The organism is Acinetobacter sp. S4400-12 (assembly GCF_024129495.1).
In the GTDB taxonomy this organism is placed as follows: Bacteria; Pseudomonadota; Gammaproteobacteria; order Pseudomonadales; family Moraxellaceae; genus Acinetobacter; species Acinetobacter lwoffii_C.
This window is the reverse complement of sequence record NZ_JAMXYB010000023.1, coordinates 1-40,976: the sequence shown is the minus strand read 5'-3', so window position 1 is coordinate 40,976 and position 40,976 is coordinate 1. Positions and strand designations below refer to the sequence as shown.

Genomic DNA, 40,976 nt, shown 5'->3' with positions numbered 1-40,976 from the left:
GTAAATTTAGATGTTTTCATGCAGAATCTCCTGCTCGTATCTTAAGAGAAAATTCTACTTTTAGATCCTATTATTTTTAGGGGGGATTACCTGATTTTCTTAAAAAAGTTTGTAGAGCTAATATAATTCAAGGTTTCTGCAAGAATGACAGATAGGTAAATTACAGCTTCTTTAAAAATTAAAGACAGCCCAAGTAACACTGCATAAAAAAAGAAGCCTAAACCTATTATAGTCTCTACAGAATTACTTAAGGTAACTTTGTCAATCATTGACGCAAAGGTATAAGGAGCCAAAACTGCAAGTATTGTTGACAACAAAATAGAACAGCATAATAAAAAGATATAAATCTTTGATTGTTTAATAAATAATTTGCTGTTTTCAAATAATGTATGTTTAACGTTCTGTAGATCATTCTGAGGGGAAGTGTGCAAATTTCTCTCCACCTTTATCTCAAATAATTTTAGTTCACTTTATCAATTATTTCTTAAATTCCCTATCTCATTTAATATGGTGGCACTTGGATGAACTTCTATTGGTATTGGTTTGATTTCAGATAGGTTTTTCATCAGCAAACTTTGTTGAGGAGAGCTGACGTTTATTAAGCTACTAAATTCTGCCTACTATAATAATCGAAGAGCGGGAAAAATTAAGTAAGCCTGATCATTAATTAAAACTCTGTAAAACTTATACTGTCGTCATTCAAATCCATAAAAATGAAAATAATACTTTTAAGATGAAAGAATTAAATCAAATTGATAGTATCTCTAGGGAAAGAGCCATAATTCATTAACTCATTCACTATTTTGTAAAAAGACAGTATGCTTAGGCCTGTAACAAGGAGCATACATGTATCAAGTACTTGCGCGAAAATATCGTCCTCGTAATTTTAATGAGTTGGTGGGTCAAAACCATGTTTCACGTGCCTTAACCAGTGCACTTGAGCGTGGCCGTTTGCATCATGCCTATTTATTTACAGGAACGCGTGGAGTGGGGAAAACCACCATTGCCCGTATTTTGGCGAAGTGCTTGAACTGTGAAACGGGTGTGACTGCAACACCGTGTGAAGTTTGCCCGACCTGTACGGCGGTTAATGAAGGACGTTTTATCGATCTGATCGAGATTGATGCCGCATCCCGTACTAAAGTGGAAGATACCCGTGAGCTGTTGGATAACGTACCTTATGCGCCAACCCAAGGTCGCTTTAAGGTTTATCTGATTGACGAAGTGCATATGCTGTCTACGCATTCTTTTAATGCCTTGCTCAAGACTTTAGAAGAACCCCCAGAACACGTTAAATTCCTGTTTGCCACCACAGATCCCCAGAAGCTCCCGATTACGGTGATTTCCCGTTGTCTGCAATTTACCTTGCGTCCTTTGGCGATAGATGAAATTACCGAACATTTAGGCAATATTTTAAGCAAAGAAAGCATTCAGGCCGATCAGGATGCGATCTGGCAAATCGCGGAATCTGCCCAAGGGTCTTTACGTGATGCTTTGTCTTTAACTGATCAGGCGATTGCCTATGGTCAAGGAGCCATTCAGCATCAAGATGTCAAAGACATGCTGGGTCTGATTGACCGTACCATTATTTATGACCTGATTCTGGCAGTTCATCAGAATCAAAAAGCACGGGTTAGCGAACTCTTGCTTCAGTTCCGTCAGCAGGCACTGGATGTATCCCTAGTTCTGGATCAGCTGATTTCGACCTTGCATGAACTGGCATTACTCCAGTATCTGCCAGATTTAAGCCTGAAATATAGTGCTGAAATCAATAAAAAAATCATGCAGCTATCTGCGCTGATTTCTCCACAGGACCTACAGCTTTACTATCAGATTGCCTGTAAAGGACGAGCCGATTTACAGCTGGCCGTCACTCAGGAGCAGGGCTTTGAAATGACAGTATTGCGTTTACTGGCTTTCCGTCCAATCCAGCCTCATGAAATTCCGGTCACTCAGGCTACGCCAGCTCCAGCAGAGGAGACGCCCTCGACCCGTTTGCAACCGCCCCTAAAAAACAGTCAGACGGAAGCTGTAGAGGCAGCCCCTGCCTTTGATGGGTTTTCATTAGAAGATACAGATAAGGCTGAAACGCTATCATCATCTGAACCATCTTCGGATGATTTTCTGGAAGATGAAGTAGCAGAGACTGAATCTGGTACTCCTGCATTCAGTCAAACTCCAGATGCAACCGTTCTGCCTGTCAGTGAGGTCGTTAGGGCCGATACTGAATCTGCCTCTATACTATTTGATCCGGAAAGTGGCGATGCGCTGTTTGGATTTGAAGACATTGTCGCGACAGAGACCGTTGAAGAAAGTACCGACAGTAGTGATGATTTTCTTTTGGCGGAATATTTGCCGGCTGAGGCAGCTTCCATTCATCATGAAAAGACCGGGCAAAACCTTGTACTTGAAGCAGCATGCGAAGAGGTGGTGGCCGAGCAGCAGCTGAATGAAACAGCTATTACATTAGAATCTCAGCCAAGGGCACAGCTTGCAAAAACTGAGCAGAATAATTCTGCAGATTTAATGCCTCAGGATATTCTAAAAACACCTGAACAGGTGCTGGAAGGTGAGTGGACGGTGGAGAAATGGGAATACTGGTTTAGAAATAGCCAGCTTTCTCCAGCGGTACAGGAGTTGGCACAATACGGTATTATGAGTGGCCAGATTAATGCAGCATCGGTATTTCATCTGCCTGAACAATATCAGCAGTTGTTTAGCCAGTTGCAGCACATTCTGGAAGAAGCGCTGAAGGAGAAATGGCCACAGACTTTCTTTACGGTCAAATTTGAAGATGTCGAGCAACTTACGCCATATGTCATGCAACATGAACGTAAAGCACGAGCTTTTAAACGTGCTAAAGAGCTACTCTATGCCGAGCCGGCAGTGCGTGACCTGATTCGGCAGTTTGATGGCGAACTGCAAAATATTCAGCTGAAATAGAACATATCTTAAGGCGAAGCATATTCTGCTAAAGCATCCCGCATTTCTTTAGAAATCGGGATGCTTTTTCGTGTCTGACGGTCTACAAATACATGAATAAAACTGCCCTGAGCTGCTGCGCTGTCTGAACCTTGCTTAAAAATTGCCAGATCATAACATAGGGAAGATTGTCCTATTTTTTCAATTGCCACAGCCACCTCAATGATCTCGGGATAAGACAATTCTTGATTAAACTGACAGTTGGAGCTAACCACCAGTCCGATAAAAGCAGAAGATTTCGGGTCGAAACCTGTTTTTTGAATGAGCAGTGTATTCGCTGCCGTGTCAAAATAGCTGTAATAGGTGACATTATTGACATGTCCATACAAGTCATTATCGGCCCAGCGGGTCTGAATAGGCAGAAAAAAAGAATATTGCGCGCGCTGTTTAATAGTTAATTTCATAAAGTTTAAGATTCAAGCGATTAGGTCGGAAAATATGGTCTATTTTTTTTAGATAAAAACTAATAAATTGCCTGATAAATCTGGTAAGCATCCTCTACGCTCAGCTCTCGTGGATTGTTCTGCAACAGACGTCCTTGTTTCATGGCATCCTCTGCCATAACTATCAGCATATGCTCAGGAATATCCAGTTGTCTGAGTTTTAAAGTGAGTCCGCTTTTGGTTAAGTGATTATTAAAATGGTCAATAAACAGATCCGCCAGCCCATCATGACAGCCCTTGCTTTGTGGTTCCAGCCAAGTCATAAGCTCGGCATAGCGCTGTTTGGCAGCCGGTATATTGAATTTCAGAACTTCAGTCAGTACCAACGCATTACTATGCCCATGAGAAATATGGAAATGTCCACCTAAAGGGTAGGCCAGCGCATGTACGGCACCGACAGGTGCATTGGCAAAAGCCTGCCCGGCCAGCATTGAACCGACCAGCATATTCTGTCGTGCTTCCAGATTACTGCCATCTTTGAGTACCAGAGGCAGATTCTGGTTCAAAAGTGTCAGGGCATGCTTGGCCAGTATATCTGTATAAAAATTTTTCTTGAGCTTTGAGGTATAAGCTTCAATTGCATGCACCATGGCATCAATGCCGGTCGCTGCTGTGATATGTGCCGGCAGGCTCTGGGTAAAACTGGCATCTAAAATTGCCGTATCAGCATAGAGAATAGGGGCCACAATCCCACTTTTAGTGGTTTCTCCGGTTGTTACAATGGAAATAGGCGTGACTTCAGAGCCAGTCCCTGCCGTAGTAGGCACCAGAATAAGCGGCAGACGTGGGCCAGTGGCCTGATCAACCCCATACAGGTCGGACAGGCTTTGATGCTGCGTCGGGTGACTCAAGATCGCAATCAGTTTGGCGACATCCATGGAGCTGCCGCCACCAAAACCGAGCACCACATCAATATTTTCCTGCTTGGAAAAAGCGGCTGCCTCAAGAATTAGAGTATCGGCCGGATCAGCCTGAACCTGAGCATAAATGGCATAGTCCAGTCCAGCATCTTCAACAATATCTAGAATAGGAAGATGGAGTTTATGTTGAAACATGCCGGGATCAGTGACCAGCAACAGCCGTTCATAACGGCCTTTTTTAAGAATCTGGGACAATTCCTGAATCGCGCCAAGTCCGGCAATAATATTGGGTACGGTTTGAAACTGAAAACGATCCATGGGCTTATCCTTTCTTTTTATGCTAAATACGAGATTATTCTAGGGGGGTGATATAGGATTCATGCAGTAAATAACTTAACATAAGAATCCAGGAATTGATTAACTTTGAGGTTGTTTATGTCATCCAGAACGCCATATAAGGTGTTATGTGTCTGTTTGGGAAATATTTGTCGCTCTCCCACGGCAGAAGTGGTACTCAGACATTATTGTGATGCAAGGAAACTCAACATTGTGGTCGATTCAGCTGGCACCAGTAATTATCATCCGGGCAAGGCACCCGATTTGCGCAGTCAGCAACATGCTTTAAAGCGTGGCTATGACTTATCTAGCTTACGGGCACGTCAGCTGACTATTCAGGACTTTCTTGAGCATGACCTGATTCTGGCTATGGATTTGGAAAACCTGTCTAATATTCAAGACTTGCAAGCCAAGGCGGAAGCCCAATTCGGTGCTTTACGTGCCCGTACTGCCTTGATGAGCGAGCATGATCAGGACTATCCACAGCAGGCCTTACCCGATCCTTATTATGGAGGTGCTGAGGGCTTTGAGCGTGTGCTGGATCAATGTGAGTCCAGCAGCAAAGCTTGGGTCGAGATTTTTCAACAGCATCAAAGCAGCCAGGTTTAAGTTATGCAGATTCAAACTGAAGTTCAGCTTAAATCCTTCAATACCCTGAATCTTGACGCGGTGGCTTCTTATTATACGGAAATTCAGTCGACGGATGATCTGACTGTTGCACTGGATTTTGCAGCACAGCAGCAGCTGAATAGTTTAATTCTGTCAGGCGGCAGTAATATGCTCTTACCTGAACGCATCCATGCGCTGGTATTGCATATGAATATCCGCGGAATTGAACTGCTGCATGCAGATGAGCACCATCAATTTCTACAAGTTGGCGCAGGTGAAGTGTGGCATGATTTTGTGCTCTGGACCACTGCACAGCAGCTGTATGGGTTACAGAATCTGGCGCTGATTCCCGGACGTGTCGGTGCCTCTCCGGTACAGAATATTGGCGCTTATGGGGTTGAGGTCGGCGAGTTTATCGACTCGGTACAGGTATATGATCGCCAGACCAAGCAGTTTGGGTCAATTGCTGCGGCAGATTGCCAGTTTGCCTATCGGCATAGTATTTTCAAAGATGACCCGACTCGTTATGTCATTACGCACGTCACGTTTAAATTACTCAAACATGAAGATCTGAAACTGAATTATGGAGATCTGAAGACTGCGGTAGGTGATCATCTCACTGCAGAAAATCTGCAACAGCAGGTGATTGCCATCCGCCAAAGCAAATTGCCTGATCCTAAAGACTATCCTAATGTGGGAAGTTTCTTTAAAAATCCGGTGGTGGATCAGACAGATTTTGACCAAATTGCAGCAAATTTCCCGCATTTACCCCATTATCCGCAGCCTAATGATCGGGTTAAAATAGCGGCAGGCTGGCTGATTGATCAGGCGGGCTGGAAAGGTAAACAGCTGGGGCCGGTAGGGATGTTTCATAAACAGGCACTGGTACTGGTGAATTATGGTCAGGCATCGCTGAAAGATGTGCAATATACATATCATGCGGTACAACAGGCAGTCTGGGCACAATTTAGGATCATGCTAGAGCCGGAGCCGGTATTATTTGATATAAATGGCTTAATCCGTTCTCATCAAGGATGAATAATTAAATGAAAAACACCTTTTGGATGGTCCGTCTGGTACAGCTAATCACGGGATTGTTTGTGCTGTTCGGCTGTTTGCTGGTGTTATTCTATTCGCCTTTTTATTCGCATCTGGTGGTTAAGGGACTCAATCAGTTTGTATCTCTGGAAGTGAATGAAGTTGCGGCACAAAGCCAAAAAATGGCTGCTCTGAGTGAGCATGAAACACTGGAGCCAGGCTCTGATTTATGGATTGCCCGTCAGGCTTATTTACAGGTAATCGAGCAGGATATTCAGCAAAATAACTCAGCTAACCTAGTGCTGATTCAGGCCCGTTATAAAGCGTTGCAGCAGCTAATCGAAGACTACCAACGTCAACAGCAGGAAGAAAAAGCTGAGCAAACTCCTCCGCCGCAAGTGCCGTTATTGCCCACTCAGGCCGTCGCTGTGGAAATTAGTGATCCCACCGAAAATGTCCGCCAGTTACTGGAATGGGACAGCAATGAAAATAAAGAGCGTATAGAGCAGTATATCGAGTTTTTGACTACTCATTCTTTGGAGCAGGAAGAAGCCAGCGCAGCAGAACTGGTGGACGAGAAAGCCATCCAGCAGGAGCTGGCATTGTTACAAGATCAGCAACAAAAGCCACTTAATAACGCCAAACCTTATGCAATTGTAGTGGTGGGTGGTGGTTTGACGCTGGACGAAAATGGCAAAGATATAGTGGTTAATAATTATACTCGACTGCGTTTGGAAACAACCCTAGAAGTTGAAAAACGCTTTCAGTTGCCGATTGTATTAAGTGGCGTTGAAGCACCTTATATGCAACGCTGGCTACAACAATATGATGTCGATGCCAAACTGCTTGAAGATCGCAGTATGAATACTTGTGAGAACAGTCGCTTTAGCTCGTTATTATTACAAAAAAAAGGTGGAGCACCGACAGTGATACTGATTACAGACCGTTATCATATGCCGCGTACCCGCCGTTTATTTGCATTAAACGGAATTCAGACCATTCCGGTAGAAGCACCAATGCCGACGTCATTAACCAGATGGCGTCCAAGTACACAAAACTATGATCATAGTCGCCGGGCCAATTATGAACTGTTGGCCACCATACGCGATGTGTGGTTCGGATCCAGTGACTGTCGGGAGGTACCATAATGTCTGATATTCCATTTTTAAATCCTGCAATCCTGAAACAGCTTGACCTGCCTGTACCGAGCCGGGACATTACGCCGCAATTATTAGAATCGCTGAATTTAAACCGGCTAGACGAGCAGGTATCACCTGATTTGCAGTCCTATCGCAAGTTATATGGCTTTGATTCACTGGATTGTAAACACTGGCAGGGCTATATCGAAATGCCACTGTTCAGGCTGCATGTTCAGGTCTTTGAGCCTCATCTGGAAAATACCCGTTTTGACAAGATACAGGGTACGGCTTTTTTATTACATGGCTATTTGGAACATAGCGGAATCTATCAGCCGATTGTACGGGAACTGCTGGAACAGGGGTTTAGCGTACTGACCTATGATTTGCCGGGGCATGGGCTGAGCGATGGTTCACCGGCCAGCATTCAGAATTTTGACCATTATCAGCAGGTCTTGCATGCCGTGTATCATTATGTCAAACATGCAACGCAATTACCGAAGCCTTGGGTTGGTATTGGACAAAGTACCGGTGGCGCGATCTGGATGCATCACTTATTGGAATTTGCAGAACGCCGCGAGAATCCTTTTGTGGATCGTGTGCTGCTGCTCTCTCCACTGATTCGTCCAGCCAAGACAGCCTGGTGGCATAATCCGCTTGGACTGGGAATTATTAGTCGGATTAAGCGTGAAGTGCCACGGCATTTTAGACGGAATAATCATAATCCGGAATTCCTGCGTTTTATCCGTTTAAAAGATCCTTTGCAGCCCCGTATGATGGGGATGGACTGGATTCTGGCCATGTCGCGCTGGATGCTGGAAATGGAAGAGCGTCCAGCTTGCCGTATTCCGGTCTGGCTAGCGCAGGGTGCGCAGGATCAGACAGTGGACTGGCGTTATAATATCGAGTTTATCCGGCGTAAGTTCCGTTTGCAGACTCTATTGATGCTAGAAGAAGGTTCGCATCAGCTGATTAATGAGCGTGCGGATATACGGGCAGCCTTAACAGGTCTTATTCCGGCTTTCCTGCATGCGCATGGCAGCAAAACTTATTATTAAGCAGCATCCAAAATCTAAAAGAGGCGTTGAATAACGCCTCTTTAATTGAGTAGGAATCTGAGACCTGTAAAATCAAAAGCGTTCCAGTTCAGCCATATTCCACATCCGGAAGTAAAAATTCTCCTCATCCTTGTTTTCACAAGACAGTAATTCGCCTTCTTTTAACCAGAAATGAATCTGCGCAAAATTCTTGATTTCATGATTGCTAATCCGCTGTGCCAGATGATGCGGCTTAATGGCTGAAGGATGTTCTAAACCTGCAGAGGCAATCAGTTCTGCCAGAGCATGCAGGGTGTTTTTATGAAAATGAAATGCCCGTTCAGCTTTGGTCGGGACATGCAAAGCCTTCTGGCGGTTGTGATCCTGAGTGGTTACGCCGACTGGACATTGGTTGGTATGACAGCTTTGTGCCTGAATACAGCCTACGGCGAACATGAAGCCTCGCGCTGAATTGACCCAGTCAGCACCCATTGCCAGAGTACTGGCGATGTCAAAGGCACTAATAATTTTACCACTGGCACCAATCTTGATTTTATCCCGGATCCCTGCACCTACCAGCGTATTGTGTACAAAAAGCAAACCTTCACGTAGAGGAGCGCCTACGTAGTCCACTAGTTCAATGGGGGCCGCGCCAGTCCCGCCTTCAGAGCCATCTACCACAATAAAATCCGGGTAAATCTGGGTATGCAGCATGGCTTTGACCATACTCATAAACTGCCAGGGTTGTCCCAGACAAAGCTTGAGGCCGACAGGCTTGCCTTTAGAAAGTTCACGTAATTGCCGAATGAAATGCATCATTTCAATAGGGGTGGAAAAGGCCGGGTGGTTAGAAGGGGAAATACAGTCATGCTCACGACTGATGCCACGAATTTGGGCAATTTCTTCGGAAATCTTGCTCTTTGGCAGAATACCGCCATGGCCCGGCTTGGCACCTTGTGAGAGCTTGATTTCAATCATTTTTACTTGAGGTAGTTGAGCTTGGGCTGCAAAGCGTTCAGGATCAAACTGACCACTTAGCGTACGGCAGCCAAAATAGCCGCTACCGAGTTCCCAGACCAGGTCCCCACCATGTTCCAGATGATAGGGACTAATGCTGCCCTCACCAGTATCATGATAAAAGTCACCTTTTTTAGCACCCAGGTTAAGAGCGCGAACAGCATTGGCACTCAGGCTGCCGAAACTCATGGCCGAGATATTAAAAATAGAAGCAGAGTAGGGCTGACTACATTGTTCATTCCCAATCAGGATACGGAAGGTTTGTGGATCTGCAATCTGGCATGGGGTCATAGAATGGGTCACAAACCTGTAATTATCTTCATACACATTCAGGATTGAGCCAAAAGGCTTGTCAGCATTTTCATTTTTAGCTCGCTGATAGACCAGACTGCGCTGCATACGTGAAAAAGGCAACGCATCACGGTCTGCTTCAATAAAATACTGACGAATTTCGGGGCGGAATTCCTCAAAAATAAAGCGGAAATGCCCCATGATTGGGTAGTTTTTAAGAATGGAATGTTTGGTTTGCAGGACATCATATAGCCCAAGTAAACTCAGTAGAATAGTCACAATCCATAAGGTATTCACGAGGGTTTGTGGCATAAAATAATTAATATAATGCGGCTCATAACCAATATGAAACGTGGTAAAAATCACGGCAATAATAATGCACGCAAACCAGATCGAGTGGCGTGAAAAAAAAGTATTCAATAGTTTGTGGCGTATTAATTGAGCGGGGTTAGCCATTGTGATTTTATTTCCCTGAGTCTACATAGGCTTTATCATGTACAAACCAAGGGCTGAGATACAAGCAGAGAATTGTTGTTTAATTTTATAGGCTTATTGTAATAGCCCTGAATCAAGGAAAAGCTGGATAGATAATAGCGAGAAATTTTGCAGAAATTATTCTAAGGGAAAAACTCTATAAAATTTATGTATTTTTGATATTACTCTCAAAGAATGAACTATGGTTATACATAGTACATGGCAATATTAAAGATGAAAATGACACCTCAAAAATCCATTCATTTGAATGATGCAGAACTGACCTGTCTATAAGTCATGCTAGGTGTTTAGTGCCGGCATTTCCTGCAATGGAACAAATTCAAAACTTCAGGTTCATCTGTCCGTGGTTTGCAGAGGGACCCGTAGGGACTCAGCTGCTTGGATTGTTTTTGAGTCTGCGGCCAAAGTTGTATACAGGCATAAACTCAGCAAGGTGAATGCATAATTGAGTACGATCGTCATACTGGAACCGTTTGACGGCAGCTTCCTCTCTTCTCATGGATTATTGATAAAGCAGACAAAGACAATAGATGGGTTTGCTGGCCGATTGATCAAACCCAGATAATCAAAAAATATAGTCCCCAATAGGGGACTTTTTATACTATGGGATTTTTAAAGTTGAGTGGATATTCTATTGAGAATCCTGACTATCAAGCTGATAAACTGCATTCGCTACAGTGGTAGGCTCTATCTGTTTGATTTTTTTTCCAAAGCTGCGTAACCACCAGGTCAGTTGCGAAGTAAAGGGGACAGTCGCACTGATCAGGAACATGCCATTTTCCAGCTTTTCAATTTTTTGGTCTTTGCTGAGCTGGCTTTCTTCAAAATAGTGGGCATCTACCTCATCCATGGTCAATTTCAGGGTGACATTTTCAGTTGGATGGTTGAAGTCGACGCGAAAGCCCAGTGCCCCTGATTCAATATAATCATCAATATCAAAATTTACAGGATGCAAAGCACGGGAATTTAGCACAATTGCGGATTTAAAGCGGTGCAGGGCAAAGGTTTGAATATCGGACTTATCATGACGGGTACAGACCAGATAAATAATTGAACCTTTTTGTACCAAAGCCAGTGGATTCAGAATATAGGTTTTTTCCTCACTTTGAAGACCACGGCCCTGATAGATACATTCCAGTTGCTTGTCCTGTAATAAAGCTTCATAAATGGCTTGCTGGGCGACCTTATCGACAAAAGGCGGAATCAGTGGTTGGGTGGCCGGTACAATCCGGACCCGGTTGATCCATTGCCGGACATTATTTTGCGAAGAAAGACTACGTCGCGCCAGATCAAACCAGGGATTCATTTCATCAATCAGGCTGGGCGGTAGCAAATGCTTCAGGTGTTCTTCTACCATCATAAAGGTTACAGCCTGCGAGCTGGTCATATGAGGCAAGCTTTGAATAGGAGCATCTGAACGCCAGCGCCAGCCTTGGGGTGTCGTTTTACTGCTTTCAATCGGAAAGCGCTGGGCAATCTGGTTTAAATCACGCTGAATGGTCCGCAAGCTGATTTCAATGCCTTCACGGTTCAGGATTTCCTGTAATTCACGTGTTCCCATCCATTTACCGGTAGAAAGACGCGACAAGATTTGCCATTGGCGATAAAGGCTATTCGAGGTTTCTTTTTCTTGTGCTGACATAATATATTTTACTGGCTATCAATAGGACAAGTGTAGATCAAGAGAGTAACACAATATGAAATCCGCATTTTTTTCGCAAGTCATTCTGCGCAACAAAGGTTCTATAATACAAAAACTCAGGTTAGAGACGAAATTAATTCAGACCCTGTAATTATCAAAGTAATTAAGCTCCGCCCTTCGCAACTTTTATACCAGCAGTTGCCTTTAAAAAGTTATCCATAAAATATAGCCAGATTCGCAGGATTAATGTGATCTGTGATTCCACGGCCGAATGAGTCATGCTCGAAGATAATTTAAGAACATCTTTCGAAGTTGTCGAAATGATAAAATACCTGAAGATAAGTCAAAAATTAAAGCCTAAATTATTTGAACAGTTTCATGTTTTTAGCACGGAAATAATCAAAATTATTAAAAGGGATTCTGATTGAAAGAGCTGATACTGACCGGTCTTTGGTGGTGGTCTTAATATCGGTTACTATAACAGCGCATATTATGAACTGTTTTTCTGGCAAGAGTAATAGATAGGCTCTTGGTAACATCGCGTAACCTTTTTGTGGGAAGCATGAAGGTTTATGTAAAAACCATAGGTGGCTATCATCTAGTTAATGTTATTTATAAATGTATCGATGGTGTATCTTGATTTTTTACTTTAAAGCAGAGAGGAACTAAGGTACTCCCAATTTAATGGTAATCTGTTTATAGCATCATATTGTAATTGCCCATGCATCAAGAGCAGGGGCAGTAAATGATAAATCAACCTTCCCTATATCGATAGCATAATCGGATCTTATTTGGATGAGACAGTACTTGTCAAAATGTTCTGAGCTACCAAAGTCCTCAGGCAAAATATGTGAAATATATTTCGTCTTGTGGAGCTTAGTGGATCGTGAGAGCAGCTTAAGGTTTGGGTCACTGAATACTGGTCGGGCGACTGGCTTCTAAGCAGTCAATTGAAATATTTAAAATATTTGGAATAAGAATCTTGGTTAGCCTGTATCTTTATAGTGTGCAGCCTACTTTGAAATTAGTTCTAAATAAAATAATTCAATATCAATATTTTAGAGCACCTTATTGATTTACATTTTTTAAGTTCAGTTTAGTGCGCTGAAATAGTATCGAGCAGTTTAACGCGATAAGCGATCTCTGGTGGTAGTTTATCCTAAGGGTAAGGAAAAAAATACGGGAGTAGTTGACAATCTGCATTCACAGCCAACGAAGGAAAACGTCATGGTCTTGTTGAATACCAATGCGCAGCATATTTTTTGGTTAGGTCGATATTTATCTCGAACCCAGTTTTTATGTTCGCATTTTCCATTTCTGGATGATGAGGCGGCACTTAATTATGCTCATGCCTTTTGCCTACCGGCTTTTGATGCCAGTTCGTTAAATGAGTTAATCCTGGATGCGAAGCAACCCGCTTCTTTCAGGTACTATTTTAAGCAAGCTCAGGAGAAGATTCAGAAGTTACGGGGAGTTTTATCAGCCAGCGCCTATTCAGAACTGAGCAGGCTGATTAAAACTACTCATGAAAATGCTGCTTATATCTGTGATGTTGTTCATGATTGCGAAGATGTCTTGGAGGCAGAATCCCCGGATATCTTTTTATTTTTCAGCTTGGGCCAGTCTTTAGATCAACTGGATCAACAGCTACGTTTAGCCATAGACACTCAAAAGACCTTAACTAAAATTGATTATCTTGTTGAAACTTTAGTTGAGATGGGATGGGAAGATTTGGAAGAATACTGGCAGCAATTACGCCGTACACCGAGTTCCATCCAGTTTTATCAGTTCAGTGATCATATTCATCAGTTATTCGAGGCTGATCTCTAATTGAAGGTGAACCGACTTATTACAGGCGATATGCTATTGGTTTTGAAGCTACCATTTCTGCATGTATCTTGTTTAAGTCGAAATAGGTGTGCTATGCGATATTTTTGAGGCCCATCATTTGGTAAGTCATGCTTGGGCAGAAGTATAAATTAAGAAAAAGTAGTATTGTTTTGATATTAGTCATCAGCTGTGTAGGGCAAGTACCGAGGTGTATATTGCCGCTGGTTGGGATGATCGGGATGTAACCCGCACGCAGGGTAAGGGAAAAGGAGGAGAGGAATCTATGTATTCTATCTTCCAGATATTAGGCTGTTAACAGGAGTCAAATAATGACCTATTGTTGTGCGCTACGTTTAGAACAGGGAATGGTTTTTATTAGTGACACTCGAACCAATGCGGGTGTGGATCATATTTCAGTATTTCGTAAACTATATACTTTCGGGGTGGATGGAGAGCGTCTGATTGTGGTTCAAGCCTCGGGAAACCTGGCGACAAGCCAGGCGGTGATTGGTCACATTAAAAACCATCTGGAGCTGAAACAGGAGCCGAATATACTCAGTTTGCATACCATGTTTGATGTGGCAGAGCTGATTGGCAGTATACTGAAAAAAGTCATCGCCAATGTTACTGAGGATGTGCAGGAGCAAAGTACCTATTATTGTAATTTGCTGGTGGGCGGACAGATTAAAGATCAGGAAATGCAGCTTTACCATATTTATCCGCAAGGTAATTTTATTTGCTCGACAACGGATACGCCATATTTCCAGATTGGAGAAAGTAAATACGGTAAACCGATTCTGGACCGCGCTTTGACCTATGATATGCCATTAGATGAGGCGCTGCGTTGTTCTCTCATCTCCTTTGCCTCAACTTTACGTTCTAATGTATCTGTGGGAATGCCACTGGATGTGCTGGTGTATAAAAAAAATAGTCTGATGATGCCGAAGGGTAAGCGGATTGCAGAAGATGATAAGTATTTTACTGATATTAGCCGTCAATGGTCGGAAACTTTAAAAAAGGGTCTGGCAGAATTACCGACGCCTTCAAGTGAGTATTTTCTTTAATAAGTAATAGAATGATCTCGGACAATACAAAGCCCAACTCAAGGTCGGGCTTTGTATTGCTGATAAAATTTATGTTTACAGCACTTTACGTCGTGGGCGGTTGGTCAGACGGCAAAGCAGCTCATAACCAATGGTGCCATTGGCTTCAGCCACATCATCCACCAAACGGGTTTGCCCCCAAAGCTCAACCTCGGTGCCTAAGTCTACATTTAAGCCCGTGACCTCAATTGCAATCATATCCATAGCTACGCGACCAATCACACGGGTAGTCTGGCCATTAATCGCAACATAGTTTTGTTGAGGGAAAGCACGTGGATAGCCGTCCCCATAGCCAATTGAAACAATGGCTAAATCCATATCTTGATCAGCGGTAAGGGTTGAACCATATCCCACAGACTCTCCTGCTTTAATTGAATTCAGCGCGATAATTTCTGCGGTAAATGTCATGACAGGTTTTAAGTCCAGATCATGGATTGTTTTATCTGCAAAGGGGGAGGCGCCGTAAAGCATAATCCCGGGACGAACAAAATCAAAATGTAATTCAGGATACTTATAAATTGCTGCCGAGTTACAGCAGGAGCCCATGAGCGGCGCACAGTCATTTTTGACTTCAAGGAACTGGCGAATCTGTTCATCATTTAAAGGATGATCAGCATCGGCATTGGCAAAATGCATCGCCAGGACGCAATTAAAGCCTTCGGCTTTGAGCTGATGAATAACATCTTTAATGTGCTCAAGTTTAAAACCAAGACGGTTCATGCCACTATTCAGTTTAACCCAGACTTTCAGTTTTTTAGCGTTATAGGCCTCTTTATAGGCCAGTAGCCAGTCTAGCTGTTGCGGGTGATGCACAACAATTTCAATATTTTGTTCAATGACCACTGGCATTTCATCAACTGAAAAAACCCCTTCAATCAGGGTGATGGGCTGCTGATATCCGAGTTGGCGGATTTCCAGAGCTTCTTGCAGACAGGCGACCCCGAAGGCATCACTCTCTTTTAAGGCTGCTAAGCAGTCTTTAACTCCATGTCCATAAGCATTGGCTTTGACCATGCTGACGATTTTAGCGTTTGGGGCAAGTTGTTTGACACGGTTTAAATTATATTGCAGGGCAGAACTGTCAATATAAACTGTAGCTTGACGCACCCTAAATTACTCCTTAAGGGACGGTGGAAATGTGAGAATGATTACTCATCATCCTCATACTGAGCATAAAACTCAGGAGACAGATTACTAAAACGGGTATATTGACCTTCAAAGGCCAGACGAACGGTGCCAATTGGACCATTACGCTGTTTACCAATAATAATTTCGGCAGTCCCGGCTTCTTTGGATTCCTTGTTATAAACCTCATCACGGTAAATAAACATAATCAAGTCGGCATCCTGCTCGATCGCACCAGATTCACGCAGATCCGACATCACCGGACGTTTATTTGGCCGGTTCTCCAGAGAACGGTTGAGCTGGGACAAGGCAATGACCGGACACTGCATTTCTTTGGCCAGTGCCTTCAGGCTGCGAGAAATTTCTGAAATCTCACCGACACGGTTATCCCCCATACCCGGAACTTTCATCAGCTGTAAATAGTCGACCATGATGCAGCCCAGTTTACCGCCATGCATTTTGGCAATACGGCGCGCACGCGCACGAACTTCTGTCGGTGGCAGGGCAGATGAATCATCAATATAGAGATGCTTTTCCTGTAAATGTACAATCGTACTGGTTACTTTGGACCATTCATCACTATCCATTTTACCGGCACGTAAATGTCCCTGATGCACACGGCCAAAAGAAGAAATCATACGCATGGCAATGGAGTCAGCGGGCATCTCCATTGAATACACCAGAGCTGGCAAATTATTATTAAACAGGACGCTTTCGACCAGATTCATGGCAAAAGTGGTTTTACCCATAGATGGACGCGCTGCAACAATAATTAAATCACCGGCCTGCATCCCGGAAGTTTTATTATCCAGTTCTACAAAGCCTGTAGTCAGACCAGTAATACTGCCTTCCATTTGTGACAGTTCGTTCAGCTTGTCAAATACATCGGCAACGACGGTGTTAATGGCTTTTGGGCCTTGCGCCTTGGCATTATTATTATGCTGTTCGGCAATCGAGAAAATATTGGTTTCGGCCAGATCCAGAATTTCACTGACTGGACGACCTTTGGTGTCATAGGCGTTCTGCAAAATTTCAGAACTGACCTTGATCATGCTACGAAGGGTAGAGAACTCCTTAATTTTACCTGCATAAGTTTCCAGGTTATAGAAACTTGAAGGAGAATCTGCCATCAATTGCATCAGATATTCTTCACCGCCAACCGCTTCCAGTAAGTTTTGCTTGATCAGCCAGTCATGTACCAGCACAGCATCATAAGGTGAGTTTTCTTTGGACAGCTGTTCAATTGCACGGAAAATATATTTGTGGCGTGTTGCATAGAAATCATTTTCGGTCAGTACGTCGCCAACCTGTTCAAAAGATTCAGCCACAGTCATCAGGGCAGCAAGTACAGCTTGTTCAATCGCTAAATTGTGAGGTGGAGTGCGAAACTCCTTGAGACTGCTATTTTCAGTAACAATTTCTGGTTTAGCGCTAGTTGCCTTGATGCTGGCATTCGCCTGTGACATATAAATCCCTGATTTTAAAAACAATGGTCAAATATTATCGGAGATGAATAGCTTTCATTCACTACGATATGAAATGATACGCGCTCTGGCATCAAATGCGAAGCCTAATTTTTTATCAACACGAATAATAAAATGAATTTTAAACAGTCGAGTGGGAGGACTGACATTTTTTAGAGATAAAAAAAGAGCATGCTCACGCATGCCCTTTTTATGGTGAGAAATTACTCAGCTACGATTGTAACTAGAACTTCTGCAACAACATCATGGTGCAATTGAATTGCGATGTTGAATTCACCAGTGTTGCGAAGTGCGCCATTTGGAAGACGAACTTCAGCACGGTCAACTTCAAGACCAGCATTTGTCAACGCGTCAGCGATGTCACGAGTACCGATTGAACCGAATAGTTTACCTTCGTCACCTGACTTAGCAGTAATAACGATGTTCACTTCGTTCAATTGGTCAGCACGTGCTTGAGCAGCAGCTAAAATATCAGCTTCTTGCTTCTCAAGTTCAGCACGACGAGCTTCAAAAGCAGCAGTATTTGCTTCAGTAGCAGCAACTGCTTTACCTTGAGGGATAAGGAAGTTACGGCCGTAACCAGCTTTAACTGAAACTTTATCGCCTAATTTACCAAGGTTTTTAATGCGTTGTAATAAGATAATATCCACAGCTCAACCTCACTTATGATTGTCAGTGTAAGGGATCAAAGACAAGTAGCGAGCTTGTTTGATAGCAAGCGCTAATTGACGTTGATAACGAGCTTTAGTACCTGTAATACGGCTAGGAACAATCTTGCCATTTTCAGTGATGTACTGTTTTAAAGTGTCGATATCTTTGTAGTCGATATATGTAACGTTCTCAGCTGTAAAGCGGCAGAACTTGCGACGACGGTAGAAACGTGCCATGTTATGTTCTCCTTATGCTTCAGCAGAGTCTTGAGCTTGTTGTGCTTCTTCACGTTGAGCTTTACGCGCACGTTTTTCTTCAGCACTTTTAGCCAGTAAAGACTCTTCAGTGATAGCGTTTTCACGACGGATGATAAGGCTACGAATGATTGCGTCATTATAACGGAATAATTCTTCAAGCTCATCAAGAGTAGTTTGACCACACTCAACATTCATTAGAATGTAGTGAGCTTTGTGGATCTTGTTGATTGGGTAAGCCAATTGACGACGGCCCCAGTCTTCAAGACGGTGGATTTGACCTTCAGCTTCTTTGATGTGGGTTAGGTAACGTTCTACCATACCCACAACTTGATCGCTTTGGTCTGGATGTACCAATAGTACGATTTCGTAGTGACGCATTGTCAGCTCCTTACGGTTTACACAGCCCCAATTTAGATAAATTGAAGCAAGGAGTCACAACCTGGGTTGTGTCGCAGTGTTTGCGAAGCGTGGATTTTAGTGGGTTTTGGTAAAAAATACAATAGGATTGGTATAAATTGCATGATCAAAATCTTGGTTTTGTTCTGAGCAGCAAGAGGATATGGCCTTTCAATAGGGGAGACTGCTGATAATTTAAGTGAGGGTTGAGTCTTCCGTGTTGTACCAAGCCCACCTTAAAAGCCAAGCCCAATTAGCGAGTGTATTGCAAAGAAGTTTCATAATCTACAGCGGTGCGTATCCCTGTTTGAATAGAAATTTCATCATTATTGACCAACTTTGGGGCACCCCGAAAATTGCTCCAGTCCAACAAATTGGTAATACTGAGCTGATATTGACGAGGCAATTTCTGACGCAGCTGGTGTAAAATAAAGCACACTCATATAGATTTGGGATTTTATTATCGAAATCAATCTGTAAGCCTTATACCTGATTTTCTCGCTGCTACCACTGACTGAGTAAACTCGGCACCTGTTGATAGTCTTGTGTACTCCAGCTTAGATGATAACAGCAGATGACTAGCCGGATTTTTTGCTCTTATGGTCGTGGTGCAATACCTTGCCGAATAACTGACAGAATGAAGACTAGAAAATAATAATAAAGCGGCTAAATACAGTATGGAGCTTTTTATAATTGCTATATGAAATGAACATTTTTATTTATTTTGAATATTCTGTTTTAGCAAAAATTCCATAAAGAGAAATAAAAAAAGATAGAGACTAACTCTATCTTTTTAAAAAAATACGATTGGATTGGCAGGTAGAGTAGAGGTAAAACTGAATGAAATACTGATAATGGTAATCAGCAGGACAGAAAACAGAAAATAACGTTTTGCCCAGAGCTGGTCATTTTCAGCCTTAAATCCAATTACTCCTAAATACAGCCAATAAATACAAAGCGCATTGAGAATAATGACATAAATCCAGTTTGCATAGCCGTAGATAAATAGTGCATTCATTGTCAGTGTAAATAATACGACATAAATAAATGACTCAATCTTGGTTCGATAAATCGAACGAGCTACAGGCAAAATTGGAATATTGGCATTTTTGTAGTCATCAAAGCGGTAAATAGCAATTGCCCAAGAGTGGGGCATTTGCCAGAAGGCATAACCCAAAAAGATGAGTAATGCACCCATGTCAAACTGACCGACTACAGCCGTATAGCCAATGACAGGTGGAGATGCGCCGGAAATACTGCCGACAATAGTTTGATGAATAGTCGTTCGTTTTGTCCATAAGCTGTAAAAACCAACGTATACGACAAAACCAATGACCGCGAATAGGAAAGCGTATGCATTTACCCAAAACCATAAAATACCAAAACCAATCACACCTAGCACCAGGGCAAAAGCCAAGGCTACAGGAACAGAAATAGTTTTTTGCACCAGAGCACGGTTTTGCGTGCGCTGCATTTTCTGGTCGATGTCCTGATCAATAACGTTATTGACCACACATCCTGAGGCAACTACAAGCGTAGTACCCAGAAGAGTAAGGAGCAAGAGAAGGAAATCTACAGAACCTTGAGTGGCTACAAAGTAGCCACCCAAAGTGGTAACGAAGTTACCAAAGAGAATCCCTGGCTTCGTCAGGAATAAATACTTTTTCAGCATGACAACCAGTTTAGATCATCATGTTGTAGTGTAGGTAATTCATGATCCATACAGAACCCACTAAAAGAATAGAGATGGTTAAGATGGTATACACGAATGCAATCACGTTCCAGCGCTGCTCTGAAGAAGAGTTCATGTGCAAGAAGTAGATTAGCTGTATAAGAATCTGGGCAACTGCAGTAATCGCAATGACTGTGATCAAGATACCGCGACCAAAACCGCCTGCCATGACCATACCAAATGGAATGATAGTCAGAATAACAGACAGGATAAAGCCGATTGTATATTGCTTAGTGTTACCGTGTGCTGCACCAGCTGAGTTATGATCGTGACTCATTACAGAACTCCCATCAAGTAAACTACGCTGAATACACAGATCCAAACGATGTCAAGGAAGTGCCAGAACAAGCTTAGGCAAGCAAGACGACGTGTGTTTGCCAGAGTCAAACCATATTTCTTGATTTGAACCATTAACACGATCATCCACACCAGACCAGAAGTTACGTGAATACCATGCGTACCAACTAGAGTAAAGAACGCAGATAAGAACGCACTTGCGCTTGGACCGTGACCTGCATGAACTAAATGATTGAACTCATATAGCTCCATGCCGATGAAAATTGCACCGAATACCCAGGTAATTGCTAACCAAGTTAATACTTTTGCAACATCTTTTTTGTATGCAGCAAGAACCGCAAAACCAAAAGTTACAGAAGAGATCAAGAGAGCAAAGGTTTCAGTTAATACAAAACCTAAAGAATCGCCAAAAAGATCTTTTGCACTTGGCGTACCCACTGGAATGTGGCTACTTAAAACAGCGAACGCAATGAAGAGTGTACCAAACAGGATAAGGTCACTCATCAAGTAAGTCCAGAAACCAAAGACTGTGATGTCAGTATCATCGTGATGATGCTCATCGTGTCCGTGGTTCTGATGATGAAGTACTTCAGCCATTGTCTTAGTCCTTCTTCAAGTGTTTATCAAGGATCGCATAGCGTTCGTTTTCAATACGCTCTACTTCAGCAGCCGGAACATAGTAATCCACTTTCTTGGTGAAAGAAGAAACGATGAAGCTGATAATTGAAGCAATGAAAGTAACGAATACTAACCACCAGATGTGCCAGATTAACGCAAAGCCCATTACGGTGATAAACATAGCGATAACGAAACCAGCAGCACGGTTAGTCGGCATGTGGATGTCTTCATACTTCGTTGGTTTTGCATAAGCAACACCATTTTCTTTGTCAGTCCAGAAAGTATCAATACCATTGATCTTCGGAAGATAGGCAAAGTTGTAGAACGGAGCAGGGGAAGAAGTAGACCACTCAAGCGTACGACCATCCCATGGATCGCCAGTCAAATCTAGACGTTGGTCACGCTGTAGGAAGCCAACTACGATTTGCATAATGAAACATACGATACCAAATGCAACTAGGACAGAACCGAACATTGCAATGTTTACATACGGATCCCAGTCTGGGTTGTCAAATGTATTCAGACGACGAGTCATACCCATGAAACCAAGGATATAAAGCGGCATGAATGCAAAGTAGAAACCGAAGAACCAGAACCAGAACGCCAGTTTGCCCCAAGTTTCATTCAGTCTCCAGCCAAACATTTTTGGCCAGTAGAAAATGATACCTGCGAACATTGCAAATACTACACCACCAATAATTACGTTATGGAAGTGAGCGATCAGGAACAAAGAGTTATGTACCAGGAAGTCCGCTGGTGGAACTGCCATCAATACACCAGTCATACCACCAATACCGAAAGTCACCAGGAAGCCCAGTGTCCATAGCATTGGCGTAGTGTAGACAATACGACCCTTATACATGGTGAATAACCAAGAGAAGATTTTCACACCTGTAGGAATCGCAATAATCATGGTCATGATACCGAAGAACGCGTTAACGTTGGCACCTGCACCCATGGTAAAGAAGTGGTGAACCCATACAACGAATGACAATACGGTGATTGCTACTGTTGCATACACCATCGATTTATAACCAAATAGCGTTTTGCGGCAGAATGTTGCTACAACTTCTGAGTAAATACCAAAAGCAGGTAAAATCAGAATATATACTTCCGGATGACCCCATGTCCAAATCAGGTTTACGTACAACATCGGGCTGCCGCCTAGGTCGTTCGTAAAGAAATGGAAACCGAAGTAACGGTCAAGCGTTAGCATTGCAATTGTTGCAGTTAACACCGGGAATGCGGCAATGATCAGTACAGACGTACATAGTGCAGTCCAGGTAAAGATCGGCATTTCCATCAGCTTCATGCCAGGTGCACGCATTTTAATGATGGTAACAAAGAAGTTAACACCCGTTAGAAGCGTACCTAGACCAGAAATCTGCAGTGCCCAGATATAGTAATCCATACCGACGCCAGGTGAATATTCAATACCTGACAGTGGTGGATACGCCATCCAACCTGTTGCTGCGAATTCACCTAGAGCAAGTGAAACCATCATCAGACCCGCAGCACCAGCGAATAGCCAGAAGCTTAAAGAGTTCAATAATGGGAATGCAACGTCACGTGCACCGATTTGAAGCGGTACAGAGATGTTCATTAAACCAACAACAAGACCCATCGCTACGAAGAAGATCATGATTACACCGTGTGCGGTGAAGATCTGGTCATAGTGTTCAGGGTGTAAGTAGCCTTCGCCGCCACCTTTTGCAAGGAACTGCTGAAGACGCATCATGATCGCATCGGCGAAACCACGCACCAGCATGATCACTGATACGAGGATATACATGATACCAATTTTTTTATGGTCTACCGATGTGAACCATTCGTTCCACAAGTAGCCCCATTTCTTGAAGTAGGTAATACCAGCAACAACTGCGATACCACCCAAGATCATCATTGCAACTGTGACCAATACGATTGGATCGTAAGGAATTGCATCTGGACCTAACTTACCTAAGAAGCTCATTCTTATTCTCCTTGAGAAGCAGTCGCATGTTCAACAGCTACATGAGCTTCAGAAGCCGCAGCTTCATCATGAGCAACAGCGTCAGTCGCTGTAGCCTCTACAGCCGGAGCTGAATGGTCAGCACCATGGTAGTTACTCATATAGTTATTAATCACAGATTCAAACAAGCCCGGCTCTACAGAAGAATAATAAGTCACAGGATGTGGCTGAGTCTTATATGGACCTTCTGCCTGAGCAGTTGCAGCGAGTTTTTTCTCTAGATCTGTTCTTGCATTACGAACCATTGCATCAATTTGTTTTTGTGAACGGTTGCCATCACGTAAGGCTGCAAATTCAGCTTGATCTAGAACAGTCTTTTGAACTGCTTTTGAATTGACTGAAGTACCATTACCTGACTGAACAGCAGAAACCCATTCAGCAAACTGAGCATCTGTCACAGAGTGAGCACGGAAATGCATTTGTGAGAAGCCGTAACCTGAGTAGTTGGAAGAGAAACCGCGGTAGCCTTCAGCCGGGCTAGTTTCATCAGCCAAGATATTCAAGTGGGTTTGCATACCTGCCATTGCATAGATCTGACCACTTAACGCCGGGATGAAGAACGAGTTCATCGTGAAGTTAGAGGTTAAACGAAGGCTTACCGGAGTTTTCTCAGGGAAACGCAATTCGTTAACAGTTGCAATATTTTGCTCAGGATAGATGAAAATCCATTTGAATTGTTCTGCAATTACTTGAACAGTTAGTGGTGCTTTATCCGCCTCAATTGGACGGTATGGGTCATACTTGTGGGAACCCCACCAAGTTAACCAGGCTAAAACACCAATAATAATGACAGGAATACCCCATACTACAATTTCAATCGCAGTAGAGTGTGCCCATGTAGGTTTATAGTCTGCGTCTTTATTCGATGCGCGATATTTCCAACCGAACCATAATGCCATAATGATAGATGGAATAACCACCAACAGCATTAAGTAGATCGCAGTCATCATCAGGTTACTTTGACCTTCAGCAACTGGACCTTTAGAGTTCAGAAGTACTAAATCACCACCACACCCAGTTAAGAGTGCAGCCATCGCAGATAAAGACAATACAGCTAAAATTGTTTGTCTCATTTTACAACCTCGGTGAAGAGTCCCATTCCCTAATTTAATATGGGATAGCGATTAAAGTGTGGCATGACTAAAAAGGCTGATTTTTTATAAAAACATCCTTCTGGTCACAACACACCGCTACGTTGTGGGGCATTATGCCTGATATTGATAAACTAAGCTATATATAAAGGTGCTTTAAATCCCTGTAAAAGAAACTGATTTTGCTGGTCGGGATTTAAGAATAATTGTTGGAATTTTATTTTAATTTCAACGTAATGAGGGAAAATGGGATGCACTCCATCCCATTTAAAAGAATGATAAGTTATTGTTTTACGACTTGTGTTTTAGCAAGTTTATCATGCAGGGTCTGTCGTTTTTCCCCCAGACCAAAAGCCCAGTCAATGATTGTGCTGATTGGCATAAGCATGATATTCAAGAAAATAAAGCATACACTACGAATTGTAAAAGCACGTAGCAGACTGGTTTTCTCCCCAGTTTCAGCATCTACAATCTTAATTTTGGTTAGTTTTTTCCCGATACTCTGTCCTGATTTCGCAATCAGAAAAGCCTGTATTGCCAGCATGATAATGAGGTAAAGCGCGGTGGCGATCCAGGCCTGCTGTGAGAACATTTCGAACATTTGGGTTTGTAATTGTTGTGCCAGAGCAGGGTCAGCATTGCTGTCCAGCATGACATTTATAAACTCCTGATTCAGGGTTGCAAACTGAGTTTCCTGTGCCGGTGTAAAGAAAGCTGTCAAAATGAACGTCGCAGGAAGCCATAATAACAGATCAACAATCTTGGCAAGAATACGACTCGGGATGCTGGCCAGCTCATTTTTATTGGTTGTATGTTGAGCGTGGGTCTGAGTAGAAGAGGCTGGGGTTGAGGTGGTGTGCTGATAGGCAGTTGATGCAGGTGCAGGCGCGGGGGGGATATAGCCCTCAGGCATATATACTGATTTTCCTTGCGTCAGTTCACCTAAAGCCTTCCACTCTGTCATACCCTGATGCCAAGCCAGATCAGTCAGTAACACTTGCTGGTCAGCAAGCATCTGATTGAGTTGTTCCAAGGTATAAGGACCAGCTTGTTGATTATTTCGTGCCAAGTAAATCTGCATATAAACTGAATCTCAAAATGTAAATTTGAAAAAAGAACTGAAATCAGACTCTCTTGCGTTTTATGTTAAAACAAATAGAAGCGCCTGTGTTTAGATATAGAGATAAATTCAGTATTTTCAAGAATATTGATAACTGAAATTCTCTCTGGGTGAAACTAGTGTAGCAAGGATTCGTGATTTTAGTACTCGAATATGGATTTCAGTGCTAATTAATTATGGCAATTTATAGGGTAATTAAATGTTGGTATTTGTTTGTGCTTGAATTAAGAATGTGTACAGAGTGACCTATATTAAAATAATTAAAAATCAATAGACTAGGCTTTTCTGGAAACTGATTTACCACTATCTTTAAGCCATAAAAAAGACCCTGAAACGGGTCTTTTTTATCAGCATTTAGTTATGCTTTTTGAGCTTTTTCTTCAGCCAGGAAGAACCAGGTATCTAGTACAGAGTCCGGGTTTAGAGACACAGATTCAATGCCTTGTTCCATGAGCCATTGTGCAAGATCTGGATGGTCTGAAGGACCTTGACCACAGATACCTACATATTTGCCTGCTTTACGGCAAGCATGGATAGCCATCGAAAGTAGCGCTTTAACGGCTGGATCACGTTCATCAAACAGGTGAGAGACGATACCAGAATCACGGTCCAGACCAAGTGTAAGCTGAGTCAAGTCATTTGAACCGATTGAGAAGCCATCGAAGTGCTCCAGGAATTGTTCAGCTAATAATGCGTTCGTTGGCAATTCACACATCATAATAACTTTCAGGCCATTTTCGCCACGTTTCAAACCGTTTAAGGCAAGAAGTTCGATTACACGTTTTGCTTCAGCAACTGTACGTACGAATGGAATCATAATCTGTACGTTGGTTAAGCCCATTTCGTCACGTACTTTCTTCAGTGCGCGGCATTCAAGTTCGAAGCAGTCACGGAAGTTGTCAGACACATAACGGCTGGCACCACGGAAGCCCAACATAGGGTTTTCTTCTTCTGGTTCGTATAACTTACCACCGATCAAGTTGGCATATTCGTTTGACTTGAAGTCAGACATACGCACAATTACTGGCTTGTCAGCAAATGCAGCAGCAAGGGTAGAAATACCTTCGACCAGTTTTTCTACATAGAACTCGATCGGAGACGCATAGCCCGCAGTACGTGCCATAACTGCCGCACGAGTTTCACGTGGCAGGCTGTCAATATTTAATAGCGCTTTAGGATGCACACCAATCATACGGTTGATGATGAACTCCAGACGAGCTAAGCCAATCCCTTCGTTTGGAATTTGTGCAAAGTCAAATGCCCGATCCGGGTTACCGACGTTCATCATGATTTTGAACGGCAGTTTTGGCATTGATTCGATAGAGTTGGTTTGAATTTCGAAATCAAGTGCGCCTTCATAAATGAAACCAGTATCACCTTCTGCACATGATACCGTCACTTCCTGACCATCTGTCAGAACTTCGGTAGCATTACCACAGCCGACAATCGCTGGAACGCCAAGTTCACGAGCAATAATAGCCGCATGACAGGTACGCCCACCACGATTCGTCACAATAGCAGCAGCACGCTTCATAACTGGTTCCCAGTCCGGGTCAGTCATGTCAGATACAAGTACGTCACCATCTTGTACTTTGTCCATCTCTTTAATAGAGGTCACGATACGGACTTTACCAGAACCGATGCGTTGACCGATTGAACGGCCTTCACAAATCACGGTGCCGCGTTGCTTTAACAGGTAGCGCTCCATTGTACCAACGTTTTCACGGCTCTTTACAGTCTCAGGGCGTGCTTGAACAATGTAAATTTTACCGTCATCACCGTCTTTCGCCCATTCAATATCCATTGGTGAGCCATAGTGATTTTCAATGATGATTGCTTGTTTAGCAAGTTCTTGAAGTTCTTGATCATTCAGTGCGAACTGTTGACGATCTGCTTTTTCTACATCCACAACAACTACAGACTTACCTGCAGCGCCTTCTTCACCGTAGATCATTTTTTGGTGTTTAGAACCTAGGTTGCGGCGTAAAATCGCGTGTCGACCAGCATTGAGAAGAGGCTTGGAGATATAGAATTCATCCGGGTTAACCGCACCCTGTACTACCATTTCACCCAAGCCATAAGATGCAGTGATAAATACCGCATCACGGAAACCAGATTCTGTATCCAGCGTAAACATTACACCGGCAGCACCTGTTTCAGAGCGAACCATGCGTTGTACACCTGCAGAGAGGGCAACCACGTCATGGGCAAAATTTTGGTGTACACGATAAGAAATTGCGCGGTCGTTGTACAAAGAGGCGAACACTTCTTTAATTGCGATCAGCACGTTGTCAATGCCGCGAATGTTCAAGAAGGTTTCTTGCTGGCCTGCAAAAGATGCATCGGGTAAATCTTCTGCGGTCGCAGATGAACGAACGGCAACCGCGATGTCAGGGTTGCCGTTTGAAAGCTCTGCAAAAGCTGTACGAATTTCTTTTTCTAATTCCGCTGTAAGTGGAGTATCCACAATCCATTGGCGAATTTTTGCGCCAGTTTCAGCCAGAGCATTTACATCATCTACATTCAGTGCTGCAAGCTCTGCATTAATTTTAGCGTTTAGGCCACTCTGCTCGAGGAACTCACGATAGGCATTTGCAGTTGTTGCAAAACCACCTGGCACTGATACACCAGCCTTTGATAAATGGCTGATCATTTCACCTAGTGATGAGTTTTTCCCACCAACAAGCTCAACGTCGTGCTTCCCTAATTTTTCAAGACCAATTACGCGCGCTTCCAAAGTTGTTACTCCACTTTTGCAGTATTAATCACTATCTTGGCATGAGAGTATAGCAAATCGTCTAGGTTTTTGATTTTACTAAGCGACAGTCATGTAAGATCGGTTTACTATAAAGATTATATAGCACTAAGACAAATGTTTGAGGAGAATTTTAATGTCAGAAGGTAAACAAATTCAGCGTAGTGTTTTCTTTATTTCAGATGGTACTGCCATCACCGCTGAAACGCTTGGCCACTCGCTGTTAGCGCAGTTTCCCCATGTAAAATTTGACATTCATATTATCCCTTACATTAGCTCTGAAGAAGCCGCTACAAGTGTGGTGGCAGAGATCAATGCAAGAGCTCAAATAGACGGTGAAAAACCTCTGGTATTTGATACTTTGGTTGATCCTTATGTGCGCGATATTATTAATACAGCAAATGCGGTAAATCTTGATGTATTTGAAGGGCTTATTAGTAAATTGGCTGATGAGTTAGGCACGATTCCTACGACTTTAGTCGGTCAGACTCATGCGGTTACAGATTCTGAATCTTATAAGGCTCGTATTGATGCAGTTCATTTTGCACTCGATAATGATGATGGCGCACGTACCCGCCATTATGATAAAGCTGATTTGATCCTGATTGGTGTGTCACGTTCGGGTAAGACACCCACCTCCATTTATCTGTCTTTACAGTTTGGAATTCGTGTGGCCAACTATCCATTGACTGAGGAAGACCTGGATGACAATCGCCTGCCAGCAGTACTCAGACCGCATAAGAACAAGCTTTTCGGCCTGATGATTGATGCAGACCGTCTGGTGGCAATCCGTACCGAACGTAAAGCCAATAGCCGTTATGCAAGTTTTAGTCAGTGCCAGATGGAGCTGCGTGCGATTGAAGGGATCTATATTTCAGAAGGCATTAAATACCTGAATGTCTCGGAAATGTCGATTGAAGAGATTTCCACCCGTGTGCTACAGATGACAGGTCTCAAGCGTCGTATCGGTTGAAAAGTATCCAGGACCAAGCCTTAGCTTGGTCTTGATTTATAGATAAAAATAAACAAATCTCCCAAATTTATAGAAATAAAATATGAGAATTATAATTACAGAAAATGTTTACAATCACATTGAGAAATAAAAGAGCTGAATCATTATTAATTCTGGTTACTTAAGCAGCTTAATTCTCATTGCTGAGGTGGCTTAGAGGGTCTTAAAAGTCATCGAAGCTTATGTAAATGACTATTGTGCATCATGTTCTGGTAAATAAGTATGCACAATAACTTCGACTTGATGCTGATCTCCATTAATACAATAGAGAACATTGCCTGTAATTTTCAGGATTGGCCAAGTAATGAGCTGGCAGTTTTCACGCTGTAGCGCGACATAATAATCATCGGACTTTAAGTACACTTTGGGCGGCGTTGCCAGATTAGGCATTAACTGACGTCTTAACCAGACATTGGCGACTTGATTTTCCAGATAGCGCAGTGAAAGTATGCTTTTAACCCGGTTATTGAACAGGCGTCTATTTTTGCTGATTAAAGGATGGTGAAACATGCGCTGCAAGCTACGGGTAGAGCAAGGCAAGATAAATTGCGGACTAATCTGGAAAACTTTAACGGATTGAGCTTGCTGAGTGAGCCGGTCAAGCTGACTGACCGTAAACTGATCGGTTCCGATAATCGCAATGTGTTTTCCTGCACAATCAAATTCAGCCAGTTTGGAAGAAGCAAGTTGAACTCCCGTAAATTGCTGAAAACACTCAGCCCGATTTTCAAAAATACCGATGTGTGTATCCTGCTTGCTGGACATTTGTGTTCCTTGAAATTATTTATTAATTGGTTTTATTTTGAATAGATATAAACAAAATTGTGGAACAATAAAAGCAGAAAATTTAACTTAGGCAGTCATCTAATTTATAGAAACAGAGATTTGATTTCTACTAAAGCATAGAAAGAGAGATCGCGTAAAAAGCTATTTTAAAAAGAAAAAACTTGCATCGGTGATATGCAAGCAGTTCTTCTGCTCACGCGTGAGGATGAGCAGAATATTTCAACTTCTAATTGAGGAGTTTTATTGCCCATTCTTGATATGCATGAGCAAATCAAAGTTATGCAGGCGTTTGTCTGTATCATAAATATCACAAGTAAAAATAAACTCATCAACCTCATATTTTTCCAAGAGTAATTCTAGGCCCTGTTTTACCGTAGCTTTAGAACCTACTTGCGCCATACCAAAGAAATTATCTACGGACATTTTTTCAGGGGCTGACCACAGGCCTTCCATCGAATTAACAGGGGCTTTTAGTTTCAGGCTTTGACCACGAATCAGCGCCAATACTCGCTGATAAGCACTGGTGACCAGATAATGAGCTTCTTCATCTGTATCAGCTACACAGGTGGGCACACCCATCGACACATAAGGGCGGTCCAGATATTCAGAGGGTTCAAAGTTGTCACGATATAATTGAATGGCCTGGCCCAGCATACGTGGGGCAAAGTGCGAAGCAAAAGAATAGGGTAGACCGAGTTTTGCTGCCAGTTGTGCACTAAACAGGCTCGAACCTAATAACCACACAGGTACGTGTGTGCTTTGGCCTGGAGTTGCCACAATGCGTTGGCCTGGAATCGGATCTTTAAAGTATTGCAGAATTTCTAAAACATCCTGCGGGAACTGATCTTCAGTTTCCTGACGGCCACGACGCAAAGCACGCATGGTCATTTGATCTGTTCCGGGTGCGCGGCCCAGCCCCAGCTCAATGCGCCCCGGATATAAGGTAGCCAGAGTACCGAATTGTTCAGCTACTATAAGTGGTGCATGGTTGGGCAGCATAATTCCGCCTGAACCCAACTTGAGAGTCTGGGTGTTTGCCAGTAAATAGCCTAAGAGAACAGCCGTGGCCGAACTGGCGATGCCGTCCATATTATGATGCTCTGCCAGCCACATCCGGTGATAACCCAGTTTTTCAGCGGTCTGTGCTAACTCTAAAGCATGTTGCAAGGAAAATTGAATGCTTTTGTCGTCTCGAACCGGCACCAGTTCAAGAATAGAAAATTGAATATCTGCGAGTGTGCGCATGATCAATCCAAATAAAAAATAATTGTAGACAGCATACGATTTTAGGCCGGTTTTGTATATCGATAAAAAACGATATAAATACAAAAGCATAAAAAAAGCATCCGAAGATGCTTGAAGGGTAAAACAGAAAAGAAGAGTAAATTAACGGCGTTTGCCATTTTTATAATGACCTAAATGGCGGCCATTATCGTGACGATTGTTATAGCGATAATCATTGTAGCGATAGCCATTTGAATTATAACGGCGATCATTACGGTCATCATAGCGGCGGTCCTCACTCACTTTCTTGCCCAGTACTGAACCACCAGCAGAGCCTAAAGCTGCACCAATCAAGCCGCCATTGCTGCCTCCCATGTTATTGCCTACCGCATAACCGGCACCACCACCCAGTGCTCCACCAATAATTGCACCATTACGATCACGTTTATTGGCTGAAACTGCTGCGCCTGCACCACCGCCAATGGCTGAACCAATGGTTGCGCCAGTTTGGCCGCCTAGCTGTTTGCCTACGGCAGCACCGGCCACTCCACCCAGAGCAGAAGCAAGAGCAGTATTGGTTGAATTGCCGGCATTGGCTGCTGTCATACCCATGGCTGAGGTTGCAATAACAGCAATTATTAAATTCTTATAGTTCATGAGTACACCTATAAAATATCTGGATCTAATTTGCATAACTTATAAGTTAAGGCAGTAAATTTGAGTGAACATGAAGTCAATGTTATAAAACTGTATGGGTTTTATCCTTTATTTATTCATAATCTTAGAAGGTATTAAAAGGTATATTAAAAAAGCACCCGAAGGTGCTTGTTAAATGTCGTGGGTTTAAAACTTAGTGATGGCGATGACGCTTTTTCCAGTGTTTAGAGCGTTTTTCCGCAGCACGATCAGCAGCTTTGTCCTTAGAAATTTTGTTACCCAATGCTGCACCACCAGCAGCACCTAATGCTGAACCGATATAACCGCCATTTGTGCCGCCCATGTTTTTACCTACGGTATAGCCTGCGCCACCACCCAATGCACCACCGATTGCAGATTCGGTGCGGTTACGCTTGTTGCTCGCGACTGCAGCGCCACCTGCACCGCCCAGTACAGCACCAATGGTTGCACCTGTATTACCACCCATATTTTTACCCACTGCCGTACCCGCAACGCTGCCTAAAGCACTGGCTGCTGCAACACGTGCAGTACTGTCGGCATGTGCATTAACAGTCATCATTGAGCCGGCAGCAAGTGCTGCACTCATTAAAATTGCATTGAGTTTCATATCCAACTCCATGTCCCTACAGGACTATAATTAATTTCGATGCGCAAAATGTAACAAATCATGCATAAAAAAATGTGAAGATCAATCTCCATATTTGCTGGCTTTGTTGGGCAAATTGTAAAATGAGCGAAGAATAAGAATGTAATCGCTTATAAAAAAACCAAGCACGAGTATCTTGATCATATTGGTTAACAAATCTCAGGATCGTACAAATCTGCTAGGCGGACTTACTCAATAATGATGTTCATTAACCCAGAGAATCGTTAAACTAGGCGCAATTTTTTGATTTCGCTGTGCTAAATGAGTTTTAGTTGCAGCCTATGTTTGAGATTTTTTAGAAAATGAAAGAATCGTTACGTTTACGATTAGACCAACTCTCTGACCGCCACGAAGAACTGACTGCATTATTGGCTGATGCAGAAGTCATTTCAGATAACAAACGCTTCCGTCAATTGTCTCGCGAGCATAATGACTTGACCGAGATTAGTGAAGTCTGGAGCAGATACAAACAGGCAGAAGAAGATATTGAAACTGCGCAAGCAATGTTATCCGATCCTGACTTTAAGGAAATGGCACAGGAAGAGATCAAGGAAAATAAAGCCCTGACTGAGCAGTTGGAAGCTGACTTGAATATCCTGATGATTCCGAAAGATCCGAATGATGCAAACTCGGCTTATCTGGAGATTCGTGCCGGAACGGGTGGGGATGAAGCGGCGATTTTCTCGGGCGATTTGTTCCGTATGTATAGTCGATTCGCAGAAACGCAGGGCTGGCGTATCGAGATACTTTCTGAAAACGAAGGCGAGCATGGCGGTTATAAAGAAGTCATTTGTCTTGTAAAAGGTGAAGGTGTCTTTGGTCGCTTGAAATTTGAAAGTGGCGCACACCGGGTACAGCGTGTACCCGCGACCGAGTCTCAGGGCCGTGTGCATACTTCCGCCTGTACGGTGGCAATTCTGCCAGAAATTGATGTAGATACGACTGTGGATATTAATCCGGCAGATTTACGTATTGATACTTACCGTGCTTCGGGTGCCGGTGGTCAGCACGTGAACAAAACGGATTCTGCGGTACGTATTACCCACCTTCCAACGGGAACTGTGGTGGAATGTCAGGAAGAACGTTCACAGCATAAGAACAAAGCTAAGGCAATGGCGCTGCTGGCATCACGTCTGGAAAATGCCAAACGTGCTGCTGCTGATGCAGCGACTTCGGAAATGCGCCGTGACCTGGTGGGTTCGGGTGACCGTTCTGAGCGTATCCGTACTTATAACTATCCGCAAGGCCGTATGACAGATCACCGCATTAACCTGACTTTATATAAATTGGATGCCGTGATGGAAGGTGATCTGACCGAGCTGCTCGATAGCTTGCAGCGCGAATATCAGGCTGATCAGCTTGCAATGCTGGCACAGCAGAATGGTGGCTAATGAATATTTTAGAAGCACTGGCCTTACGCGGCGAAGCTGAAAGTTATGAGCGTCAGGAAAATGCCTGGCTGCTAGAGCACATTACCAAGATTGATTCTTTTGATTTGATAATGAAGAAAGAGCAGCAGCTGACAGCAGAACAGGAACTGGCTTATATTGAAGGTTTGGCACGTATTGCAGCGGGTGAGCCTTTGGCCTATGTCACCGGTTCACAGCCTTTCTGGACACTGGATCTGAAAGTAACTCCAGATACTCTAGTGCCGCGTCCAGATACAGAAGTGCTGGTCGAAACTGTCCTGAAACTGGAGCTGCCAGAAGATACACGTCTGGTCGATTTAGGTACAGGAACAGGGGCGATTGCCTTATCTCTTGCATCTGAACGTCCTCAGTGGGCAGTGACGGCTACAGATATTTATGAACCCACACTGGAAGTCGCCAAATATAATGCTGAAAAGCATGATTTAAATCATGTGCAGTTTGTACTGGGCTCATGGCTAAAACCATTAGGCCGCCAGTTTTTTGATGTGATCGTATCTAACCCGCCGTACATTGATGCCGATGATGAGCATATGCCAGATCTGGCGACTGAGCCAGAACGTGCGCTGGTTGCGGACAAACAGGGTCTGGCTGATATTGAAATGATTATTCTGCAAGCTAAAAAGCATCTTGCGGTGAATGGTTGGGTGGTACTGGAACATGGCTATGATCAGGGGGAGGCGGTACGTCAGCTGTTTACTCAGGCTGGTTATAAGCAGGTACGTACCCTGAAGGATTATGGTGGAAATGACCGCGTAACACTGGGGCAGTGGCCACATTAATCCTTCATCCATGCGGGTTCTTATTGATGAAAAAGCGGCTGCACTGAGTCGCTTTTTTATTGGAATATGAGTTTTAGAGGCATTTCTATCAAGACAGGAAGCGGCTTGAAAACTTGATTTTGCAAATATGGAATTTCCTTGTCAAAGCTTGGTAGCTGGCCAATATCTTAGCTGGCCGCCCTTCGTTTTATGGCCCTGAATCATTACTCCGGCAGGATGGACACTAACAATCCTATCTTCATAAGTGATTTGCTATTGGTTTTATTATTCAAACCAAAAAGCGATGCCAAGGCACCGCTTCTGAATAATCCTTTAGACGAATTACATCGGATAATCTTCTAGACAGTCATAAATTTCGACTTGATCGAGGCTGCCGGTTTCCATTGCCAAGCATAATGCGACAACTTTTATCGTATCTGTCAAAAATTTTTCATCTTTTAAGTCAATGCCTTGCTGTAATTCCTGCATACGCTCTGCCGGAATTTCAAGTGCATGCGCTGTTTCCGTTGCGTCCACCTGGTTAAAGAAGTGCGAAATTGCGTCTTTCAGTTCTGCATCCGATGCATTCAAAATTCCTTGATTCAACTGCTCTGTCAGCAGATCAGTTGAAGAAGATAAAGCTTGAGAGAATTTTTGAGCAAGGTTTTGACCCAGCACATCAGTCATCTTTAACATGGAGATACCTTCAACAATAAAGGAGAAAAGGGAGAACATAACCCAAAGGGATGTTTTAAGTTGGTTGAAAATTAACCTATATTGAGTGAAAATGCAAAGCTTTGTAGATGACTGAGCAGTAGGATAATTTAAGAGAATAAGCCTTGAAATATATAACTATCAGATAAATATGAGCTTAAATGGGTTTTAGAGCCAAATTTGATTTTTTGGAGCTATATTGAAGGAATTATTTAGTAATATTTTGCCGATACGCCCCTGGACTTACACCTGTCCATTTTTTAAAAGCTCGATGAAATGCGCTGACTTCCTGAAAGTTCAATTGTTCACTGATGTCCTGCAAACTTTGGTCGGTACGGGTTAACAGCTCAATTGCGGTATCACGTCGAATCTCATTTTTAAGCTGCTGATAACTAAACCCTTCATTTTTTAGGCGCCGTTGCATCGTGGCTTCGGACATATTCATTTTTAGGGCCAGTTCATGGAATTCCAGCCATTCGGCGGGTGGAACCGTTAAAAGCCGTTTGCGAATCTGGGTGCTTAGCGCATAGGGATTTTTAAACCGGACCAACAGGTTGTCGGGCGTTCGCTGGATAAATTGATACCAGGAGTTTTGATCCTGCTTCACCGGCAGATGTAAATAGGCTGCATCAAACTGGATATAATTTTCGCTGGCCTGATATTCAATCTGTTCACAAAAACGGACTTTATAATCAAAATCCTCCAGCGGTGCAGCACACTTGAGTTGAATCTGATTCAGCAAAATTCGCTGTCCACTTAACCAGCATAAGAGAGAATGAATTAGCATTAGATAGGTTGCATAGCTAAACATGCGCTTGGTCTGCTTCTGGTCATAAATCAGAATATAAGCAAAATTTTCCTGAACCATGAGGGTGCTGTGCAGGTCGTCCAGAACCAGATTAAAAAATTGCAGGATTTGTTGCAGGGCTTTTTCCAGCGTGTCGGCCTGTAACAGCATTCTAGATAAGAGCTTAAAACTGCCACGGCGCATCGGATGGCTATCCATCCCTAAAAACTCATCATTCATGCTGTCGGCAAGCACAGTCCACAAGGCGGCATATTGCGCGACAGAAACTCGGGCTTTGGCTGAGTGAAGAATTTCTAGCGGAATACCGGCTTTATTTAGAATTACAGAAATATCATAGTGCTGCGCTTTGGCATTTAACAGCGCTTCATGAACCAGATCAATCGAAATCGTTCCCTTACTATATTTCAAGGCAGGTAAATGCATGGCCAGTCCAATTTTCCTTTTTTATTGTCCAAATCCATCAATCAAGATGCGATATTTGGAAATTGTACAGAATTAAATCTCTGTTTACTCTGCCTATTAAGTCTTAACTTGCCAAATTATCTTAATAGGACATTAAAATGAAGATTCAGGGAAAAGTCATTGTGGTTACAGGTGGTGCATCCGGTCTGGGTGCCGCCACCGCCACGCATCTGGTAGAGCAGGGTGCACAAGTGATTCTGGTCGATATGAACCAGGAACTAGGCATTGCCTTAGCGCAGCAGTTGGGCGAACAGGCTGAATTTGTGCAACTGGATGTCACTGATGAGCAGGAGGTAGAAACCTTTTTTGCTCAGGTGGAAAATAAATATGGTCAGCTCAATGGTCTTGTGAACTGCGCCGGAATCGCACCTTCAGCGAAGGTGCTGGGCAAGAAGGGTATTCACGAGCTTGCTATGTTCCAGAAAGTATTAAATATCAATGTGGCTGGCACCTTTAATATGTTGCGTCATGCAGCGGCATTAATTGCAAAATATCAACTGCAATCAGACGAAGAAGAACGCGGTGTAATTGTGAATACGGCTTCAGTTGCCGCCTTTGAGGGGCAGATCGGTCAAAGTGCTTATGCTGCTTCTAAAGGTGCTGTGGTTGCCATGACTTTGCCTTTGGCACGTGAGTTGGCGCGTGAAGCGATTCGTGTAATGACCATTGCACCGGGCATTATGGAAACACCCATGTTGAAAGGCATGCCACAGAATGTACAGGATGCCTTGGGGCAGATGGTTCCTTTTCCACCACGTCTGGCCAAACCTCAGGAATTTGCTCAATTGGTCGGTCACATCTTTGAAAACAGTTATTTAAATGGTGAAGTGATTCGTCTGGATGGGGCGATTCGTATGGCAGAAAAATAAAGATTTGAGCTTAAAGGGCATAAAAAGACCGGGTAAGACACTTTTTAGGTATTTACCCTGTATTAAAAAATAAGAAAGATCAGTAAAGGAAATACGCTGTGCTTTTAAATGATGAACAAAAAATGATTCAGGAGACGATGCGTAACTATTCGCAGCAGAAACTGAAACCTACCGCGGCCTTGCGCGATAAAACGGCCCAATTTCCAGCTCAGGAACTCAAAGAACTGGGTGAGCTGGGAGCGCTGGGAATGACCGTTGCTGAACAGTGGGGCGGTGCAGGTCTGGACTATGTTTCTCTGGTATTGGCACTGGAAGAAATTGCCGCCGGAGACGGAGCTATCTCGACTATTGTCAGTGTACAAAACTCCCTGCCTTGTGGCATTACCCAGCGTTATGGCACAGAAAAACAAAAGCAGACCTATTTAACCAAGCTGGCTTCGGGTGAATGGCTGGGTTGTTTCTGTCTGACTGAACCACAGGCTGGCTCAGATGCCAGTGCTTTGCAATGTAAAGCAGAACGTGATGGAGATGAGTGGGTACTCAATGGCACCAAGCAGTTTATTACCACTGGCAAACATGCCCAGATTGCCCTGGTGTTTGCAGTCACCGATAACTCTGCTGGCAAGAAAGGTATTTCATGCTTTCTGGTACCGACAGATACGCCGGGTTATCTGATTTCAGGTCTGGAAGAGAAAATGGGCCAGCATTGTTCTGATACGGCCACGATTATCTTTGATCAATGCCGGATTCCAGCTCAAAACCTGTTAGGACAGGAAGGTGAGGGCTACAAAATTGCCTTGTCTAATCTAGAATCTGGCCGGATCGGGATTGCAGCACAGTCTGTCGGCATGGCACGAGCTGCGCTGGATGCCGCAGTGGAATATGCCAATGAACGCAAATCTTTTGGGGTGGAACTGGTTCAGCATCAGGCAGTAGCCTTTCGGCTTGCTGATATGGCGACCCAGATTGAAGCAGCGCGACAACTGACTTTGCATGCAGCTACTTTGAAAGATGCTGGTTTAGCATGCTTGAAAGAAGCCTCTATGGCCAAACTGTTTGCTTCGACGATTGCAGAGCGGGTCTGCTCGGATGCCATTCAGATTCATGGCGGATATGGCTATGTGTCGGATTTCCCCGTAGAACGTATTTATCGGGATGTACGCGTCAGCCAGATTTATGAAGGGGCTTCAGATATTCAGCGTCTGGTGATCGCCCGGGAGGTCAGCAAAATCTAAGGCGCAGGATGAAGAGGACTGTTCAAATCCTGCAGGCCTATTGAGGGATATAGAAATTGTAGAAGGTGATAAAGCATGGTGAATTATTGATTCAATCGAAAAGCCACTCGCTACAAGGACAGCAACACATGCTCTGAAGCTAAAGCAGCTTTTAACCTGCCTGTAATGGACTACGCAGGCAGTAGAGAGAACAACAATTACAGCGGACACAGACACATCGTCTGGACATACAACAGAAATAGAGGTTGTCGGGATGAAGACACTAGAACAAGCATATCGCGAATTTGATTTTGACATGATGGTTCAACAACAGCTGGCAGGAACGCCGGAGGCTCTCAATGCTTATACAGAATGCTGCGGACGCTATCTGGGCCAGAACCGGACTGCGCTGATCTGGGAAGGTAAAAATGGCACAACACAGCATTGGAGCTTTGAACAGCTGGCAGATGCTTCAGCACAGCTTGCACACTATATGACAGCACTCGGTTTGCAGGCAGGTGACTGTATTGCTGGTCTGCTTCCGCGTACTCCTGAATTACTGATCACTATTCTTGCCACCTGGCGTATTGGTGCTATTTATCAGCCTTTATTTACGGCTTTTGAGAGTAAGGCGATTGAACATCGGATTAATACGGCTCACACTCGACTGATTGTTGCTGACCAGGAACAGCGTTCAAAACTGAACGGGCTAGATATTCCTCATATTTTAACGGTGCAACCAAGTTCAGAAAATGCGGCTCAAGATGCTGATTTCTGGGCTGAGCTTAAAAAGTATCCTACCGAGTTTGACACGGTTCAGGGTGGTTTAAGTGATATTTTTCTGATGATGTTTACCTCAGGTGCGACTGGTCTGGCGAAATCCGTACCTGTGCCTTTAAAAGCTCTGCTGGCCTTTAAAGGTTATATGTTGCACGCTGTAGATTTGCGTGAAGAAGACTCATTCTGGAATCTGGCCGATCCCGGTTGGGCTTATGGTTTGTACTATGGCATTGCCGGTCCATTGAGTCTGGGGCATAGCATTATTATGGATGAACGCGCTTTTAGTGTAGACCATGCAGTTGAGATTATTAAAAAATATCAGGTCAATAATTTAACCGGCTCACCAACGGCATTCCGGATGTTCTTTGGTTTTAAAGAAAAATTTGATGCTGAAATCAGTTCATATTTACGTGTGGTCAGTAGTGCAGGTGAACCTTTAACTCCAGAAGTCATTCAATGGTTTAACCATGAACTGGGAGTAAATATCCACGACCAGTATGGACAGACTGAGCTAGGAATGGTGATCGCCAATCATCATGCACTGAATCATCACAAGAAAATTGGTTCAGCCGGTTTTGCGATTCCGGGGCATCGTTTTGCAGTGCTTAATAATGACCTTCAGGAGGTAGGAAAAGGTGGTATTGGTACTTTGGCGATGGATTGTGCTGCTTCACCGCTGATGTGGTTTGAAGGCTATGGCGGTCATAACCGGAAGGCTTTTGCCGGCCAGTATTATTTAACTGGTGATACGGTTAGGCTGAATGAGTATGGCGGGGTTGATTTTATCGGACGTGCTGACGATGTCATTACAACTTCAGGGTATCGGGTGGGGCCTTTTGATGTGGAAAGCACCTTGCTTGAATGTGAAGGAGTGCTGGAATCTGCTGTGATTGGCAAGCCAGATCCGGAGCGTACCGAAATTGTGAAAGCCTTTGTGGTATTAAAGCCACAGTGCTTGGCCAGTGAAGAGCTGAGGCTTAAACTTCAGCACTATGTACGTTCACGACTGTCCAAGCATGCTTATCCCAAAGAAATAGAGTTTGTGAAGGATTTACCAAAAACCTCAAGCGGTAAAATTCAGCGCAACCTGCTCAAGCAACAAGAAATTGCAAAAACTCAGGACATTCAACAGGTCAGTTAATAATTTCAACCTGAGTTCGATATAAAAAAGAGTATAAAAAAAAGCCTTGTATTTGTAACATATTGGTTATCAAGACAAAATGTTATAAAACAAGGCTT

35 protein-coding genes are annotated in these 40,976 nt (G+C 43.4%); 13 read left to right on the top strand and 22 right to left on the bottom strand.

Going from position 1 to position 40,976, the window contains the following annotated elements:
• The first annotated feature begins 846 nt into the window (after positions 1-846).
• Positions 847-2,943, top strand: coding sequence for a DNA polymerase III subunit gamma/tau (dnaX, locus tag NI461_RS09945; RefSeq protein ID WP_174659695.1), 2,097 nt, complete (start codon positions 847-849; stop codon positions 2,941-2,943).
• Positions 2,944-2,951: 8 nt separating this feature from the next.
• Here dnaX and NI461_RS09940 read toward each other — a convergent pair whose 3' ends face one another.
• The gene (locus NI461_RS09940; protein WP_174659696.1) at positions 2,952-3,386 is read right to left on the bottom strand and encodes a thioesterase family protein; all 435 of its coding nucleotides are present in this window, start codon (positions 3,384-3,386) and stop codon (positions 2,952-2,954) included.
• Positions 3,387-3,445: 59 nt separating this feature from the next.
• Complete coding sequence (locus NI461_RS09935; protein ID WP_174659697.1) at positions 3,446-4,603, bottom strand: iron-containing alcohol dehydrogenase; 1,158 nt, start codon at positions 4,601-4,603, stop codon at positions 3,446-3,448.
• Positions 4,604-4,720: 117 nt separating this feature from the next.
• Between NI461_RS09935 and NI461_RS09930 the strand changes: the two genes are divergently transcribed.
• Genes NI461_RS09930 through NI461_RS09915 form a run of 4 tightly spaced genes read left to right on the top strand, consistent with a single transcriptional unit; the run spans position 4,721 to position 8,462 of the window.
• A complete protein-coding gene (locus NI461_RS09930) occupies positions 4,721-5,230 on the top strand; it encodes a low molecular weight protein-tyrosine-phosphatase (protein WP_174659698.1) in 510 nt (169 codons plus the stop codon).
• A gap of 3 nt (positions 5,231-5,233) precedes the next feature.
• On the top strand, positions 5,234-6,268 hold the full coding sequence (murB, locus tag NI461_RS09925; protein WP_174659699.1) for a UDP-N-acetylmuramate dehydrogenase: 1,035 nt from the start codon (positions 5,234-5,236) through the stop codon (positions 6,266-6,268).
• An 8-nt stretch (positions 6,269-6,276) separates the two neighbouring features.
• Positions 6,277-7,416, top strand: coding sequence for a YdcF family protein (locus NI461_RS09920; RefSeq protein ID WP_174659700.1), 1,140 nt, complete (start codon positions 6,277-6,279; stop codon positions 7,414-7,416).
• Positions 7,416-8,462 carry an alpha/beta hydrolase gene (locus tag NI461_RS09915; RefSeq protein ID WP_151204416.1) on the top strand — a complete coding sequence of 349 codons (1,047 nt, stop codon included), beginning with the start codon at positions 7,416-7,418 and terminating at the stop codon, positions 8,460-8,462. The genes NI461_RS09920 and NI461_RS09915 overlap by 1 nt, the downstream gene beginning before the upstream one ends.
• 72 nt (positions 8,463-8,534) lie before the next feature.
• On the opposite strand, the gene NI461_RS09910 is transcribed toward NI461_RS09915, so the two are convergent.
• Both NI461_RS09910 and NI461_RS09905 read right to left on the bottom strand, forming a co-directional pair.
• Positions 8,535-10,205, bottom strand: a complete 1,671-nt coding sequence (locus tag NI461_RS09910) for an FMN-binding glutamate synthase family protein (protein WP_151204415.1) — start codon at positions 10,203-10,205, stop codon at positions 8,535-8,537.
• A gap of 670 nt (positions 10,206-10,875) precedes the next feature.
• Positions 10,876-11,886, bottom strand: a complete 1,011-nt coding sequence (locus tag NI461_RS09905) for a WYL domain-containing protein (protein ID WP_174659701.1) — start codon at positions 11,884-11,886, stop codon at positions 10,876-10,878.
• 1,227 nt (positions 11,887-13,113) lie between these two features.
• Between NI461_RS09905 and NI461_RS09900 the strand changes: the two genes are divergently transcribed.
• Together NI461_RS09900 and NI461_RS09895 are read left to right on the top strand one after the other, a co-directional pair.
• Entirely contained in the window at positions 13,114-13,716 is a 603-nt protein-coding gene (locus tag NI461_RS09900) for an alpha-E domain-containing protein (protein ID WP_151208106.1), read from the top strand.
• Positions 13,717-14,045: 329 nt separating this feature from the next.
• Positions 14,046-14,780: a proteasome-type protease gene (locus tag NI461_RS09895; protein WP_151204412.1), complete on the top strand. Its 735-nt coding sequence runs from the start codon at positions 14,046-14,048 to the stop codon at positions 14,778-14,780.
• 75 nt (positions 14,781-14,855) lie between these two features.
• On the opposite strand, the gene alr is transcribed toward NI461_RS09895, so the two are convergent.
• The 12 genes from alr to ppsA all read right to left on the bottom strand — a co-directional run bounded on the left by alr (position 14,856) and on the right by ppsA (position 28,338).
• A complete protein-coding gene (alr, locus tag NI461_RS09890) occupies positions 14,856-15,926 on the bottom strand; it encodes an alanine racemase (RefSeq protein ID WP_174659702.1) in 1,071 nt (356 codons plus the stop codon).
• Positions 15,927-15,967: 41 nt separating this feature from the next.
• A complete protein-coding gene (gene dnaB, locus NI461_RS09885) occupies positions 15,968-17,410 on the bottom strand; it encodes a replicative DNA helicase (RefSeq protein WP_151204410.1) in 1,443 nt (480 codons plus the stop codon).
• A 221-nt stretch (positions 17,411-17,631) separates the two neighbouring features.
• Positions 17,632-18,078 (bottom strand): 50S ribosomal protein L9, encoded by a 447-nt coding sequence (gene rplI, locus NI461_RS09880; protein WP_151204409.1) that lies wholly within the window; start codon positions 18,076-18,078, stop codon positions 17,632-17,634.
• Positions 18,079-18,087: 9 nt separating this feature from the next.
• Positions 18,088-18,315 carry a 30S ribosomal protein S18 gene (rpsR, locus tag NI461_RS09875; RefSeq protein WP_004278792.1) on the bottom strand — a complete coding sequence of 76 codons (228 nt, stop codon included), beginning with the start codon at positions 18,313-18,315 and terminating at the stop codon, positions 18,088-18,090.
• A gap of 12 nt (positions 18,316-18,327) precedes the next feature.
• Positions 18,328-18,714, bottom strand: a complete 387-nt coding sequence (rpsF, locus tag NI461_RS09870) for a 30S ribosomal protein S6 (protein WP_004696436.1) — start codon at positions 18,712-18,714, stop codon at positions 18,328-18,330.
• Between the two features lie 811 nt (positions 18,715-19,525).
• Positions 19,526-20,404: a heme o synthase gene (gene cyoE / locus NI461_RS09865; protein ID WP_174659703.1), complete on the bottom strand. Its 879-nt coding sequence runs from the start codon at positions 20,402-20,404 to the stop codon at positions 19,526-19,528.
• A 10-nt stretch (positions 20,405-20,414) separates the two neighbouring features.
• Complete coding sequence (locus NI461_RS09860) at positions 20,415-20,741, bottom strand: cytochrome o ubiquinol oxidase subunit IV (protein ID WP_151204407.1); 327 nt, start codon at positions 20,739-20,741, stop codon at positions 20,415-20,417.
• A complete protein-coding gene (cyoC, locus tag NI461_RS09855) occupies positions 20,741-21,358 on the bottom strand; it encodes a cytochrome o ubiquinol oxidase subunit III (protein WP_151204406.1) in 618 nt (205 codons plus the stop codon). Before cyoC ends, NI461_RS09860 begins: the two co-directional genes overlap by 1 nt.
• A gap of 4 nt (positions 21,359-21,362) precedes the next feature.
• Positions 21,363-23,357 (bottom strand): cytochrome o ubiquinol oxidase subunit I, encoded by a 1,995-nt coding sequence (gene cyoB / locus NI461_RS09850; protein ID WP_171478819.1) that lies wholly within the window; start codon positions 23,355-23,357, stop codon positions 21,363-21,365.
• Positions 23,354-24,463, bottom strand: a complete 1,110-nt coding sequence (gene cyoA, locus NI461_RS09845; RefSeq protein WP_151204404.1) for a ubiquinol oxidase subunit II — start codon at positions 24,461-24,463, stop codon at positions 23,354-23,356. The genes cyoB and cyoA overlap by 4 nt, the downstream gene beginning before the upstream one ends.
• Positions 24,464-24,764: 301 nt before the next feature.
• Positions 24,765-25,562 carry an RDD family protein gene (locus NI461_RS09840; RefSeq protein ID WP_174659704.1) on the bottom strand — a complete coding sequence of 266 codons (798 nt, stop codon included), beginning with the start codon at positions 25,560-25,562 and terminating at the stop codon, positions 24,765-24,767.
• 397 nt (positions 25,563-25,959) lie between these two features.
• Positions 25,960-28,338 (bottom strand): phosphoenolpyruvate synthase, encoded by a 2,379-nt coding sequence (gene ppsA / locus NI461_RS09835; RefSeq protein WP_174659705.1) that lies wholly within the window; start codon positions 28,336-28,338, stop codon positions 25,960-25,962.
• A gap of 154 nt (positions 28,339-28,492) precedes the next feature.
• Here ppsA and NI461_RS09830 point away from each other — a divergent pair, with 154 nt between their 5' ends.
• Positions 28,493-29,329 carry a pyruvate, water dikinase regulatory protein gene (locus NI461_RS09830; RefSeq protein ID WP_151204401.1) on the top strand — a complete coding sequence of 279 codons (837 nt, stop codon included), beginning with the start codon at positions 28,493-28,495 and terminating at the stop codon, positions 29,327-29,329.
• A gap of 231 nt (positions 29,330-29,560) precedes the next feature.
• Here the strand turns inward: NI461_RS09830 and NI461_RS09825 are convergent, their stop codons facing one another.
• The 4 genes from NI461_RS09825 to NI461_RS09810 form a co-directional block, all read right to left on the bottom strand.
• Complete coding sequence (locus tag NI461_RS09825) at positions 29,561-30,133, bottom strand: flavoprotein (protein WP_151208113.1); 573 nt, start codon at positions 30,131-30,133, stop codon at positions 29,561-29,563.
• Between the two features lie 261 nt (positions 30,134-30,394).
• The gene (locus NI461_RS09820; RefSeq protein ID WP_174659706.1) at positions 30,395-31,399 is read right to left on the bottom strand and encodes an LLM class flavin-dependent oxidoreductase; all 1,005 of its coding nucleotides are present in this window, start codon (positions 31,397-31,399) and stop codon (positions 30,395-30,397) included.
• A gap of 141 nt (positions 31,400-31,540) precedes the next feature.
• Complete coding sequence (locus NI461_RS09815; RefSeq protein ID WP_151208115.1) at positions 31,541-32,035, bottom strand: hypothetical protein; 495 nt, start codon at positions 32,033-32,035, stop codon at positions 31,541-31,543.
• Positions 32,036-32,228: 193 nt separating this feature from the next.
• On the bottom strand, positions 32,229-32,663 hold the full coding sequence (locus NI461_RS09810) for a glycine zipper domain-containing protein (RefSeq protein WP_151208116.1): 435 nt from the start codon (positions 32,661-32,663) through the stop codon (positions 32,229-32,231).
• 341 nt (positions 32,664-33,004) lie between these two features.
• On the opposite strand from NI461_RS09810, the gene prfA reads away from it, so the two are divergent.
• Positions 33,005-34,093 (top strand): peptide chain release factor 1, encoded by a 1,089-nt coding sequence (gene prfA, locus NI461_RS09805; protein ID WP_151208117.1) that lies wholly within the window; start codon positions 33,005-33,007, stop codon positions 34,091-34,093.
• Entirely contained in the window at positions 34,093-34,911 is an 819-nt protein-coding gene (prmC, locus tag NI461_RS09800) for a peptide chain release factor N(5)-glutamine methyltransferase (RefSeq protein WP_174659707.1), read from the top strand. Before prfA ends, prmC begins: the two co-directional genes overlap by 1 nt.
• Before the next feature lie 321 nt (positions 34,912-35,232).
• On the opposite strand, the gene NI461_RS09795 is transcribed toward prmC, so the two are convergent.
• Both NI461_RS09795 and NI461_RS09790 read right to left on the bottom strand, forming a co-directional pair.
• Positions 35,233-35,586 (bottom strand): hypothetical protein, encoded by a 354-nt coding sequence (locus tag NI461_RS09795; protein ID WP_174659708.1) that lies wholly within the window; start codon positions 35,584-35,586, stop codon positions 35,233-35,235.
• 226 nt (positions 35,587-35,812) lie between these two features.
• Positions 35,813-36,835, bottom strand: coding sequence for an AraC family transcriptional regulator (locus NI461_RS09790; RefSeq protein ID WP_174659709.1), 1,023 nt, complete (start codon positions 36,833-36,835; stop codon positions 35,813-35,815).
• A gap of 137 nt (positions 36,836-36,972) precedes the next feature.
• Between NI461_RS09790 and NI461_RS09785 the strand changes: the two genes are divergently transcribed.
• The 3 genes from NI461_RS09785 to NI461_RS09775 all read left to right on the top strand — a co-directional run bounded on the left by NI461_RS09785 (position 36,973) and on the right by NI461_RS09775 (position 40,878).
• Positions 36,973-37,743 carry a 3-hydroxyacyl-CoA dehydrogenase gene (locus NI461_RS09785; protein ID WP_253157175.1) on the top strand — a complete coding sequence of 257 codons (771 nt, stop codon included), beginning with the start codon at positions 36,973-36,975 and terminating at the stop codon, positions 37,741-37,743.
• A 98-nt stretch (positions 37,744-37,841) separates the two neighbouring features.
• A complete protein-coding gene (locus NI461_RS09780) occupies positions 37,842-38,978 on the top strand; it encodes an acyl-CoA dehydrogenase family protein (RefSeq protein WP_151204124.1) in 1,137 nt (378 codons plus the stop codon).
• A 253-nt stretch (positions 38,979-39,231) separates the two neighbouring features.
• The gene (locus NI461_RS09775; RefSeq protein WP_174659710.1) at positions 39,232-40,878 is read left to right on the top strand and encodes an AMP-binding protein; all 1,647 of its coding nucleotides are present in this window, start codon (positions 39,232-39,234) and stop codon (positions 40,876-40,878) included.
• The last annotated feature ends 98 nt before the right edge of the window (positions 40,879-40,976 follow it).

Bases quoted from the DNA above. Each gene is read 5' to 3' on its own strand.
- NI461_RS09790 (WP_174659709.1), bottom strand. From the start codon at position 36,835: ATGCATTTACCTGCCTTGAAATATAGTAAGGGAACGATTTCGATTGAT.
- murB (WP_174659699.1), top strand. From the start codon at position 5,234: ATGCAGATTCAAACTGAAGTTCAGCTTAAATCCTTCAATACCCTGAAT.
- NI461_RS09775 (WP_174659710.1), top strand. From the start codon at position 39,232: ATGAAGACACTAGAACAAGCATATCGCGAATTTGATTTTGACATGATG.
- cyoC (WP_151204406.1), bottom strand. From the start codon at position 21,358: ATGGCTGAAGTACTTCATCATCAGAACCACGGACACGATGAGCATCAT.
- NI461_RS09895 (WP_151204412.1), top strand. From the start codon at position 14,046: ATGACCTATTGTTGTGCGCTACGTTTAGAACAGGGAATGGTTTTTATT.
- rpsR (WP_004278792.1), bottom strand. From the start codon at position 18,315: ATGGCACGTTTCTACCGTCGTCGCAAGTTCTGCCGCTTTACAGCTGAG.
- cyoA (WP_151204404.1), bottom strand. From the start codon at position 24,463: ATGAGACAAACAATTTTAGCTGTATTGTCTTTATCTGCGATGGCTGCA.
- prmC (WP_174659707.1), top strand. From the start codon at position 34,093: ATGAATATTTTAGAAGCACTGGCCTTACGCGGCGAAGCTGAAAGTTAT.
- NI461_RS09820 (WP_174659706.1), bottom strand. From the start codon at position 31,399: ATGCGCACACTCGCAGATATTCAATTTTCTATTCTTGAACTGGTGCCG.
- NI461_RS09910 (WP_151204415.1), bottom strand. From the start codon at position 10,205: ATGGCTAACCCCGCTCAATTAATACGCCACAAACTATTGAATACTTTT.
- NI461_RS09815 (WP_151208115.1), bottom strand. From the start codon at position 32,035: ATGAACTATAAGAATTTAATAATTGCTGTTATTGCAACCTCAGCCATG.
- NI461_RS09905 (WP_174659701.1), bottom strand. From the start codon at position 11,886: ATGTCAGCACAAGAAAAAGAAACCTCGAATAGCCTTTATCGCCAATGG.
- prfA (WP_151208117.1), top strand. From the start codon at position 33,005: ATGAAAGAATCGTTACGTTTACGATTAGACCAACTCTCTGACCGCCAC.
- NI461_RS09930 (WP_174659698.1), top strand. From the start codon at position 4,721: ATGTCATCCAGAACGCCATATAAGGTGTTATGTGTCTGTTTGGGAAAT.
- dnaX (WP_174659695.1), top strand. From the start codon at position 847: ATGTATCAAGTACTTGCGCGAAAATATCGTCCTCGTAATTTTAATGAG.
- NI461_RS09900 (WP_151208106.1), top strand. From the start codon at position 13,114: ATGGTCTTGTTGAATACCAATGCGCAGCATATTTTTTGGTTAGGTCGA.
- cyoE (WP_174659703.1), bottom strand. From the start codon at position 20,404: ATGCTGAAAAAGTATTTATTCCTGACGAAGCCAGGGATTCTCTTTGGT.
- NI461_RS09840 (WP_174659704.1), bottom strand. From the start codon at position 25,562: ATGCAGATTTACTTGGCACGAAATAATCAACAAGCTGGTCCTTATACC.
- NI461_RS09920 (WP_174659700.1), top strand. From the start codon at position 6,277: ATGAAAAACACCTTTTGGATGGTCCGTCTGGTACAGCTAATCACGGGA.
- NI461_RS09940 (WP_174659696.1), bottom strand. From the start codon at position 3,386: ATGAAATTAACTATTAAACAGCGCGCGCAATATTCTTTTTTTCTGCCT.
- dnaB (WP_151204410.1), bottom strand. From the start codon at position 17,410: ATGTCACAGGCGAATGCCAGCATCAAGGCAACTAGCGCTAAACCAGAA.
- rpsF (WP_004696436.1), bottom strand. From the start codon at position 18,714: ATGCGTCACTACGAAATCGTACTATTGGTACATCCAGACCAAAGCGAT.
- NI461_RS09860 (WP_151204407.1), bottom strand. From the start codon at position 20,741: ATGAGTCACGATCATAACTCAGCTGGTGCAGCACACGGTAACACTAAG.
- NI461_RS09935 (WP_174659697.1), bottom strand. From the start codon at position 4,603: ATGGATCGTTTTCAGTTTCAAACCGTACCCAATATTATTGCCGGACTT.
- NI461_RS09915 (WP_151204416.1), top strand. From the start codon at position 7,416: ATGTCTGATATTCCATTTTTAAATCCTGCAATCCTGAAACAGCTTGAC.
- NI461_RS09810 (WP_151208116.1), bottom strand. From the start codon at position 32,663: ATGAAACTCAATGCAATTTTAATGAGTGCAGCACTTGCTGCCGGCTCA.
- NI461_RS09830 (WP_151204401.1), top strand. From the start codon at position 28,493: ATGTCAGAAGGTAAACAAATTCAGCGTAGTGTTTTCTTTATTTCAGAT.
- NI461_RS09785 (WP_253157175.1), top strand. From the start codon at position 36,973: ATGAAGATTCAGGGAAAAGTCATTGTGGTTACAGGTGGTGCATCCGGT.
- NI461_RS09795 (WP_174659708.1), bottom strand. From the start codon at position 35,586: ATGTTAAAGATGACTGATGTGCTGGGTCAAAACCTTGCTCAAAAATTC.
- NI461_RS09825 (WP_151208113.1), bottom strand. From the start codon at position 30,133: ATGTCCAGCAAGCAGGATACACACATCGGTATTTTTGAAAATCGGGCT.